62 protein-coding genes (2 of these 62 only partly in view) are annotated in these 53553 nt (G+C 53.8%); 30 read left to right on the forward strand and 32 right to left on the reverse strand.

Annotated features, from left to right (window positions below):
- The 5 genes from ACZM8Y_RS02600 to ACZM8Y_RS02620 form a co-directional block, all read right to left on the reverse strand.
- Positions 1-1040, reverse strand: partial view of a cation diffusion facilitator family transporter gene (locus ACZM8Y_RS02600; protein ID WP_302554127.1) — the 5' portion only. The gene continues 415 nt to the left of window position 1, outside the view; 1040 of the gene's 1455 nt are visible here — the first part of the coding sequence; it begins with the start codon at positions 1038-1040; the stop codon falls past the left edge of the window.
- Between the two features lie 59 nt (positions 1041-1099).
- A complete protein-coding gene (locus tag ACZM8Y_RS02605) occupies positions 1100-1675 on the reverse strand; it encodes a manganese efflux pump MntP (protein WP_308771361.1) in 576 nt (191 codons plus the stop codon).
- 888 nt (positions 1676-2563) lie between these two features.
- On the reverse strand, positions 2564-3397 hold the full coding sequence (locus ACZM8Y_RS02610; protein ID WP_302553538.1) for a DMT family transporter: 834 nt from the start codon (positions 3395-3397) through the stop codon (positions 2564-2566).
- Positions 3398-3597: 200 nt separating this feature from the next.
- A complete protein-coding gene (locus ACZM8Y_RS02615) occupies positions 3598-4143 on the reverse strand; it encodes a DUF305 domain-containing protein (protein ID WP_302553539.1) in 546 nt (181 codons plus the stop codon).
- A gap of 570 nt (positions 4144-4713) precedes the next feature.
- Complete coding sequence (locus tag ACZM8Y_RS02620) at positions 4714-5388, reverse strand: carbonic anhydrase (protein WP_308771635.1); 675 nt, start codon at positions 5386-5388, stop codon at positions 4714-4716.
- Positions 5389-5499: 111 nt separating this feature from the next.
- Here ACZM8Y_RS02620 and ACZM8Y_RS02625 point away from each other — a divergent pair, with 111 nt between their 5' ends.
- Positions 5500-5859 carry a hypothetical protein gene (locus ACZM8Y_RS02625; protein WP_302553542.1) on the forward strand — a complete coding sequence of 120 codons (360 nt, stop codon included), beginning with the start codon at positions 5500-5502 and terminating at the stop codon, positions 5857-5859.
- A gap of 52 nt (positions 5860-5911) precedes the next feature.
- Positions 5912-7051: a glycoside hydrolase family 3 protein gene (locus ACZM8Y_RS02630; RefSeq protein ID WP_482330360.1), complete on the forward strand. Its 1140-nt coding sequence runs from the start codon at positions 5912-5914 to the stop codon at positions 7049-7051.
- A 171-nt stretch (positions 7052-7222) separates the two neighbouring features.
- Here ACZM8Y_RS02630 and ACZM8Y_RS02635 read toward each other — a convergent pair whose 3' ends face one another.
- Positions 7223-7603 (reverse strand): hypothetical protein, encoded by a 381-nt coding sequence (locus ACZM8Y_RS02635; protein WP_308771632.1) that lies wholly within the window; start codon positions 7601-7603, stop codon positions 7223-7225.
- 205 nt (positions 7604-7808) lie between these two features.
- Between ACZM8Y_RS02635 and ACZM8Y_RS02640 the strand changes: the two genes are divergently transcribed.
- Positions 7809-8003 (forward strand): hypothetical protein, encoded by a 195-nt coding sequence (locus ACZM8Y_RS02640; protein ID WP_337430879.1) that lies wholly within the window; start codon positions 7809-7811, stop codon positions 8001-8003.
- Between the two features lie 47 nt (positions 8004-8050).
- On the opposite strand, the gene ACZM8Y_RS02645 is transcribed toward ACZM8Y_RS02640, so the two are convergent.
- The 20 genes from ACZM8Y_RS02645 to ACZM8Y_RS02740 all read right to left on the reverse strand — a co-directional run bounded on the left by ACZM8Y_RS02645 (position 8051) and on the right by ACZM8Y_RS02740 (position 20961).
- Positions 8051-10189, reverse strand: coding sequence for a Tex family protein (locus tag ACZM8Y_RS02645; RefSeq protein WP_487480047.1), 2139 nt, complete (start codon positions 10187-10189; stop codon positions 8051-8053).
- Positions 10190-10345: 156 nt separating this feature from the next.
- The gene (locus tag ACZM8Y_RS02650; protein ID WP_337430877.1) at positions 10346-11410 is read right to left on the reverse strand and encodes a tyrosine-type recombinase/integrase; all 1065 of its coding nucleotides are present in this window, start codon (positions 11408-11410) and stop codon (positions 10346-10348) included.
- Positions 11388-11600: a hypothetical protein gene (locus ACZM8Y_RS02655; RefSeq protein ID WP_337430876.1), complete on the reverse strand. Its 213-nt coding sequence runs from the start codon at positions 11598-11600 to the stop codon at positions 11388-11390. Before ACZM8Y_RS02655 ends, ACZM8Y_RS02650 begins: the two co-directional genes overlap by 23 nt.
- Positions 11601-11610: 10 nt before the next feature.
- On the reverse strand, positions 11611-12390 hold the full coding sequence (locus ACZM8Y_RS02660) for a Rha family transcriptional regulator (RefSeq protein WP_487480046.1): 780 nt from the start codon (positions 12388-12390) through the stop codon (positions 11611-11613).
- A gap of 161 nt (positions 12391-12551) precedes the next feature.
- The gene (locus ACZM8Y_RS02665; protein WP_483972155.1) at positions 12552-12929 is read right to left on the reverse strand and encodes a hypothetical protein; all 378 of its coding nucleotides are present in this window, start codon (positions 12927-12929) and stop codon (positions 12552-12554) included.
- Positions 12914-13435, reverse strand: coding sequence for a TRM11 family methyltransferase (locus ACZM8Y_RS02670; RefSeq protein ID WP_489501543.1), 522 nt, complete (start codon positions 13433-13435; stop codon positions 12914-12916). Before ACZM8Y_RS02670 ends, ACZM8Y_RS02665 begins: the two co-directional genes overlap by 16 nt.
- Positions 13436-13439: 4 nt before the next feature.
- The gene (locus ACZM8Y_RS02675) at positions 13440-13790 is read right to left on the reverse strand and encodes a hypothetical protein (RefSeq protein ID WP_487480044.1); all 351 of its coding nucleotides are present in this window, start codon (positions 13788-13790) and stop codon (positions 13440-13442) included.
- Between the two features lie 171 nt (positions 13791-13961).
- Positions 13962-14249 (reverse strand): gamma-interferon-inducible protein Ifi-16, encoded by a 288-nt coding sequence (locus ACZM8Y_RS02680; RefSeq protein WP_489501544.1) that lies wholly within the window; start codon positions 14247-14249, stop codon positions 13962-13964.
- Positions 14246-14767 (reverse strand): hypothetical protein, encoded by a 522-nt coding sequence (locus tag ACZM8Y_RS02685; protein ID WP_479858193.1) that lies wholly within the window; start codon positions 14765-14767, stop codon positions 14246-14248. The genes ACZM8Y_RS02680 and ACZM8Y_RS02685 overlap by 4 nt, the downstream gene beginning before the upstream one ends.
- Positions 14748-15017 (reverse strand): hypothetical protein, encoded by a 270-nt coding sequence (locus ACZM8Y_RS02690; protein ID WP_479858194.1) that lies wholly within the window; start codon positions 15015-15017, stop codon positions 14748-14750. The genes ACZM8Y_RS02685 and ACZM8Y_RS02690 overlap by 20 nt, the downstream gene beginning before the upstream one ends.
- 14 nt (positions 15018-15031) lie before the next feature.
- Positions 15032-15445 carry a Gp49 family protein gene (locus ACZM8Y_RS02695; protein ID WP_479858195.1) on the reverse strand — a complete coding sequence of 138 codons (414 nt, stop codon included), beginning with the start codon at positions 15443-15445 and terminating at the stop codon, positions 15032-15034.
- A gap of 86 nt (positions 15446-15531) precedes the next feature.
- Positions 15532-16296 carry a hypothetical protein gene (locus tag ACZM8Y_RS02700; protein ID WP_479858196.1) on the reverse strand — a complete coding sequence of 255 codons (765 nt, stop codon included), beginning with the start codon at positions 16294-16296 and terminating at the stop codon, positions 15532-15534.
- Between the two features lie 18 nt (positions 16297-16314).
- Entirely contained in the window at positions 16315-16719 is a 405-nt protein-coding gene (locus ACZM8Y_RS02705; RefSeq protein ID WP_479858197.1) for a hypothetical protein, read from the reverse strand.
- Between the two features lie 53 nt (positions 16720-16772).
- Entirely contained in the window at positions 16773-17678 is a 906-nt protein-coding gene (locus ACZM8Y_RS02710; protein ID WP_479858198.1) for a recombinase RecT, read from the reverse strand.
- Positions 17675-18505 (reverse strand): PD-(D/E)XK nuclease-like domain-containing protein, encoded by an 831-nt coding sequence (locus tag ACZM8Y_RS02715; protein ID WP_479858199.1) that lies wholly within the window; start codon positions 18503-18505, stop codon positions 17675-17677. The genes ACZM8Y_RS02710 and ACZM8Y_RS02715 overlap by 4 nt, the downstream gene beginning before the upstream one ends.
- Positions 18506-18656: 151 nt before the next feature.
- Complete coding sequence (locus tag ACZM8Y_RS02720) at positions 18657-18902, reverse strand: hypothetical protein (protein WP_479858200.1); 246 nt, start codon at positions 18900-18902, stop codon at positions 18657-18659.
- A gap of 77 nt (positions 18903-18979) precedes the next feature.
- Positions 18980-19270 (reverse strand): hypothetical protein, encoded by a 291-nt coding sequence (locus tag ACZM8Y_RS02725; protein ID WP_479858201.1) that lies wholly within the window; start codon positions 19268-19270, stop codon positions 18980-18982.
- 233 nt (positions 19271-19503) lie between these two features.
- Complete coding sequence (locus ACZM8Y_RS02730; RefSeq protein WP_489501546.1) at positions 19504-19734, reverse strand: hypothetical protein; 231 nt, start codon at positions 19732-19734, stop codon at positions 19504-19506.
- 89 nt (positions 19735-19823) lie between these two features.
- A complete protein-coding gene (locus tag ACZM8Y_RS02735; RefSeq protein WP_479858203.1) occupies positions 19824-20003 on the reverse strand; it encodes a hypothetical protein in 180 nt (59 codons plus the stop codon).
- A gap of 328 nt (positions 20004-20331) precedes the next feature.
- A complete protein-coding gene (locus ACZM8Y_RS02740) occupies positions 20332-20961 on the reverse strand; it encodes a S24 family peptidase (protein WP_479858204.1) in 630 nt (209 codons plus the stop codon).
- A gap of 96 nt (positions 20962-21057) precedes the next feature.
- On the opposite strand from ACZM8Y_RS02740, the gene ACZM8Y_RS02745 reads away from it, so the two are divergent.
- Positions 21058-21294, forward strand: a complete 237-nt coding sequence (locus tag ACZM8Y_RS02745) for a helix-turn-helix domain-containing protein (RefSeq protein ID WP_479858205.1) — start codon at positions 21058-21060, stop codon at positions 21292-21294.
- Here ACZM8Y_RS02745 and ACZM8Y_RS02750 read toward each other — a convergent pair.
- Positions 21236-21511, reverse strand: coding sequence for a hypothetical protein (locus ACZM8Y_RS02750; protein ID WP_479858206.1), 276 nt, complete (start codon positions 21509-21511; stop codon positions 21236-21238). The genes ACZM8Y_RS02745 and ACZM8Y_RS02750 overlap by 59 nt on opposite strands.
- A gap of 60 nt (positions 21512-21571) precedes the next feature.
- Between ACZM8Y_RS02750 and ACZM8Y_RS02755 the strand changes: the two genes are divergently transcribed.
- The 6 genes from ACZM8Y_RS02755 (at position 21572) to ACZM8Y_RS02780 (ending at position 24729) form a co-directional block, all read left to right on the forward strand.
- Positions 21572-22096 carry a helix-turn-helix domain-containing protein gene (locus ACZM8Y_RS02755; RefSeq protein WP_489501547.1) on the forward strand — a complete coding sequence of 175 codons (525 nt, stop codon included), beginning with the start codon at positions 21572-21574 and terminating at the stop codon, positions 22094-22096.
- A 388-nt stretch (positions 22097-22484) separates the two neighbouring features.
- Positions 22485-22721 (forward strand): hypothetical protein, encoded by a 237-nt coding sequence (locus tag ACZM8Y_RS02760; protein ID WP_489501548.1) that lies wholly within the window; start codon positions 22485-22487, stop codon positions 22719-22721.
- A gap of 14 nt (positions 22722-22735) precedes the next feature.
- The gene (locus tag ACZM8Y_RS02765) at positions 22736-23632 is read left to right on the forward strand and encodes a DUF6291 domain-containing protein (protein ID WP_479858209.1); all 897 of its coding nucleotides are present in this window, start codon (positions 22736-22738) and stop codon (positions 23630-23632) included.
- The gene (locus ACZM8Y_RS02770) at positions 23629-24243 is read left to right on the forward strand and encodes a hypothetical protein (RefSeq protein WP_489501550.1); all 615 of its coding nucleotides are present in this window, start codon (positions 23629-23631) and stop codon (positions 24241-24243) included. The genes ACZM8Y_RS02765 and ACZM8Y_RS02770 overlap by 4 nt, the downstream gene beginning before the upstream one ends.
- Positions 24236-24520: a hypothetical protein gene (locus tag ACZM8Y_RS02775; RefSeq protein ID WP_337430857.1), complete on the forward strand. Its 285-nt coding sequence runs from the start codon at positions 24236-24238 to the stop codon at positions 24518-24520. Before ACZM8Y_RS02770 ends, ACZM8Y_RS02775 begins: the two co-directional genes overlap by 8 nt.
- Complete coding sequence (locus ACZM8Y_RS02780) at positions 24520-24729, forward strand: flagellar hook-length control protein (RefSeq protein ID WP_489501551.1); 210 nt, start codon at positions 24520-24522, stop codon at positions 24727-24729. The genes ACZM8Y_RS02775 and ACZM8Y_RS02780 overlap by 1 nt, the downstream gene beginning before the upstream one ends.
- Positions 24730-25113: 384 nt before the next feature.
- Here ACZM8Y_RS02780 and ACZM8Y_RS02785 read toward each other — a convergent pair whose 3' ends face one another.
- Positions 25114-25977 (reverse strand): hypothetical protein, encoded by an 864-nt coding sequence (locus ACZM8Y_RS02785; RefSeq protein WP_483972098.1) that lies wholly within the window; start codon positions 25975-25977, stop codon positions 25114-25116.
- Positions 25978-26039: 62 nt separating this feature from the next.
- Positions 26040-26342, reverse strand: coding sequence for a hypothetical protein (locus ACZM8Y_RS02790; RefSeq protein WP_483972099.1), 303 nt, complete (start codon positions 26340-26342; stop codon positions 26040-26042).
- A 377-nt stretch (positions 26343-26719) separates the two neighbouring features.
- Here ACZM8Y_RS02790 and ACZM8Y_RS02795 point away from each other — a divergent pair, with 377 nt between their 5' ends.
- The 20 genes from ACZM8Y_RS02795 (at position 26720) to ACZM8Y_RS02890 (ending at position 51895) form a co-directional block, all read left to right on the forward strand.
- Positions 26720-27121, forward strand: coding sequence for a M15 family metallopeptidase (locus ACZM8Y_RS02795; RefSeq protein ID WP_483972100.1), 402 nt, complete (start codon positions 26720-26722; stop codon positions 27119-27121).
- Positions 27121-27330, forward strand: coding sequence for a hypothetical protein (locus ACZM8Y_RS02800; RefSeq protein WP_337430850.1), 210 nt, complete (start codon positions 27121-27123; stop codon positions 27328-27330). Before ACZM8Y_RS02795 ends, ACZM8Y_RS02800 begins: the two co-directional genes overlap by 1 nt.
- 2 nt (positions 27331-27332) lie before the next feature.
- Positions 27333-27560, forward strand: coding sequence for a hypothetical protein (locus ACZM8Y_RS02805; RefSeq protein ID WP_489501552.1), 228 nt, complete (start codon positions 27333-27335; stop codon positions 27558-27560).
- A 348-nt stretch (positions 27561-27908) separates the two neighbouring features.
- Positions 27909-28688 carry an endonuclease domain-containing protein gene (locus ACZM8Y_RS02810; RefSeq protein ID WP_489501553.1) on the forward strand — a complete coding sequence of 260 codons (780 nt, stop codon included), beginning with the start codon at positions 27909-27911 and terminating at the stop codon, positions 28686-28688.
- A 2-nt stretch (positions 28689-28690) separates the two neighbouring features.
- Positions 28691-29059, forward strand: coding sequence for a hypothetical protein (locus tag ACZM8Y_RS02815; RefSeq protein ID WP_479858217.1), 369 nt, complete (start codon positions 28691-28693; stop codon positions 29057-29059).
- Complete coding sequence (locus tag ACZM8Y_RS02820) at positions 29056-30573, forward strand: hypothetical protein (protein ID WP_489501555.1); 1518 nt, start codon at positions 29056-29058, stop codon at positions 30571-30573. The genes ACZM8Y_RS02815 and ACZM8Y_RS02820 overlap by 4 nt, the downstream gene beginning before the upstream one ends.
- A 1-nt stretch (position 30574) precedes the next feature.
- Complete coding sequence (locus ACZM8Y_RS02825; protein WP_489501556.1) at positions 30575-31081, forward strand: hypothetical protein; 507 nt, start codon at positions 30575-30577, stop codon at positions 31079-31081.
- 2 nt (positions 31082-31083) lie between these two features.
- Positions 31084-31326, forward strand: a complete 243-nt coding sequence (locus tag ACZM8Y_RS02830; RefSeq protein ID WP_489501557.1) for a hypothetical protein — start codon at positions 31084-31086, stop codon at positions 31324-31326.
- Between the two features lie 4 nt (positions 31327-31330).
- Positions 31331-32983, forward strand: coding sequence for a portal protein (locus tag ACZM8Y_RS02835; protein WP_489501558.1), 1653 nt, complete (start codon positions 31331-31333; stop codon positions 32981-32983).
- On the forward strand, positions 32980-33243 hold the full coding sequence (locus ACZM8Y_RS02840) for a hypothetical protein (protein WP_479858221.1): 264 nt from the start codon (positions 32980-32982) through the stop codon (positions 33241-33243). Before ACZM8Y_RS02835 ends, ACZM8Y_RS02840 begins: the two co-directional genes overlap by 4 nt.
- An 11-nt stretch (positions 33244-33254) precedes the next feature.
- Positions 33255-33956 (forward strand): hypothetical protein, encoded by a 702-nt coding sequence (locus ACZM8Y_RS02845; protein WP_479858222.1) that lies wholly within the window; start codon positions 33255-33257, stop codon positions 33954-33956.
- A gap of 3 nt (positions 33957-33959) precedes the next feature.
- Positions 33960-34874, forward strand: a complete 915-nt coding sequence (locus ACZM8Y_RS02850) for a major capsid protein (protein ID WP_489501559.1) — start codon at positions 33960-33962, stop codon at positions 34872-34874.
- Positions 34875-34883: 9 nt separating this feature from the next.
- Positions 34884-35297 (forward strand): hypothetical protein, encoded by a 414-nt coding sequence (locus ACZM8Y_RS02855; protein ID WP_489501560.1) that lies wholly within the window; start codon positions 34884-34886, stop codon positions 35295-35297.
- A gap of 60 nt (positions 35298-35357) precedes the next feature.
- Positions 35358-37814, forward strand: coding sequence for a tail fiber domain-containing protein (locus ACZM8Y_RS02860; RefSeq protein WP_489501561.1), 2457 nt, complete (start codon positions 35358-35360; stop codon positions 37812-37814).
- Positions 37815-37817: 3 nt separating this feature from the next.
- On the forward strand, positions 37818-39734 hold the full coding sequence (locus tag ACZM8Y_RS02865; RefSeq protein WP_489501562.1) for a tail fiber domain-containing protein: 1917 nt from the start codon (positions 37818-37820) through the stop codon (positions 39732-39734).
- On the forward strand, positions 39731-40339 hold the full coding sequence (locus ACZM8Y_RS02870) for a phage connector family protein (protein ID WP_482332815.1): 609 nt from the start codon (positions 39731-39733) through the stop codon (positions 40337-40339). The genes ACZM8Y_RS02865 and ACZM8Y_RS02870 overlap by 4 nt, the downstream gene beginning before the upstream one ends.
- Positions 40339-42849, forward strand: a complete 2511-nt coding sequence (locus ACZM8Y_RS02875; protein ID WP_489501563.1) for a phage tail protein — start codon at positions 40339-40341, stop codon at positions 42847-42849. Before ACZM8Y_RS02870 ends, ACZM8Y_RS02875 begins: the two co-directional genes overlap by 1 nt.
- Positions 42849-43493 (forward strand): virion core protein, T7 gp14 family, encoded by a 645-nt coding sequence (locus ACZM8Y_RS02880; protein ID WP_489501564.1) that lies wholly within the window; start codon positions 42849-42851, stop codon positions 43491-43493. Before ACZM8Y_RS02875 ends, ACZM8Y_RS02880 begins: the two co-directional genes overlap by 1 nt.
- Before the next feature lie 3 nt (positions 43494-43496).
- Complete coding sequence (locus tag ACZM8Y_RS02885) at positions 43497-45134, forward strand: hypothetical protein (protein ID WP_482332821.1); 1638 nt, start codon at positions 43497-43499, stop codon at positions 45132-45134.
- On the forward strand, positions 45131-51895 hold the full coding sequence (locus tag ACZM8Y_RS02890) for a hypothetical protein (protein WP_482332823.1): 6765 nt from the start codon (positions 45131-45133) through the stop codon (positions 51893-51895). Before ACZM8Y_RS02885 ends, ACZM8Y_RS02890 begins: the two co-directional genes overlap by 4 nt.
- Before the next feature lie 314 nt (positions 51896-52209).
- Here the strand turns inward: ACZM8Y_RS02890 and ACZM8Y_RS02895 are convergent, their stop codons facing one another.
- From ACZM8Y_RS02895 to ACZM8Y_RS02905, 3 genes are all read right to left on the reverse strand, one after another.
- Entirely contained in the window at positions 52210-52419 is a 210-nt protein-coding gene (locus ACZM8Y_RS02895; RefSeq protein ID WP_482332825.1) for a hypothetical protein, read from the reverse strand.
- Positions 52420-52428: 9 nt separating this feature from the next.
- Entirely contained in the window at positions 52429-53106 is a 678-nt protein-coding gene (locus tag ACZM8Y_RS02900; RefSeq protein WP_482332827.1) for a Rha family transcriptional regulator, read from the reverse strand.
- A 293-nt stretch (positions 53107-53399) separates the two neighbouring features.
- On the reverse strand, positions 53400-53553 hold the final stretch of the coding sequence (locus ACZM8Y_RS02905; protein ID WP_482332829.1) for a hypothetical protein. It continues 317 nt past the right edge of the window; only the last 154 of its 471 coding nucleotides appear in the window; its start codon lies off the right edge, out of view — the gene reads right to left on this strand; the stop codon is at positions 53400-53402.

Here is a 53553-nt window from a genome sequence, read left to right on the forward strand (position 1 = left end):
GACGCCTCCACATGCAGAAAGACGAGGAGCCCTCCGCTCTGTTCGGAAAGGATCAGGTTGTGGACGGAAAGCTTATACGCGGCGGCAACCGTGCGGACGAGCTGAAATACGCTTTCCGTTTCTTCCTGCGCGGGTTCGACGTGTACGGTAATATCGGCGGAAGGCACGATCTCGTGCGCGATGTCCTCAATCACGCAGGATACGTCATGCGCGGCGTCGAGGCGCAGGGTGGCGGGGGCCTCGACCGTGATGTCCATAAACACGTCGGCGCCGCTTTCGCGCACGCGCAGGCGGCGTACCCGGCAGAGCGGGAGCTGCTTGGCGAGGGCCTGCTCCAATGCCTCGGAATGTTCCTTGCCTCCTCCGTCGAGCAGCATGGTCACGGCCCGTCGGGAGAGCCGGAAGCCCACAACGACGACGATGCCCGAAACGAACAAGGCGGCGATGGCGTCCGCCATATGCAAAATGCCCCGGAAGGGGCTGTCCGCCGGAAGGTATTCGCTGGCTTGGACGCAAAGCAGCCCGATGAGCACGACGCCGGATGACCAGATGTCCGTGGTGAAATGCAGCGCGTCGGCTTCTAGGGCTTGGCTCTTGTGCTTTTGGGCGACGCGGCGGAGCATGGCTGCCCGGTTGACGTCCACGAGCAGGGAAACGAGGATGATGCCCACGCCCCACCATGACGGGGTGATTTCGGGGGCGTCGAAGAAGAGCCGGTTGACGGCCTCGTGTACGATCCAGCCGCAGGTGACGAGCAGCAGGACCGTTTCCGCCAGCGCGGAAAGGTTTTCGATTTTGCCGTAGCCGTAGGGATGGGTTTCGTCCGCGGGGCGGGCCGCGACGCGGACGGCGAAGAAGGTGATGCCCGCGGCTACAAGGTCGAGGCTGCTGTGCAGGGCCTCGGAAAGGATGCCGAGGCTGTTGGTGGCAAGCCCGGCTCCGAGCTTGATGAGCGTCAGGAACAGTGCCCAAAACAGGGATGAGAGGGCCGCGTGTTGTTTTTCGGAATGCGCTTCGTGGTGCGCGGTTGCGGTAGTCATGAAAACACTCCGGGGAAATGGCCGCTCTTGCGGCCGTTCGCGGAAAGGGCGTTGGGGCGTCAGCTCAGTACGCCGTGCTCATAAAGGATTTTCAGGCCGATGCCGATAAGGACGCAGCCGCCCACAAGTTCGGCGCGTCGGCCAAAAATGTCCGCATGGGCGAGCCCTTTTCCCGCCAGCAGGCCAAGGGCCGTGATGACGGCGCAGACCACGCCGATCAGGATGGACGGCCCCCATACGCTTATGTTGAGGAGTGAGAAGGAAAGCCCCACGGCCAGGGCGTCGATGCTGGTCGCCACCGCGAGGATGAACAGCCTGCGTCCTTTGGTGGGATCAGCCGAGCAGCTTTCCCCTTCTTCGGAATCGTCGCCTCCGCCCCGGATCATGTTGCCGCCGATCCATGCCAGCAGCGCGAAGGCGATCCAGTGATCCCATGACTCGATGAAGCCGCGCACGGTCAGGCCAAGGGTCCAGCCGATTACGGGCATCAGGAACTGGAAAAAGCCGAACGTCAGCGAAAGGCGCAAAAAATGTATGGCCGTCACCCGTTTGAGGGCGCAGCCCGTGCAGATTGACACGGCGAAAGCATCCATGGCCAGTGCAACGGCAATGGCAAACAGTTCTGGGAAACTCATAGGGTGTTGTGGGGGGTTAAGGTTATGGGCGTCAAAACCGATCTGGTTGTTGTGAGGCCTTCGGCTCTTGCTGTCAACCTTTTGTGGGGTGGTGCGAAGTGGCGTCGGGGGAGGGAAGGGGGAAACTTTCTGAAGAAAGTTTCCCCCTTCCCTCCCCCGAACCCCCTCCTTTCCCCTTTCAAAGACTTTCGGCTGGTGGGGAGGCCGTGCGGCAGTAGTCCCGTTGTGTGGAATTTTTTTTGGGGGGGGCGTCACAGGGGAGGCGGCGTTATCGTTAGGGGATGTTTTGTTTAAATATAACCATTTGAAATTATTTAAATAATTTTAGTGATTTGAAAAATGGTTACATAATTTCAATAGATTATATCTGATTGGCGACATGGCCTAGGGGTATGGGAGGGGCGTCCATTGCCAAGTTCCGGGCGTCGCTGGTTTCATGCCTACGGCATGATGGGAAGGCTTTTTCCTTAATTTTTCTGTCAGCGGGCGCCATGATTGGGGCATGTTATTGGATGGCTGTTTGAAAATGTAAGGAAGGGGGTTGATCCTTTTTGTGGCAAAGCCTTCGATAAGCTGGTTGGGATTCCTTATATGGGGGGAATACGTTTGGAGCTGTCATAGCATGTGTTTTTCATCTCCACGGTATGGTGAAAATACAGCCTTTTATTCGGCTTTCCCTTTGGCGGAATTCATAGCTAAGGCATTTAGCTGGTTATTACGTTGGAACTTCAAGGAAAAAAGCATCAACCGCTTTCTAGGTCGTGTCGTCAATTAGATATAATCTAATGAAACTATGTAACTATTTTTTTAAGTTGCAGAAATATTATTTTAAATAATTTCAAATAGTTATATTCAAATGACGACACAGCCTAGGAGACAGCCATCGTTTTAATGCATGAAGAAGATGCCGACAGCGACGAGGATGACGGCAAGGAGCTTGACGGTGGAGAATTTTTCGCCAAGGAAAAATACGGCGAGGAGCATGCCGAAAATGACGGATGTTTCACGCAGGGCCGCGACCATCGCTATGGGGGCCTTGGTCATGGCCCAAAGGGCCACGCCGTAGGAGCCGAGGCTGCACAGGCCGCCGAAAAGCCCGTGTTTCCAGCGTTTGCAGAAATAGGGGATGTAGGTTTTGCGCTGTTTCAGCAGCAGGATGATATTGATGGGGAAGGTGTTGATGACGTAGAGCCAGCACACGTAACTGATGGGGTTCCCGCTGGCCCGGGCGCCGTAGCCGTCGAAAAGGGTGTAGCCCATGATCACGATGGCGGTTCCCACGGCGGCCAGAGCGCCGCTGATGTTGAACTTGCCGTTTTTGATGTTGTCGCGGGTCAGGGTAAGGACGCCGGCGCACAGGCACAGGATGCCGAGCCACCCGGCAAGCGGCATTTCATGGCCGGAAAGGAGCATGAAAACGGATGTCAGGAGCGGGGCCGTGCCGCGCATGATGGTATAGGCGAACGACATGTCCACATTGCGGTAGGCTGCGGCGATACAAAGGTAGTAAGCGATATGGACGGTACAGGAGCCTGCCAGGAATGTGAGGCTTTCCAGTGCGGGAAAGGGGAGGAAGGGGACGATGAACAAGACCCCGACGCCGCCGCCGAAACAGTTGAGCCCCGTTTCATAGAGTTTGTTGGAACCGCCCTTGATGACGGCATTCCATGAGGCATGGAGCAAAGCGGCAAGCAGTATGAGAAGAATGATTCCGAAAGACATGAAGCCCCTCCCGTTTTTTTTCGCGGGAAGCTAGCGCGAAAAAAGACGCTTGTACACCGGCCTTTTTCTTTTGTTGGCAGGTATGCAAGCGTCTTTATGCTGTGGTTTTAGCCGGTTGCCGTGTGACGTTTCCGTGCCGATTTTTTTGTTTGGGGGAAACGGGGAAGATTCGTTTTTGAAATAAATCTTCGTATACGAAATTATTTCTTGTGATGTTCGGCTATCCACGCCTTGAACTGGCGCATTTCCTTGGCTTGGCTGATAATGATGCCCTCAGCGAGGTTGAGGATCTGCGGGTTGTTGGAGCCGAGGAGGGCGGGGACGGACATTTCGAGCGCCATCGCGTGGTGCGGCAGCATGAGCTCCACAAAACGCATGTTCGCGCCGAGATCCTTACCCTCTTCGAGCATGTGCTGCATGGCCTTCTTCATGGGCGTATAGGCGGACTCTTCGATGCCGCCGAGAGGCTTCAGAAGTTCCTTCATTTCGGCGATTTCTTTTTCCTGCACCTTGATCACATCGTCAGCCCATGCCGTAACTTGGGGGTTCTGATCTTTTTTGGGGGTTGCAAGGAAGACTTTGGCCATATCCACCGCTCCCTCATGGTGCGCGATCATGCCGGAAAGGAAGGCGCGATCCGAATAGTGGACGGCGTCGGAGCCGTGATCCATTGCGGCCCGAACGGGCAGGGCGGAAAATACAAACGCCGCAATAAGCGCAAGGACGGTCAACGAGGCGGTACGCATAGTTTTTTCTCCAGATAGGATGTGGGCCGCGGAGCGCCGCGGCGGGCCCCACAATGGGTACCCCTCTGGAGCATACCGGCAACCCGGTATGGGATGTAACTATTTTTTGTGGGCCCGTCCGTATGCATCTCGACGCCTGACCGGGGGGCTCCAAGATTGCGGCGGCGGATTCCGGCCTTCCTTGGAACTGGAGGGCCGATAGGGGCAAGAGCTTGGGGAGGGGAGATATTCACCTTTTCAATGAAGATTTTATTTCAACTATATGAAATATAAATAGATTTTTAGAGGATCATCGAAAAGGCGGATGCATCGGGGAGGGGGCGTGCAAGGCAGGGCTGGGAAAGGGAGAAGGGCTTTTTATTCGGGAGACCCACACCTCCCTTCCCCAGTGCTCAATTTTTTATTTGGCTGTGTTATAGAAAATGGTTGATGCTTTTTTTCTTGAAGTTCCAAAGGGATAACCGGTAAAATGCCTTATCAGTGGATCCCGCCAAGGGGAAAACCGGAGAAAAAGGCTGTATTTTCACCGCACTGTGGTAATAAAACAACCACAAGCTATAACAGAGCCTTTTATTTTCTCTTTATGGATGAGGTACCGGAGGCACAGGCAGTGACCATCGGCACATAGGTTTCGCTTTCCGCGTCGAAGTAGAGCAGCTCGCCGGTGCTCATATCGAAGTACAGGCCGTGCAGGAGGAGTTCACCTTTGTCGACGGCGCTTTTGATCCACGGATACCCCAGAAGGTTTTCCAGCGAGAAACGTACGCCCCACATTTCGCAGGCCCGCTGGCGTTCGTCGGGATCGGCGTCAGGCAGGGTGCGATCGACCTCGGCCTTGGCGCGGCAGGCGAGGCTCATCCAAATATTGAGGAATTCGTCGTCGCTGTGCGAAACTTCGAGCAGGCTGGTAAAGCCGCCGCATTTCGCGTGCCCCATGACCATGATATGCCCGATGCGCAGGTGGCGGACAGCGTATTCCAATGCGGCGCTGACGCCGTGGTGGTGGGAGTCGGGCTCGTAGGGGGGGACGAGGTTGGCGACGTTTCGGATGACGAACAGGTCGCCGGGCGTTGCGTCAAGGAGCAGGACAGGGTCGACCCGGGAGTCGCTGCAGGCGATGACGAGGGCGTAAGGGTTCTGTCCGGCCCGGAGTTCTTCATAGATATTGTTTTCAGGGCAATACCATGTCTTTTGGAAGCGCTGGAATCCGGCGGAAAAGCGTTTGAGCAGATCGTGCGATACCATTTGAGGCTCCTTTGCGGCAAGGAGGATCGGAAGGCGGACTTGTCATTTCATGGTGGAGGCTTTATCTCCCTAAAACAGAGGAGTCAACGCAACCGATTGGAGTATTCTCCCATGCCTGATTTTTTGAGATGGATTATCGTCGGCGTTACGTCCGTGGTGGGGGCGGGGCTCGTGGTCCTGCTCACCACGGTGGGGATCGTCGTCGCCTTTTTTGTGTTTTTGGTGCTGTTCGTCGTGTTTGGGCTGGCCATGCGCCGGGCCCGCAAGAACGTGCGGTACGGTGAGGACGGCAGCCGATTCATCATCTATACCAACATCCCCGGAGCCGGGGCGGGGGATGCCGGCCGTGTGCGCCGGGACGAGCCCGACACGTATGAGCTGTCCCCCGACGAATATACCGTGGAAGCGGCACCTTCGGAGAAGCCCGGCGACACCGGCCCCAAGGCCATTGGAGGCCGCGGGAAATCGTGACGGCGTGCCGGGCGGCAGGACTTTTTTGACGTAAACTCACTTGGATAGCAATATGTTTCTGCATGTGTGCCTTGGAGCTGTCCGGCTCTGGCGGATGGCTTGCCTTGCCCTGTGCGGCTTTTCCCTGTGCTTTTTTGGGGGTGCCGCCGCGTTTGCCGCCCCTTCCGTCGAAGAAATGGCCGGGCAGATGCTGCTTGTCGGTTTCAAAGGGCAGGAGCCTGAGGAATGCGGGGCTATCCTTAAAGATATTCAGGCCCGGCATTTGGGCGGGGTGATCCTGTTCAAACGGGATGCGCGCAACGCCGGGCTTCCTCGCAATATCCGTGATGCGGAGCAAGTGAAACGCCTGACCGCCGCGCTGCGGGGGGCCTCCGCGGGGCATCCGCTTTTTGTCGCCGTGGATCAGGAAGGCGGCAAGGTGGCACGCTTCCAGCCGGGCGACGGGTTTCCGGCGTTCCCTTCAGCCGAGGAGCTGGGCCGGGGCACGCCCGATGCCACGCGCCGCACGGCCTTCGGCATGGGACGCATGCTGCGGGAGCTTGGGGTCAACCTCAATTTTGCGCCTGTACTGGATGTGAATGTGTACCCCGCTTCCCCGGCTATTGGGCGTATCGGGCGCAGCTTTTCGGCTGACCCGCAGGCCGTCGCCGCGCACGGGGCGGCTTTCGCGGACGGCCTGAACGACGCGGGCATCATAGCGGTCTTCAAGCATTTTCCGGGGCACGGCAGTGCGCGTGCGGATTCGCATAAAGGGGTCACGGACATCAGCGCGACATGGGGCGAGCGCGAACTGTCGCCGTACCGATCCGCGCTTGGGCGTCCGGGGCGGCGTATGGTGATGACGGGGCACCTTTTCCACGCCGGGCTCGATCCTTCCTTTCCAGCCACGCTGTCGCCTTCCGTCATCAGCGGTCTGCTGCGCGGGCGTCTGGGATATGACGGTGTGGTGGTGACGGACGACCTGCAAATGGATGCCGTTGCCGCCGAATACACGCTAGAGGAGGTTGTGATCCGGGCTATCGGGGCCGGGGCGGATATCCTGCTGTTCGGCAACAATCTGGAGTATGATCCCGCCATCGTCGCCAAGGTTCAGGCCATCATCGTCCGGGCGGTCGAAAACGGAACCATTTCCCGTGCCCGGCTTGAGGCGTCGTGGAGGCGGATTATGAAGCTCAAGCGGCAGATGCCCTGAACCTTCGCCAGAAAGCCGTCTGCGGGAGATGTTTTTTGGTGCTCTGTCTCGGAGCTGAACAGATTGGGGTGTTGCCGTCCCGAAGGCGGCCCACATGAAAGAGGAACCCATCGGCGAGCCGGTGGGTTCCGTTTTTCCATGCAAAGAAGGGGGGAGGCCCCTTCCGCCGTCTTACTCGTCGTCTTCGTCCATAAGGGAGTCGTGCAGGGCATCGGTAAAGATGTCGAAGGCGACTTGTTCAATGGGCGTACGGGGCTTATAGGTGAGGGCTTCTTCAGGGACTTCGCCGTTTTCCTTGCACAATTCGTCGAAACGATCCGAATAGGCGGCGATCAGGCGTTCCACTTCCAGCACGATGGGATCATCGGAGGGGATAACGTCGTCATCGCCGTCTCCACAGCACCCTCCGTTGCCGCATCCGCAGCCACACCCTTCCTCGCCGTCTTTGCTGGCGTAATATTCATCAACCTGCGCTTCATAAGCATCGATGGCTTCGATGACCTGCTCCTCGGTCAGTCCGGCAAATTCCGGTTTGGCTACAACAGTCTTCATACCGCTCTCCTTGGATGGCGTCGTTGCCGTCTGTTTTGGTTTTGGCTGTGTCCTGGAAAATGGTTGATGCTTTTTCCTTGAAGTTTCAAAGGAATAACCAGCAACATGCCTTAGCCGCGGCTCCCGCCGATGGGAAAACTGGAGAAAAAGGCCGTATTTTTTACCGTGCTGTGGAGATAAAACAGCCACATGCTAGACGGAGCCTTTGTCTTCATGCCCGTCCGGGCATTTCCCGAAGGACGTTTGGGGGAATGCCTGCCTCTCTGCCGCCGGGTTCCGCCCTCATGGGGCCGATGGAGCCGCCCCGCAGGTGGACGGCATCCCGCTGCGCTCCAGCGTTCCGGGATTCGGCACGCCGGGGCGGGCGGGGGACCCCACAGGGGCGGCTGGGGAGGCTTGAGGCATCGGCAGCCGTATCCGTTTCAGGCGGCCCTCCCTGCTTTTTTCCTATTCTCCGCGCATCGTCAAGGAAATGCGCTTGCGGGGGATGTCCACGTCGAGCACGGTGACGAGCACTTCCTGATGCACTTTGACGACTTCGTTGGGATCGCGCACGAAGCGGTTCGCGAGCTGGCTGATGTGGACGAGGCCGTCCTGATGCACGCCGATGTCCACAAACGCGCCGAATGCCGTGATATTGGTGACGATGCCCGGCAGCTTCATGCCCTGTTTGAGATCCTGCATCGTGCTCACGCCTTCGGCGAAGGAAAAGGGCTTGAAGGGGCCTCGCGGGTCGCGTCCGGGCTTTTCCAGTTCCTTCATGATGTCCGTAAGCGTGGGCAGGCCGAGCTTGTCCGTAACATAGTCGGAAAGGCGGATGGCCCTGCGGCGTTCGGGGCTTTGCATGAGCTCGCGGACGGTCGCCCCGGCATCCTTGGCCATGCGCTCGACCACGGCGTAGGCTTCCGGGTGTACCGCGCTGGCGTCGAGGGGCTGCCTGCCGTCCCGGATGCGCAGGAACCCGGAGCATTGTTCAAAGGCTTTGGGGCCGAGGCGGGGAACCTTGAGGAGATCCCGGCGGGTCTGGAAGGGGCCGTTTTCGTGGCGGTGGGCCACGATATTGCGGGCGAGCGTGGGGCCGAGGCCGGAAACGTAGGTAAGGAGCTGCTCGCTGGCCGTGTTCAGATCCACGCCTACGGCATTGACGCAGCTGACGACCACGTCGTCGAGGCAGCGCTTGAGTTCGGACTGGTTGACGTCGTGCTGGTACTGCCCCACGCCGATGGATTTGGGATCGATTTTGACGAGCTCCGCCAGCGGGTCGGCGAGGCGGCGGCCGATGGATACCGCGCCCCGGTAGGTGAGGTCGAGATCCGGGAATTCGGCGCGGGCCGCTTCCGAGGCGGAATAGACCGAAGCCCCGCTTTCGCTGACCATGACCACGGGGATGCCCCAGCCGGGGAGCGCCCGGATGAAGGCTTCGGTTTCGCGCCCGGCGGTGCCGTTGCCCACGGCGGCGACTTCCGAGCCGTGTTTCTTGGCGAGGCGGAGGAGCGTTTCCCCGGCTTCGGCGCGGGCCTTGTCCGATCCGGCGTGCGGGTTGATGGTGGCGTATTCGAGCAGTTTCCCTTCCCGGTTGAGGCAGACGATTTTGCAGCCGGTGCGGAAGCCGGGGTCTACGGCAAGGATGTTCCGGGCGCCGAGGGGCGGGGCCAGCAGGAGCTGGCGCAGGTTTTCGGCGAACACGCGGATGGATTCGGCATCGGCGCGCTGTTTGAGCTGGCTGCGGAGTTCGGTTTCCAGCGCGGGCGCGAGAAGCCGCCCGTAGCCGTCCAGCGCGGCGGCGCGCACTTCGCGCCCGCAGGGGCCGTCGTTGCGGACGAAGAGGCGGGCCAGCAGATCCTGCGCCTGTTCTTCATTGCGGGGGCGCAGGGAGAGGCGCAGGAAGCCCTCCTCTTCACCCCGGAACATGGCGAGGATGCGGTGGGAAGGGGCTTGCGCGGCGGGTTCGTCCCATGCGAAATAGTCGCGGTACTTGGCGGCGTCGGGAGCATCCTCCTTGCCGGAAACGGCCTTGCTCCGCATGATCCCCTCGCGCCCGAAAAGTTTGCGCAGGCGTTCGCGGGCGGGCTGATCCTCGGCGAAACGCTCCGCAAGGATGTCGCGCGCCCCGGCAAGCGCCGCTTCCGCATCCGGCACGCCCTTTTCGGCGTCAACAAAGGCGGCGGCCATCGCTTCGGGGAGGGTGCGATCCTGACGGGCGAGCTGATCGGCCAGCGGTTCGAGCCCACGCTCCTTCGCCATCAAAGCGCGTGTACGCCGCTTGGGGCGGTAGGGGAGGTAAATGTCTTCAAGGACGGTCAGCGTGTCGGCTGCTTCGATCTTGGCGCGCAGTCCGGGCGCGAGGAGGCCGCGTTCCTCCAGCGACGAGAGGATGGCTTCACGCCGTTTGTCCAGTTCCTTCAGGGCGGCGAGGCGATCGCGGATGGCGGTCACCGCCACTTCGTCGAGGCTTCCCGTGGCTTCCTTGCGGTAGCGGGCAATAAAGGGAACCGTGGCGTCCCCGTCGAGCAGGCGGATGACGGCTTCGGTTTGCTGGGGGCGGATATTCAGTTCCTGGGCTATGATGGATGCGTAGTTCTGCACGCGTTTTCCTTGTCGGTTTGGCGGATTGCGGGAACGATGCGGGCGCTGCGGCCGCCCGGCGGCATGCCGGGAGGAAAAGGGGCATGCCGCCGAGCGACGGTATGCTTTTTCGCGGAAAAAGCAAGTTTTTAGTATAATATATTGATAATATTTATCTTAGGTGTCGTTTCCCGCACCAATCTGCACCAACGTGGTGCAAGCAGAAAGGGCTGACGCTGCTCGACGTTGGGAAGAGGCGAGAGCATGTGTGTAAAAGCTGCCTGTGGTGGTAATATCTTTATGTCCAAGCTGTGCAGCTATTGCGGCAATATCCACACCTCTTGAAAGCATTTCGGATGCAGCGATATGTCTCAGGGCATACATCGACATGGAAACTTTAGCTTTTCTGCAAGCTCTTCTCCATGCAGTTTGGTAAAGCCCTTTGTTCACGCTGCCCCCTTTTCTGCTTCTACAAACCAAACTTTGACCATTTTGGGCATCATCTTGGTAGCGTACCCATGCCTCTTGAAGATATTCCTCTGGTGGGAATACTATTTTGGTGTTATCTACCTTCGGCATGTAAACGTTCACGGCTCTACTCTTCCAATCGAATGCCGACCATTCTAATCGAAACAGTTCGGACACGCCGGGACGCAAACATAAGGCAATGGCAGTTTTAGCTGCCCATTGAAGCCACGGGGGGAGCACTGGAAAGAGTTTGTGGAAGTCTTCCAGTGTTCCTGTTCGTGGCTTGTTTTTTGCTCCGGGGAGTTGCCGATATTTACCCCAAGGATTTTCATGCAATAGATCTTGCTCAACGCACCAACTGAGTGCCGCTTTAATCTTTCCAACGTAAAGATTGATGCTTGCTATTGAGATGCCGTCATTTCTGCACTTTTCACGCACATTTTCGAGATCACGGCGGGTTAAGGTGTCCACAAACTTGTTTGCAAGGAATTCCGCAGGACCCTCTCTGTGTTCTCCATTCTTCCGGTCATGCCCGCACACAATAAACTCATACATGCCTACGGTATGCTCGGCGTGTTCGGTGTTTTTCAGGTATACGAGTACTGCCTCCAACAACGTCAACCGTGAATTTTCCACCTTGTCATATTGACAATCCGCATCGAATTGCCGGGCCTCTTCCTCTTGATCTGGACGAAAAGAGCGCTGTCTCCAGCGCCCTTCTTCATCCTTGAATTTGACGACAAACCTGCCGTCACCGCGTTTTGCTACGCTCATGAGCTTCCCTCTTTAAGCCAGCAAATTGCGTCTTCCCTGCTTGTGGAGATAGCGCATCACGAAATGATTTTCTAGTCCCTTGGCTGAGTTCGAGTAGTTCAAGAAATCTTTGGTTGAGGCGTTCATCTTCAAGAGCCAATTCCCTACGCCGCAGAACGATTGAACGGATTTCTGAAACCGCTGTGTCCATATCTCCCCTCCTACGCAGCCCGTCCCTTTCTGTATCTGTCGAGCATACCGGGGTTCTGAGCGAGTTCGGAACGGAATGCGGCGATTACATCAACATGGTAGGCGTTGATCCCTTCCGGGTATTCAGGGGTTGCGATTTTCTCTATGGAGTAACCGAGATCGGTAGACATGCGCTTGAGGGTTTTCCCAACAATGGAATACATTCCCCGGCTTTCAATAAATTCAGTCAGTAACCACGGAATGGCCTTCACAGACTTGTAGCGTTTCCCTCGTCCAAGTTCGTCCTCAAGAGCGTTGACCTTGCGGACGGCGACGGAGGCAGTCGCCATTGCGGTAGCCGTCTTTTTGTCGCTGATCCATGCTTTGGTGCGGACGGCCTCATCCCGTTGGCGCCGGATAAGCTCGTTTTCTTCAAGTATGTTGGCATATGCACGCAACGCCTCCGGGAGGGAAGTAGGGGCGTTTGCTTGGAGTGCCTTTTCCATCTCGTTGAACCGGGCGATGTAGGATTTCTTCATCCGCATGGCTTCGGCCCCAGTGTAGCCCATGACGAGGAGGACAAAGCCGTCCTTACTCATAACGTACATGGGCATTTCTCTATTATTTTCATTAGTATATGAGCACTCCTGAAAATTAAGGAGTGCAAAACCATCATCGTCGGCTTCAATAATTTTGCGAATATCTGCAAGTACGTTGTCGTGACGCTTCCCAAACGCCTCAGCCACCTGCAAGGATGTGACTGCCGGAATTTCCTTACCGTTGATAATCTTCAATGCGATTTCGATATTCATAGATTCTCCTTTTGTTGCAATTTCTACGCGGCCCGCTCTGTTTTGTCCCGTGTGTCAAAGTAGCGTTTCTGTGCCGCCCGCATGTCACGGACGAGGATAGCGAAACGGGAAATTTTTTCAGGCATAGAGTCCTCCAGAAAAAGAAAAGCCCCTGTTCGGGGCTACTTCGGTTCGCGGGGTTCGGGGATGGGGCCAGCCCATAGTTCATATTGAGAACATCCCATTCGGCCCAATTGTTCGATACGGTATTTACTCACATTAATAATACATATTTCATTAGGATAATTTTTTGATCTATTCCAATACATACCCGGCGCCTTCGGCGGCTCGTCCGTCCACGTCAGCGCACGGGGCAGGGCGTTCCACAATGCGGCGGCTGTTTCTCTGGAACCGTGTTCGCTTGTGGTCAAGCATCCCCGCGTGCATTGCGCGATCCAACCTATTACGACGTGTCCTTTGTTGTCTCTCTCAAATGCATATAAAATATGTGCTTCCTCGCCACACGCCGGGCACGGTAGCAACGTCAGTTCTTCGGGCATGATTCCTCTCCTTCCCCCACGGCCTCGCGTGCGTCTTTGTAAAAAGTCATCCAGTGCGTATCTCGGCGTTTCGTTGTCGTATGTCCAAAAACTGGGCGTCTTGAAAAGCAGGAAAGTACCTCGCGCAAGCTGATTTGTGTTTCGTTCCATTTGAAAATCAAAGTTCCGCCCGGTTTCAAGACCCTCCAACATTCATCAAAACCTTTGGACAGATCTTCACTCCATGTCAGGCGGTCAAGGCTCCCATATTTTTTCTTTATCCAAGACGTTTCTCCAGCCTGCAAAAGGTGTGGAGGATCGAAGCAAATAAGAAAAAAGGATTCGTCAGGAAAGGGTAACTTGCGAAAATCGCATATCGTATCCGGGTTTACTTCAAAGACTCTGCCGTCACAAAGTATATGCTTTTCTCGTCTGCGGTCACAAAATGCAGCACGACGATCATTTTTATTAAACCAAAGCATTTTTCCACCGCAACAAGGATCAAGAATTTGTGGTGCCGTAGTCATCTTTCTATCTCCCTTCCCCCACGGCCTCGCGTGCGGCTTCCACGAGTCTTTCTGGACTGTCATAAAGCCCCGCCGTCCCGTCAAACGCTATAATCGCCAGCCAGTACAACTCTCTCTCCAACCGTGCTATCTCTACCTCTTTATAGCCTAGCTGTCTGGTGAAGAGCTCTCGCACGTCTTTAGTCTCTTCACGCCAGAAAAATGCTTCTTGCTTTAGCCGTGCTATTTCTTCCTCGGTTTGGTTCAGCGCATTAAGTAGCCGAATGGTGAAAGTCGTGTGTTCTGCATCGAAACAAGTTAAGTGTGAGAGCAGCCGTTCACGCCACTGGTCGCGCGCTTCTTTCGTTGGGATCATTTTTCTTCCACTGCCTCGCGTCTTTTGATTATCTCATCAGCCTTTTTTATCCAGCACAGTTTTCTTGATACGATGTTTTGACAGCTGTGCAGCCCTCTAAGAGTACATCCTTTACATCCACCAGAGATGGCAAGCAATTCTGCCAATACCCATATCCTTGCGGCATTTCTTTCATTGGAGTTCATCTTTTCTGACTGCCTCGCGTGCGGCTTCCCGTACATCTTCAGACAACGGTGGGTTCATCGCGCCGGAGTCAATATCGGGTAATAAATCAATGTCGATATAGGCGTTTGCAAGCCAGATGCTGAGGATATCTGCCTCCTGCTCCAGCTGCTTAATCTTTTGGCACAGCCTGAAAATGATAGCCGCAGGCCCCACTTCATCAAGCGCCTTTGAGTCTCCGAGCATGTCGCCGATGGCGGCGGAACGGATGCGGGCAAGTTCTTCGGTAGTAATCATTCTTTCGGCTCCGTGAGTTCGTACAAGCGTTGTACTTTGCAGTGTGCGCATGATACCGTGTCATCCTCATCATACGGGCATTTTTCATCTTCATACGGACACTCAAGCAGACGAACTTCAAGTTTCAGCATCTTGACCAGCCTCGGCACGGCATTGCACGCGGCGACGATGTATGCGGCATTCATGACGCTATTGACTTCTGGCGCAATGGATTCCGCCACGAACAATGTGGGGTCGGAATTCTCCCCGGCTACTTGCTCGTTATCGTTGTCTAATAAGACACCAACGCCGCATTCGTTCGTGTCTCCATGCTGCTCATAAGCCCACGGCCCCGGTGTTGCCGCATCCCCCAACCGTTCAAGTTCGTCAAGCCATTCCTGCGCCGTCATTGGTTCTACTCCCCGCGCGTTGTTCATGCAGCCGCGCCCCTGCTGATCATCCAGATCAGCCAAAGAAAGAAGGCGACCCACACCCATGTGGATCGCCTTTCCCATTTCGTCATTCGTCCACCCGTTCATAGGTGGCTTCAAAGATGTCAGGCTTGCACGGATACAGCTCACCTTTCACGCCCCGGATGATGTAGTCACCGGGTGATGCGAGATACTGACCTTCAAGCGTGAAGATGATGAGGTCGCCGTCTTCATTGACCAGCAACTCACGGCAGGAGCCTTTGTTTAAGGCTTCCACCTCAGTGAAGTTATTGTTTCCATGCCCATCACGCCACCATTGGACGGCCTCAATCACAACAGGCTTTTTGCGGTATTTCATTTGTGTTTATTTCGTCATTTTGTTTTCAATCCGTGGTCGGCCCATTGCAGGACAAAGCCGAGATTTTTCCAGAGTCGACTCGCGATATTGGCGAGGGCATACTGTTTTCCCAGTTCTTCGTCATAGTTCGCAGGGTCGACACAGGAAGAAACCTCGTAATCTTTCCAGCCGGTTGGGAATTCGATTTCCACCAGCGTTGATTTTTCTCCACGTTTTTCTACGTGGATATCACTGGCGTTGATGAAGGCGTTGATGTCGTCGACCATTAGGCGGTCAGGCCGGGAGATGGGTAGATATGCCGCCTCGAACACATCCTTGGGCGACCAGCTTTCATATCCATCCGGTTCGTAAATAACGCGGTAACCAGGTTTTCCGTTACGTTCCTGTGGTTCAGCTTGAATGCGTTTCACACCGATGTATGTTTTCATGGTACTTCCTTCCCGCGTGATTCGTATGCGCGGCCCACGGTTTGGGGTATGGAAAGCCCCGCCGGGGGAGGGCGGGGCGTGGGGTGCTACGCGATGACCTTGACGCCTTCGGGCAAATTTTCAATCAGCCATGTACGGATGTTGGCGATAGCTTCCAGCTTCCACGCGCCGCCGTCGCACTCGATGAGCTTGCAGGCCAGCGGGCTGGACTGGAGGCGGAACACGACCTTGTGCGCGGGCTGCGCGACTTCCGCGAAGGTGCTGAACGGGAAGACGACCGCCGGGGACGGAACGGGGACTTCGGCCTTGCGTGCTGCGCCTTGGCGTATGGACACTTCCTGTGACACGCCGTCGTCCTGTACGCGGACTTCGGAGGTGTCCACGAGGTTGCCGCTGATTTTGATGAGCGCATCGAGATCGTCCGAGGGGACAAAGCAGGACTGGAGATAGGGGACGAACTCGTCGGGAGAGGTCCAGCTTCCAAAACGGTGGGCAGGGATGACGGCGTCAGCCTGCATGTACGTTGTGCGCTGCTTCCAGCCACCAAAGGGGACGGACATGACCCTTACGGTCGTTACATCGCAGACATGGACAAGGAGCCTGCCGAGATCCAGCCTGTCGGGGTTCTGGTTGAGGTAGTCCACAACGGCCTGCAAGGTTCCCACGGTGAGCGTGTCCTGTTCCGCGTCATGGAGGCGTTGCCATTCCCCTTCCGGGGCACGCTTGTAGAACCGTAACCCGTCTTCCGTGACATGAACGGGGAGCGTAGCCTTAGCCTTGCCGTCAAGGGATTCGAGCTCCCGGCCCACGCTGATAAGATGCTTGTCTGCTTCGATTCGGTTGATTTCCATGTGATTCCTTCCTTTGGTTTACTGGTTGATGGGATGTTCCTCAGCCTTTTTGAACGGGGTTACGTTCACAGTCACGCTGCCGCTGCCCCTGAGTTCCGAAGGCATGGTCCCCTCGAAACGGTACTGGTCGGGGTGGTTGTCGGTGAATGACTCGAACAACATGGGCGCGCCGTCCAACCTGTCGAGCACGACCGGGATTGTCTGCGGCTCCTGCGGCTGGAGGCTGGTCGTCACGACCGCCTTGGATGCGATCAGCGTCCGGCTTTCGTCAGGCTTGAATGTGATTTTGAGGGTGACGGTGCGGGGCTTGTCCGGCGGCGTGTTCACGTCCGCGATGTTGTCCGCGACCTTGGCAAGTGCGATGTTGACAGCTTCAACTACTCCGCCGTTGTTCATGGTTCGCATGTCGAGAGGGCTGCTCATGTCTCTTTCTCCTTTGGGTAAAGAAAGGCCCGGTTTGAGCCGGGCCGGGGTGGTTATTCGGCCCACGCCGGGCATCCGGTGCGCTGTTCGCAGTCGGAGCAGGTCCAGTCGTTCACCTGCGCCTCTGTTTTGGGGCAGGTAACTAAATTGTCGGGCTGTGCTTCCGGTGTGTTTCCTGTGAGTGCGGCGTTAAGTCCTTCTGTCGGAGTCAATTCAGGAAGGACAAGTTGGGATTCCCCGCGTTCAGCCTTGTCGTCGAGGTCAACGGCCATTGCCAGCATTTCAGTTTGAGGAAGCCATGAGACAAGCCGCTTGATTGCAGTTTTCATCCACATGGCCTCTGGTGAGGAAATCCACGGGCTATCCTTCCCATACTTTTTGTTCGCAGTGAAACTTGCGCTGGTCTTTTGTGCGCGTTCGATGTCCTTTTTATCGACAAGGCGAAGCATCCCCTCACCGCCGCCCTTGAATGTACATGCGGCATAGGCCGCAATAAGTTCGCCTTCGCGCGCCTCTGGGTGCAGAAGGTCGACTTTATGGGTGATGGTTGGCGTTATACCTTTTCGATACTCGAATAACCCCTGTTCAATTTCATTCTTGTACACGACATCAGCATTAAATGATGCGATGATTCCAGAACGGTATACGAGTTGAAGCAACCCCTTGTAGCCGATCTGGAATTGGCACTCTTTGCCGTAGGGGATAAGGTACGCAAGCCCTTGTGGGGTGTTGGGTTCAAGATTGAGTTGGGCGCAGGTCATAAGCGCAGCAGCGAAACTTTCTTGTGTGCATCCCATAAGCTTTAAATTGTTGCGGACAGCAGTCAGACAGATGCGGGCGAACCGTTCAGCTTTGTTTTTGCGATCCTTTTCAGATACTCCATTCATCACCAGAGCAATGGCGGGCATCTGCGATTTAATAAGGTCTGTGATATTGTTCTGTGGTACAAGCTGACTCATGCGGCGAATCTCCTTTTGTAAGCCCATTCGGGCAGGTCGAGATCAATGATTTCAGAAGCGTATCCGGGCCAGATGCCGGAGTTGGCGCAGGTTGCGTATGTGCTGAGTGCGTCCTTAATTTCTTCAAGTCCGACCTGCTGCGCTGCCTCGCTGACATTGGCGGCGGTGACGAGGTGGGGGGCAGTCTTTTCGACGGCGACGAGCACGAACACGCTGGAGTCCATGCCCACGGCCCTGAGCGCCCGGCGATACCAGACGGCCTGTCTGTGATAACCCCACTTGAGGATGGAGCGGGCCAAACCTTCCGGGCTGGCGTCGTCCGTACTCTTGAGGTCAACGGCGACGAGTCCGAACCCCGGCACGGTGGCAAGCATGTCCAGTCTGGCCTTGCATGGAATTTCGAGCCCGTCCACGGTTTCGCTCCAGTATATAGAGACTTCCGTCCGCTTATCCTTTGCAGTCATCAATTTGCCGATCAAAGGATGAATCAGAACGGATTCCACCATTGCCAAAGCCGCATTGTGTATTTGGGTGGGCACCAGTTCCAACCCTGCGGCCTTGGCGGTCGCGGCTTCTTCTTTGCCTGCCTTGGTGGAGCCGTTGAACCGTTTCACGGCGTACCGCTTGCAGAACTCGCCGGGTTCGAGCGCGAGGCAGTGAAAAACGGAACCAAAAAGAAGTGCTCCCGTCTCTTCTTCGGCAGCTCCATCCATCCACGCCTTAAACTTTGCGGGGGCCTGTCTGAGCTTGTCCATTCCGCTTTTACTGATGGCGCGGGTGGCGTGATAGATTTCTGGGGGTTCATTGAAATGGATTTCCGGCTTCATTGCACCACCCTTACCCATTCACATGAGCCGATAAAGATCGCCACAATCACGAGGGCCACCTTCACGACCCACGGAGGAGGGGCCCAACGCTTCCACTTGGGGGGAATTGGAAAACGCTTCTTACCGGGCGGGGTTGTGTATACTTCCTTGATCATGCCGCCACCTCCACCTTTTCAAGAACAGCGTTGATTCCCCCAGCCTCATCAAACCAGTCGCACGTTGTCAGCGGGTTAGGATACACAACCAGCTCACCATCAAAGAAGTTTCCGGCCTTCAAAGACCAATCGAGGTGAGTCGCTTCACACTGTTCGATGAACTTCTTTACGGCTTCCTTCGTGTTGAAAACGTGCCGCTCTCTACCGTCCCGTGTGTCCACACAAAAAAAAGTTTGAGCCATAATTTTCTCCTACGTTGAAGTTTGGATTGTTCCCAATCCCGATCAAAAAGCCCCGATTTCTCGGGGCTTCTACGGGGCTAGGCGACAGGGATAGCCCGTTGGTGATGTTCGTTGCAGTATGCATAAATTGCTTTCTTACATGCGGCTTCTACAGAAGCGGGGACACAACACTGAGAGATGAGTTGGTCTCTTCCTGTTTCGTCAGTGATTTCGAATCGACTTACCTTGAGAAAGCCTTTGCGTCCCATATCGCAAGCGACATAGATGTTGTATCCGGTCTGTTGAGGTAGCTTGATTCCGTTGATCCGTGCCGCCTTGATGTAGACGTGGTATCCGTAACCCGTGTCTTTGATTGATGTAACTTCCATGTTATTCTCCATAATTGAAATGCGATTTATCCTAATCCCGTTTCTGCCCCGGAATCCGGGGCAAGTGCGGGGCTAGGCTGGATTTCACGGCTCCAATCCTTCTTGTCTTCGCCGTGTGTGCTCCGCCCATGCTTTCGCTACCAGAGGCCAACGCCATGCCGCTTATGCGGGTACAACGTCGCGCTTGGGGGCATCGTCGCGCTGATTGTCAAAGAACCGTGCGTCGCTATAAGCTACCAAGCCCTGCACAGCGTCGCCGGAAAGTCGATTCCGGGGCGCACGCCGAAATATGCGGGCGTCCATTCGGCATCGTCATCATCCCAAGGTTCAGCCTGAGCCTCTTCTTCGCCGGGAAAGTCGTTGATGTACTGTCTGGCATCTTCGAGGCAGTCGAGATGTTCGATTTCGATTGCTCCGGTTGATGTCACTGTCAGAACTGTGCAAGGCGTAGAAAAAGCGGTCATGACTGTTCTCCTTTTCGGGCTTGAATCCCAATCCCGGTTGCTACCCCGAAGAATCGGGGCAGGGGCCGGGGCTAGGCAGAGTATTCGATCTAATATGGGCAATACTGATCATCCCCAGTTACTTTACGAATGAAACAAATGGCCTCCTCATACGAGGCAAAGGATTCCCATTGTCCCTGAACCGTCGCGTTCCACACGAGATAGATGCTATATTCCGTTCCGTCAGAATACTGTTCAACGATCTCTTCAAACCTGATGGTGTTGTTCATTCTGTTTTCTCCTTTTGGGGTGTTCCCTCGATCCGGTTCCAGCTTTCGGCGGGCCGTTGCCGCGCCATGTTCGCCTTCCCCGGTCGTCGTGGGAAAATAGTCTCTAAAAAGAAACTTTATGTCAATAGTTTTTTCGCATAAAAGATATTTAAACGGCGTTTAGAATTTTCTTTTATGAGACTGAAAAGGCGTCAACATTGCTAACCAATTGGACAAAGGGCATAAAAAAAGCCCCTCATAGTGAGGGGCAGGAAATGGTTATGGCAGAACCAACAGATTTATATCACTTGTTTTATAAAGTTAATAATTACTATGTGTTATCGTTGAATTATATCACTCTCCCGAACCAACGAACCCGGCCATAAACACGAAAGTTTTCAAGATCCGTACCTTCTACAGCTACGTCTACAAAGTCGCGATTTTCCGAGCGCAGGAGCCAGCCGCGCGGAGTCCTCTGAACACGTTTAACAAGGAGCTCCTCCCCAAAACCTACAAGAAAGATTTCTCCATCCTTCAAGTCTTTTGTGGATTGATCAACGAGAATGGTGTCTTTGTGACGGATAAGGGGTTCCATGCTGTGTCCGAGGACATCCATCATGACAGAATCCTTAGAATGAATGCCCACTCGACAAAGAAAATCGTCTCGAAATGCGTACATCCCTAGAACGTCATCCGAGGTGACAAGTGAAGAACCTGCTCCCGCTTGTGCTGAAACCTTGGGGATGAGTGTAAAGCCCTCCAGTTTTTCATCCGGTGGAGTAATCCGAAAGCCTAGGCGATCCAACCATTCAATAAGAGCATCGGCCTTTGGTACGCTTGCGCCAGATAAGAATTTGTAAAATTTTGATTTTTCTGTGTCAGGGTCAACACCAGCCAGTCGCATCAGGGTCGCCTTGTTTCCGCCCCGCCTCTCGATGAGCTGGTTCAATTGGTTAAGAATCTTATCGTATTTCTTCATAATATTAGGATATTACCATATTGTCTCAAGAAAGATACTGCTGTTTTATGCACAATTTTCTTGACAATTTGTATCTAAAAAGAGATTTTAAAGGGCATGAAATATACAGAAGCCATTACTTCCTATCTCGATCAGGCAGATGAAACAGGGGACGCTCTCGCAGAACGTTCCGGTGTTTCAAGGGCGACATTTTACCGAATTTTACGCGGAAACAATGACCCAAGGCTTAGTAGTATCGAAAATCTTTTGAAGGCGGCGGGGTACGTTCTTGAAGCTATTCCAGCCACCTCCAGTACTCCCAACGAACCCGAAGAGGCCCCCCATGCTGGCTGACATTCTGCTTGCGCTTGGCGTCGCTGTCGTCGTGGCCTTCATCTTTTCCCCGGCGCGCTAACCCTTCCGCGCATCGCCGGGCCACGGCTTCCGGCGTCGGGTAGTCCTCGGCGCGGTATGTCCGCCAGCGGGGACAGGGTTCGCCGGGGATCAGGATGCGGACACGCCAGACGTTGCCGTGAAGGGTGAGAAGCAGGTGGATGGCGGGGAATGACATGAAGCCAGTCTATCGAAACGGCTGGATCCGTCATGATGGAAAATCTTAGAGGTTTTCAAGATGCCCGATTACAAGAACATGAGTGCAAAAGAGGCGCTTCGCGAAGCTAAAGACGCCAGCGGCATGACCGCCGAAGAGATCGCGCGCGGGCTCGGTATCTCAGCCTCGCATATGCGTCGGTATCTCGATACGGGGGATAGCTATTTCCCAAGCTTGGGCATGATTCCGGCGTTATGCCGAGTGATGCGGAACACGATCCTTCTGCAATGGCTCGAAGCTCAGACTGCGCCGGAAGCGCCCATTCCCGTCTCTCCTGCGGAAAGCCGGGCGGATGTGCTTACATCCGTAGCTTCCGCTGGCGCCGCCCTTGGTACAGTGCAGGGGATGCTTTCCGGCGTGAAGATCATACATCCGGCAAATGCCCGTGAAATCAGGTCGGCGCTCGGTGACGTGATTACGGCCTGCCGCCGGGTACAAACACAGCTTCAACCCGTAGCCGCTTCCCGCGATCATACAGAGTGCCTTGCCTGTGCGAGGCCGGAAGCAAGAAAACCGTGGTGGAAAAAGATCTGGGGGGAAAGATAATGCCAATCTTGATCTGCCAACAGTGCGGTCGGATGTTTGAGGTGAAACGGTACTTTGCCGAAACCGCAAAATACTGCTCGAAAACCTGCAAAGACAAGGCTGCACAGACGCGCGCCCCGCAAAAATGCAAGTGCTGCGGGAAAGAATTCCCTGTAAAAGGACATGCCGTTTTTTGTGACAAGGCATGTAGTTATGCTTTTAGAGCTGGGGTAAGTCGTGAAGAATGGATCGCTGAACACCCGCAGAGTGACCAGTCGACACTTTTCAAGCGTAAGTGCCATGGCTGCGGGAAGCCCACGAACAATTACAGATGCCCGGCGTGTTGGGAAAAGCTCCGCAGCAATTCAGAGATAGATGGCATCCCGGAATATGAAGTCATGGGGCAGGCATGGATATAGCGCCGTGCCGCTTCGGTCGGCTTCACCGTGATGGACGGCGCGTCCTGTGCTTTGCGGACTGGTCGAAAGAATATGGAGTTCCGGCGTGGACGGCCCGGAACGGGTTCGTCAAAGACGTGAGCTTTTGCCGTCTGTACTGCGAGAAGCGTCCGGACATAATGACTGTTGCTCTTGAGGCAAAAGAAAAGCCCGATGCGGGCACATCGGGCAAGGGGAAAAAACCTTAACAGGTGAATTGAGTATGCAAGAACAATATGAAAAAGTCAACAGTTTTATACTCTATACGGAACAATGGCCAGCAATTTCTTTGTTAAACGATGTTCAGCGTTCAACCCTCATGCAAGCGATTTTCGCGTTGCATGGTGCCTGCCCGATGCCTGAGCTTGATGACATAACCAAGGCTATCTTTCTTCTTATGAAACCTCGCTTTGAAGAGAACCGGGATCGGTATGTGACGAAATGCGAGGCAAACCGTGAAAACGGGAAAAAGGGTGGACGCCCGCGTAAAAATGAAAACCAAACGGTTAAACATGAAAACCCAAAAACCGAACGGTTTTTAGACAAAAACCCAAAAACCCTTACTGACTCTTATACTGACTCTGATTCTGATCCTGATTTTAATACACCCCCACCCCTCACAGAGGGGCCCGGAGGGGGAGGATCCGCTTTCGCTCACGGGGAAGAAAAGCCTACTCCGCGAGAACTCGGAACGAACCCTAGGGCACAAGGAACCAATCCCCGGCTCACTGGTGAGAATTCCCGCGCTCAGGGCACAAACCCACGCGCTCAGGTCGAGGCGGCATACCCGGACATAGCCTTTGTCCAGTTCCGTGAAGCTTACCCAGCGGAAAAATGGGACGAGGGCGCGGCTTGGCAGGCATGGCTTACTCTCTCACGGGCAAAACAGTTGCCGGGGCTCCCCAAGCTGCTTGATGCGGTCACGGCATGGGAAGCCTCCGAGCAATGGCAGAAGGACAATGGGCGATTCATCCCGCTGGCATCTAGCTTTCTCAGCAAGCGGCGGTTCCTCGATACGCCTCCTCAGCGTGCCGACCCCGATGGAGAGTTTAATCCAGAACGCTTTGCCAAGGCCGCTGAACAATGGAAAAATCGGTATAAAATAACAGGGGTTGCATGATGAACGGAGATACTTTTTACGGCATGATGAGAAACGTCTACGCGGTATTCAACAAGCCCGTTCCTCCAGATTCTTCGCCGTTCGTCATGTCCGTCTGGGAGAGAGTGAACCATGTCCCGGATGAAGCTGTCCCGTACATCGTGAACCAGATCGCGGACGAGGAGAAGATGCCCCAAAACGTGGGCCGGGCGATACTCCGGGCATGGGAAAGCTGGCAGGTGAACAATCCGGGGAGGATGGTGCATATCAACTGTGATGTGTGCGGAAATGAAGGCTTTTTCTGGTGTTGGAAGCAAGACGAGAAGACGGGAAAATATCAACACTTTTTGTCTCCTTGCCCCTCATGCCGGAAGTCTGATTACCCTCTGCCCTCGATGCGCGATCTGCGTGAGCGCGGCATTGTCGTAATGCCTGTAGGCTATACGGGGGGCCCGGTGCAGTTTGACCGGGATTCTGAGCTTGGGGCGTTGTGGCCTCTCGGCACGCAGGAAGGGGTTGGAAGGCACTTGGTTTCTGCGGGCAAAGGCACGGATATGCGCCTTGATCCGCGCCGTCTTCGGGCCATGAGCGAGGCTGAACGGGCAGATGTGGCGGGGGCGCGGTATGCGTAGGGCGGCGCGCGTAGACGACAACCAGCGTGAGATCGTGGAAGCACTCCGGCGTGCGGGGTGTTCCGTCTGGTCTCTCGCCGGGGTGGGTAAAGGCTTCCCGGATCTCGCCGTGGGTTTCCGGGGATGCAACCTCTTTCTCGAAGTCAAAGACGGCTCCAAGCCGCCGTGCAAACGCCGCCTGACGCCGGATGAGGAAGCTTTTCATACGTCTTGGCGGGGGCATGTTGCCGTGGTTGAAAGCGTTGAAGACGCTCTTAGAATCGTGGGGCTAATGTGATGAAAAAGCAGGAAAAATTGAAGAAGATCGAAGGGTGGGGCGCTATTTGCGCGTGTGTGGGATGGACTCGTCCCACATTGATAAAGTACGGTTTCCCTGTGTATCGTCAGATCGCACAGGGAAACCGGGTATTTGCGTATGCAGATGAGCTGCAAAAGCACAAGCTCAATCTTGAGCGGAGGATATTCGGTCAAGCTCCCTTTTTATAAGAGAAAGGATCCAGTTCGTCCTTGTCTTTCCTTCTCGTTCTGCGGCAAGCTGTGCCTCTTCCCAAAGCGCATCTGTAACTCGTAGTGTGCGGTTTGTGGCTATATCTTCTTTTTTATAACGCCCGGATCCGGGGCGTCGGCCTCCATGCGTCTTTGCTTCCATCTTTTCCTCTTGCTCTTTTGAAAGTGATCCGATATGTATCAAGCATTCCCCACGCATGTGGGGGTGTTTCTTGCGATAGAAAATCTTTTGATGGGTATCTTTTGACCTTCCCCACATCCGTGGGGGTGTTTCAAGTATGATGCACTTTTAAAGAAAGAGCATCATCCAGCTTCCCCACATTCGTGGGGTGTAAGCCCGGTATGAGCAGATACCGGGCTTTTTTATACTTCCTGAGCTTCCCTCCTCGCCCTTGCCCGTTCCTTCCTTGCCGCTTCTTCGGCGCGGCTATCGCATACAGGATCGTGGGCTTTCCATACTGCGATCATCTTTTCCACCACGTCACGGTCAAAGACGATAGCGTACTTGCTGGCAATTCCCTTCCCCATCCATACCATGCGGCTACTTGCAAGCGGCTCCCCACAGAGTCTTGCGAGCACGTTAGGGCAATGCGGGTCGGGACCTAGGTGCGTCATGCATATCGTATACTTTTCTCCATCGGCGCGTCCTGGGGTTACATCGACGATGCTGAGGCGTGCGGAGTGCTTGCCGTGCGGATATAACTTGCTAAAGATTTCCTTCACTTCATGTGCGGTGATGTGGCGGGCAGTGTCATAGTAGCGGGGTTCTTCGGGGGATACGTCTACGCTCTCGGTTTCTTCCTCCACTTCCGGCTGTTCTACCGCATTGAGTGCTTCGACTTCGCGGGCAAAGACGGACTTGAAGAGCTCCAGAAGATCGTTCTTGGAAGATGCTGATACAAAAGCCTTCTTTGTAAGATCGTAGTATGTGCCGTCAAAGGCTTGAAAAATTTTCGCCATAGCCGAGTTCGTGTACTCGTCGTCTTCCAAAAAGTAGCGCTTGCTTCCGCGCACACTGCGGAGCTCGAAGCCCACGGCCCTAGCTACAGCCTTTTCGTCAAAGTATGCGCGACGATGACCTCCCTTTTCCCACAGTCTGCCGAAGCGCAGAGCTACCTTTTCTTCGGGGGAAAAAACTTCCTCCTGTCCCTTTACATCTACAGTTTCAGCAGGTTCGGGATGTTCGGCACACAAATTTTCGTCGAGGCGGGGCTTACATCTCAGCATGGAAATTCTCCTTTTCTTTTGGGCTGTTCGTTGACGTATAAGATTAATGTTAACAGGGCCTTTTAATCTTCTTCATCATCTCTTTGGTGCTCAAGGATTGCAGCCCGAAGATGTTCAGCCACCAGCTTCTTTTCTTCTGCGGAAAGCGGAAGGGTGGCGTATGCTTCATCATCGTTGGATGAGTATACTTCATCCAAGGTTTCGATGTAGTTCATCATCTTTTCTTCATTGAGAAGAGCATTTATTTCTTCTGTAGAGAGACTATTGAATGTGTTCTCAAAGATGCTTTCTTCAAAGTATTCAAAGCTATTCATCTCAACAGAACCGCTTCCGAAGTTTACTATAAAAGTCTTTTCAGCGTTCATTGTGTGCTCCTTTAGTTTTAGATGTTGTTTTTCTTTTTCCCTTTCGTTGAAAATACAATAGCATCACTTTTTGAAAAACGTAAGTGCATTTTTCAAAAAAAGTTAAAAATAAAAAATACAGTTATAAAAATATGTTGACATACAGCAGGCGTTTGTGCGATACTCAAAAAAGCCATAAGTCTGCTCTCCTTGAAGTAGGTTGATGGTTAGGCCCGTCTTGGTGTTGACAGCACCTTGGCGGGCTGTTTTGTTATTCATACCTTTTCACTTCCTTTCAATCGCTTTCAACCCGTTTCATTCCGTTTCAACTCGTTTCAATCTTTACACTTTTTCTCTGAATGTGGTACGCTCCGGCAAAAGTCAGGAGCGTTTTTTTTATGGGTAAGTTTCATTTTTCCGGTCGGTCACTTCGTAGTCTTTCCGGGGTTCATCCCAACTTGATCGCTGTGGTCGGACTGGCGCTCTCGCAGAGCGTTGTGGACTTCACCGTAGTCGAAGGGCTGCGGGACATCGAGACACAGCGCCAGAATGTCGCCAAGGGCGTTTCTCAGACGATGAAATCCCGACATCTCAAGCAAGACGACGGTTTTGGTCATGCTGTGGATCTCTATCCCTATTTTGACGGCTCCGTGCAGGTAGAGGCGCCAGAGGAAGCTTTCCGGGGCATCGCCTACGCTATGCAGTCCGCCGCCGATACGCTCGGCATCCGCATTACCTGGGGCGGATCTTGGAAGTCTTTCGTCGATATGCCGCACTTTCAGTACGAGGGGGTGAAGTGATGACCACGAGCAAAACTTTTTGGGCGGGGCTCGTAACTGCCCTTGCCGGGCTTCTCAGCATCTTCGGTATCGACGTATCCGGCGATACGCAAGCCGCTATCGTCAACGGCATTTCCGCCATTGCTACGGTTGGGGGTGCGGTTGTTGCCGCCATTTCTGCATGGCGCAGCCGCAAAACCTCCGATACCAAAGAAGAAAAAAAGGCTTGAGCGTGTCCCGTGTCGTTGAAGTCCTCGCTCTTCTCCTCGCGCTCGGCTACCGCTGGCTTGAAAAGCTGGACGCGGATCGGGCTCAGGCTTTCCGCGATTCTCTGCATGATGATGCTCTTGGGGTGCTCATGCAGCAAACCGGGGGCAAGCCTGCCGATCCCGTCTACGCCTACTCTGACAAGTCAGAAAATCGTGGTGCTGGACGGGGTGAGGGGATGGTGGATCGATGAAAGGGACGCGGCAACACTAGCACAGTGGATCTATGACATCGAACAGGTAGCGGGGAAGTGAGCAGGATAGACCATTCCGCATGTGCGGACAGAGAAGAGATCAAAGAGCGTCTTGTGCGTATCGAAACGCTTTTAGAGTCACTCCCCGCCCGCGTCGACTCGCTTGAAGCGGAAAGAGACAAAAGGACGGGCGCATATGTGATTCTTGGCATTATGTGCTCCGCTATCGGCGCGGTTATCAGCAAGATCTTTTGGCACTGAAATTTCCTTGGGATAGGCAGGCCAGCCGAACAGGGGAAGCTACCTCCCCTTTCCCAAGGTTCCCGGTAGGCCAAGAGGTAGACTGGCATGAATGGATACATACAGCGTTCAAAGGGCGATTCTGCAAACGGAACTCACGCCGACAGACAAGCTCGTAGGAATGGCCCTTGCCCTGCACATGGACAGGAGAACTGGAAAGATCAGAGTCCGGCAAAAGACGATAGCAGAGGAATGCGGGGTATCGGACAGGACGGTCAGAAAAGCAATAGCGAATCTCGTGGACGCCGCCGTCTTTACGTCTCAGCGGACAGGACGAGCTGCGCTGTTAACACCGCTCTGGAAAGAGAGTGGAAGAGTGGAGCGGAAGCCCGCTTCCGATCAGACCGGAAAGCAGCTTCCGCCTTGGGTACTCGACACGACACTGAGCACGAGGCCGGAAGAAGAGGAAAAACGAGGGCACGCAAGGTTTTTGATGGAAAAGGCAAGAAAAAACTCAAAACTGTAGCGCGTGAATTTAAATCGGAGCTCACCGCCAAGGCGACGGATTCAGAAAAAGCTTTTGCGGACATTCTTAGTAACGCTGGTATCAAGTATAAATTTCAGAATATTTTTAAGATGGGGAATACGTTTTCAATCGTAGATTTTTTCCTCCCCGATTATGCGACAGTCGTTGAAATCGACGGTGGCTATCATAACACGACTGAACAGTCTGCAAAGGATGAAGCTAGAACAAGGGAATTGCTCAAGCGGCACGTGAACATCGTTCGTGTTGTGCGGTTCAAGAATGAGGAGCTTTCGCTCGGAACAGATTACGTTTTGAGAAAGATGGCACGGGCAATTATTCCGTGGATGAAATGGGAGTTGTGAGCATGGCACGAGAGGACTTGAAGAAACCTCGAAGCACAGAAGAAGCACAGGCTTGGGGCCGGAAAGGCGGCATTGCTTCGGGTATCGCCCGGCGTGAGAAGAAGACTTTTCGGGCGACGCTTGAAGCCTTGCTTGACCGCAAGCTCGACGGCTCACGTCTCACCGGGCGCGAGGCCGTTGCCGTTGCTCTTTTCGAGAAAGCTATGTCCGGTGATGTAAAGGCTTTTCAGGAGCTTAGAGACACCGTTGGCGAGAAGCCCGTGGATAAGCAGGAACTTTCTGGGCCGGATGGTGAGGCCGTCATGCTCAAGCATGAAGTCAGCGCCGAAATTGCTGACATGCTTGAGAAAGTAAAGGGGACTCAAGAATGACGAGAGAAGAGGCGTTAGAGCGGTACAAGGCTGCGAAGTCTGCTGAGGACTTGCGGGCTCTTTGCGCCGGGGATCTCTTCTTTCTGCTCGTCTTCGGTATGAAGCGCGGGGACATAAACCGGGACTGGCTCTATGAGCGGTGCCGGGAAGTACAGCGGGAACCTGATGGCTATCTCGATCTGTGGAGTCGTGAGCACTACAAGAGCACGATCATCACGGTCGGGCTGACGATCCAGAATATCCTGAATGATCCAGAGCTTACTGTGGGCATTTTCAGCCACACGCGGCCTATCGCCAAGGCTTTTCTTCGTCAGATCAAGCGAGAGTTTGAGACGAACCGTCTTTTGCAAGAGCTTTTCCCGCATATCTGCCCACCTGCCAAGGGTGAAACACGTACATGGTCGGAAGATGGCGGCATTGTCGTCCGGCGCTCCACGAATCCAAAAGAGAACACGATTGAAGCGTGGGGCTTGGTCGACGGTCAGCCTACGGGCAAGCACTTCTCGGTGCTCGTCTATGATGATGTGGTGACGCTTGAGTCCGTGTCCACGCCTGAGCAGATCAAGAAGACGACTGACGCATGGAGGTTGTCGCTCAACCTCGGCGCACATGGCGGACGGCGGCGCATGATCGGGACGCGCTACCACGCGAACGACACCTACGCGGAGTTGATAAAGCAAAAAAGCGTCAAGGTGCGCCTTCATCCTGCTACCGATGACGGCACTTTTGAGGGCAATCCCGTGCTCCTTTCTCGTGAAAGGCTTGAAGAAAAGCGCCGGGATATGGGGCCTTTCGTCTTTGCTTGCCAAATGCTCCAGAATCCTCTGGCGGATAAAGCGGATGGGTTCAGACCGGAATGGCTACAATATTGGCAACCTCGCCGGGAGTTTTGGGAGCAGATGAACCGCGTTATCTTCGTAGACCCTGCCGGAAGCAAGAAAAAAGATAGTGATTACTCGGTATTCTGCGTTGTCGGATGGAACATTGACCGGAATGTCTACCTTATCCACGGGGAGCGTGTCCGGGCGAATCTGACCGAGCGGGCCGCTGCGCTGTTCCGGCTGGTGCGGGAGTACAATCCGATTTTCGTCGGCTATGAGCGTTACGGGATGCAGGCGGACATCGAGCATATCAGCAACGAAATGGCTCGTGTTAACTATTTTTTTTCGATCCGGGAAATGGGCGGGCAGACGCCGAAGCCCGACCGTATCCGTCGCTTGATTCCGTGGTTTGAACAAAAGCGGCTTTTCCTGCCCGTCGAGTCTTCTTTCCGGGATCCGGAAGGGGCGATCCGTAACTTTACATCTGAGTTCGTAAGTGAAGAGTACGAGACGTTCCCGGTATGTGCCCATGACGACATGCTCGACTGTCTGGCGCGGCTTGCTGAGCCTGATCTTGGCGTGGGCTTCCCGGAAGCCGCTGACGGTATGAGCGCGGTAGAGCGTGAGCTTGCGCGTATCGCGGAACGCGACAGGCGCGATGACAACGGCCTTTTGTACGGCTGGAGGGGCTAATATGGCGTACCGCTTTATCATCGCTGATTCTCCTGAGCTACGCCGGATGCCGTGGGAGAAGATAAAAGAGGAAGGGCTCACGCGGGCGATTCTCTGGAGCCGCTTGCATCCGACGCTGCTTGACTGGCTAGAGCTTGTGTCTCCTTCCACGACTCTCGTGGGATTGGCGTTTGACGATGAGAAGGGCGGAGAGTTGGCGGGGGCGCTGTGGATTGTCCCGTCCGGGCTGTGCGGGACAGTGCATTTCGTCATCTTCAAAGAGTGGCGCGCTGACAAGGTGCGCCTTGGGCGCGAGGCCGTGCGCTGGATTTTCGAGACGTGGGCCCTTGAAGCCCTGTTTGCTGCGTTCCCGGCCTGTTATCGGCATCTGTGGGCGTTCATGGGCGCGTTGGGCTTTACGCCGTGGCCTGAGTGCCTTCCGAAAGCCTGCCACATGCCCACGGCGGGCAATCAGGCACGCTGCAAAGATATGGCGCTGGCCCTCCTGCGCCGCAATGAAGTGAGATAACTATGGGCGATGTAGTCAGTGGGATTTTTGGTGGTGGGAAGTCTTCTCCCTCAGTCGTCACATACGAGGCTGAACAGGCCCCGCGTGAAGCGGAACAGGAAACGGAAGCGTCGAGCGTGCGGGATGAAGAGCGGCGCAAGCTGCGGCAACGGCGCCTCATGGGGGGGACTCTGCTTTCTTCACCCCTTGGGCAATCCGGGGGCGTCTCAAGCACAGGCTCAAGCCTTCTCGGACGGATAGGGTAACGGCATGGCTGCGGACTTGAAAGAGCTCAAGGCGCTGGTTTCGCATCTTGAAGGGTTGAGGGAAAAGCGTCTCGCACAACAGCTTGAAATCGGCAAGCTGATCCTTCCATCGCGTGGGCTGTTCAGGGGGGAAGAAACGGAAAGCTTGCGCGACGCCAATCTTTTAAATCCCGCAGGGCAAAGGGCTCTCCGCAAGGCCGCCGCAGGGATGACGCAGGCCATTACCCCCGCATCCGATCCGTGGTTCCGCCATGCGTTTCTTTCCCGCGACGATAGGGAAGTGACATACGCCAACGAGTTCGTTGATGCCGTCGATTCCCGTATCCGTTCCGTGCTGTCAGCCGGGGGCTTTTATCAAGGCATCCATGCTTTCAATAAGGAGCTTTTAGGTTTCGGCTGCGCCTTGATCTACTGTGAGTCCTCCCCGCAAACCGTAGCGCGTTTCTTCTGCCAGACCTGTGGCACCTATGCCGTGGCGCTGGATGCGGAAAGAATGCTTTCGTGCGTCGTGCGTCGGCTGCGGATGACTCCCACGGAAATGAGAGAACGCTTCGGGGAAGACAAACTTTCTTCGGTGACGCGGGAATTGCTCAAGACCAAACCCTATGGGCCTGTTGATGTCGTCCATGTCGTTCGGAAGCGGACGGACGGGGATGTCCGCAGGAAAGACTCCCGGAATATGCCGTTCGCTTCGTACTGGTACGAGGAAAATGGAGAGGGCTTTCTGAGTGAAAGCGGCTTCCGTTCCATGCCTTTCTTCTTCACGACATGGGAAGATGCGCGGGGCATTTACGGCACCGGGCCGGGGGATGATGCACTGGCGGATCAGAAGGGCATTGAAGCGTGGGAAAAGCGGAAGGCTGTAGGCATCGAGAAGATGATCGACCCGCCTTTGCTGGCCCCCGGCACGTTGAAGCGGCATGTGCGGGCGGCTCCAGGTGAAACGGTGTCTGATACGGCTTTCGGGCAAAGTAACGGTCTCCGGCCTCTTTATGAGGTCAATTTCGGTACGGCTGTTCAGTATGTGCAGGAAGAGATCAACCAGATCGCGATGCGGCTTGAAGACGTGATGATGGCGAACATCTTCGCGAACATGAGCCTTGAAACGCGCCCTGCCGGGATGACCATGACCGAGTACATGGACAGGCGCAGGCGTTCCGCCGAACTCATGGGACCCACGGTTTCAAGCTACGAGCCGCGTGTGCTCAACCCGCTGATCGAGCGTGTCTATATGCTGCTTGATGATGCCGGGCTGCTTCCCCCGCCTCCTGATGGACTTTCCGAATGGGCGACGCTTGACGTGTCATACCAGTCGCCTATGGCGCAAATGCTTGAGCAGTCGGGCGCCGTGGCTACGGCTCAGTTCATGGAACAGGTAGCGCCGCTCGTGCAGATTGTTCCCGATATTATGGACAAGATTAACACCGACCAGATGGTTGACGAGCTCGCGCAGCGTATGGGCGTTCCGGCTTCCATCATCAACTCGGATGAGCAAGTCGCGGCTATCCGGCAACAGCGGGCAGAGGTGCAGGCGGCACAGCAAGCGCAGGCTGCGGCACTGATGGAAGCTGAACAGGCGGCGAAACTCGGAAACGTCAAGACTCAGGGGACAGTTGCCGGGGCTGTCTTGGGGGCTGAACAGGAGACGGTGCAGTGAGCATTCAGACGGCGGAAGAGGCGCGCGCGGAAAGGTTAGTTAGGGAAGAGCGTGAGCGTCGGGACTGGTTCGACATGATGCAGAGCGAGGCCGCGTTTCGGGTTTTTCTGGGGCTGCTCGATGAAATGGGTGCAAGTCGGCTCATGGTGACAGAGGACGACATGCGGATGCGCAACATGGCGGATCAAATTCTCAGCCGAATCGCCAACGCCGATCCTCAAACGTATGTCCGCCTGATGTTGGCATTGAAAAATATTTAGGAGGGTTACAGATGGATGAGCCTATTGTTGATGGACAGGAGCAGGTGACGCCCACGGAAGGAGTCAACGCGCCTTCGGAAAATGGCGGGACACCTTCGGAAACGTCTGCCAGTCCTCAAGCTGGTACGCAGGAAAGTGCCGTTTCCGATTGGCGCGCCAGCTTGCCGGAAGGTTGGGCGGACAAGCTGAAAGATGTTGAAAGCGCCGATGACGCAATCAAGGCGCTTGAGCGTGGCCTTGGCTACAAGCCAGCGGAAAAGGCTGATGACATCGTGCTCAAGTATCCCGAAAGCTTCAAGGGAAAAGTGGATGAAGGCGTTGAGGCTGGATTCCGCAATTTCTGCGTCAAGCAAGGGATCACGCCGGGGCAGGCTCAGGCTTTGCTCGACTGGCAACTCGGCGCGGACAAGGAAATCAGGGACAAACTGATTGAAGACGGCACCAACGCCTTGCGCGAGACGTGGGGCAGTCGGTTCGATGAAAACCGCAGTGCGGCCCTGAAAGCGTTCGTAGCGCTGGACAGGCGCATGGACGGGGAATTGTCCGGCACCGTATCCGGGCACGGCATGGCGAACGATCCTGTTTTCGTCCGGGCGTTCTATGAAATCGGCAAGCTGCTTTCCGAAGATACGCTTTCCGGCGGAAACGGGGCTCCTTCTCCTGATGCGGCTGAAAGTCCTGTTGATACTTATAAAACCATGTTCAAGGGGTAAGTTATGGCTGTAGCGCAGACGCTGCATGAAATTGCACTCGACAAGGCAAAGAAGCGCCCTGAGCTTGTGGACTTCCTCACCGAAGAAGCCCCCATTCTCAAGATGCTGAAATGGATTCCGGCAACCCACGGCCTTTGGAATGTTGAAGAGGTTCTTGACTCGATCCAAGGGGCAAGTTTCACGGACTTGGGAGCGCCCCTCCCGTCCATGAAGGCTGAAACCCAACTCCGGCAAACCTATGTCAATCTGCTCGGCGGAGAGGTGGAAGTCAGCAAAGATAAGGCCGATCAATTCGGGGGAGCCGCTAAATACTTCGCCCGCCGCGAGAATGCTTTTTACAAGCAGGCGGGCATGGATACGGAACTGGCGATCTGGCGTGACTACTGGCGCAAGGCGGCGCTTAAGCACAAACTTGTAACAAAGTGTGGTGCAACGGCGAATGCCTATACCATTCTGATTGTCCGCTTCGATCAGGAAAACAACATCGGCATTTATGACCCCACACAGTTTAATCAGGGCCGCTTGCTCGATCCTGAGCCGCTCAATGGCGGTTCTCTTTACCATTTGCGCAGTCAGCCCGGCGTAGCCGGGTACGGCGTGGAATACAGGGGGCGTTTTGGCTGGCAGTTGCTTAATGCCGAACGCGCTGTTTTCGGGCTGGTCAATGTTGATGCCGAACATCTGCCCACGCTGACGCAGATCGAGGATGCCATTGCCGCCGTGCGGGGAACGGCAACGAATACGTACATCTTTGGGCACCACAAAATTGTGCAGAAGACGTTCAGCGCCATTAAGCAGGCTGACATCATGTATGTGAATGGTGACAAGGATCTCCAGACTATCATCGGGGCCATTAACGGCATCAAGATCATTGGCTCCTATAACTTGCCTGACGGTACTGAAACCGCCGTGGCGTAGGGGGAACATATGGCTTTTGAGTTCGGTTCTGAAAACCGTTGGTATGACCAGTATTTCGGCAAAGACGTGGCCCTTCCCTCCACTACAAGCAAGGTGTGCGACACGCCGCTGGCTGTAGGCCAGCATCACGGCTCTCTTGCCGTGACCATCGCCGCAAAAGGCGCTGTAAGCATCCCCTCGACGAAAAAGCTCACCGTGACCATTCAGGGGGCGGATACGGAAGACGGATCCTTTGCCGACATCGCCGGGGCCCCTGAAATGAGCATCAGCGGCGGTGCCAGTGCGGCAACGGCCTTTGCTGACGGTGACATCATGGGCAAGCTGGTGCTGCCGGATATGCAACGCTACGCCAAGATCAAGCTGACGACTGACGGAGCGGCTACCGGAAAGGTTGACGTGTTCCTGTCTTACCTCGCCCGATAAAAGCGGGGGGCTTTTGCCCCCTGCCTTTTCAGCATCTTATTGAACTACTTTGAGATAGCCATGATCACGAGAAAGCAGACGGTCAAAAAGTATACAGTAACGGCTGGTGTCCTCACCTATAACATCCCTTTCCCGATCTATGAGTTAGGAGATGTTCTTGCTGTCTGGTCAGCGGATGAGAATGGACTTGATGAATACACGCTGACGTTGGGCTCTGATTATGGCGTTACGATAAACAGTGCTGGAGATGGCGGCACGGTAACATTGAAGCCTGATCGGGTTCCGATTGGTGCAACTCTTGCCATTGTTTCAAATATTCCAGAAACACAAGAGCTTGATTTATCGCATACTGCTGAGGTTGACACGGAGTCAACTGAAAAGGAGCTGGATCGTCAGGTTCAAATGATTCAGCAACTTAGTGATAAAATCGCGCGCTGTATAAAAGTTAATATTACAGACTCCCGGACGCCTGATGATTACATGCGTGACTTCTGGGAAGCTGTCGCTGCGGTTCTGAAAGCTTTAGGAATCGTAGAAGACGCCCATGAGTATGTGCAAAAATTTGTGGCTGGAATCCCGATCTTCAAATCGAACCTTAGTGAAGTCGAAAACAGCGGTGTTGATGGTCTTTTCTGGGTTCCCGGATTCGGAGATTGCGGAGATCGAGGAGACAATATTTCAAACCGCGTTGTTGTTGCTGATGAGACGCGGAAGCCGAGACCCTTGGGAGAGCGTTTTGCCGACATCATTAACGTCAAGGACTTTGGTGCCAAGGGCGACGGCGTGACCGATGATACAGAGGCATGGATAAAGTTCAAGGCCGCTACTGGGGGCATAAAGTATATCCCCGAAGGTCACTATCTTATTGATGGTGAAGTTCGTTATTTTCCTGTCGGGTGTATTGGTAATGCCGATGCAGAAAAATTTGACGTAAGTAGATGGTCGCAAACTGTAGATAAAGGGAATGTTATCAATATAGGCAGAGAATGGATTCCTATTGATTTAAATGATTGTAAAAATATAGCACCTATAGTTGCTATTGAAAATAAAATAGATACTTCCAATGTCTCTGGGTATGACAATCGTGCTGTATGTGCGTATCTTACGCATACTCAAGAAGGCAATAATGAAGAAAATAGATTGTTTTCTACTACGCTCATACTTGGAGCCGAAAACAAAGCTGCCGGGGATAATGACGTTATTTGTTTTTCGTCCAGAGCGCAGCGATATGACGTTCCTGGGGGGGTAGGTGATACTGCCGGAACTGGAGGACGCATTGATACATATTCTCATCAAAAAGGTTGTGCAATGGGTGCAGAGTTTGCATCCCATGTAATAGACTGTGGAATACCTCGTCCTAGTGATTATGGCAATGTATCAACGTCAAAGTGGGTTACTCCTCTGCATATTACTGGAGATAGTACAGGCTCACCAGCTACGGCAGCAATCCTGATTCAGGGGAAATCTGGATATAACCCATTTTTTGATGGTATTCAGTTTTCCTATAGCATGTTCAAGTTTGCAAAGAATGCTACGTTTCTTATAAACGAAATTCCTAACAATGACGGAACTGTTAACCCCTCGTATCCGGGAGAATACGTTACTACTGATGAAAATGGGCATTTGGATGGAACCGTTGCGTTAAATATGGGCTCATTCAGTGAAGCAAACGGTTATCCTGATGTAGGAATAAAGTTTGGCTATTGCAAAGAGCACATAGCTATACCATCAGGGAAAATGATGAATAACCTCATGACATCCATGAGGATACATTCAAAATCTGGTGCAGGACTACGATTAGATGCAGATAAAAACGACAATGATAACTATTTGTCATGCTATTTGGGGTTTTATAATGATAGAATCCTAAAAGGACGTATTGAATATATACCAACAAATCAATCAATAAATATTGTAAATGATGCTCAAGGTTCTGGTCTCACATTAATTGGAACGAGTTTTCGTCCGACTACTAATGGGACGTTAGCACTTGGCGGGCCAGATAATAAATTTTCAGAAGTTTATGCTCAAACTGGAAATATAAATACTTCTGATGAAAGAAAAAAGCAGAGTATCTCTAATATTCCTGATAGAGTTCTTGATGCTTGGGGGGAAGTCGGTTTTTATGAGTTCAGATTTAATGATTCAGTAGAACGTAAGGGAGAAAAAGCAAGATTTCATACTGGCTTGATAGCACAAAGAATAAAGGCTGTATTTGAAAAATACAGTATAGATCCATTTAAATATGGTCTTCTTTGTTATGACAGTTGGGCAGAGAAACCTGACGTATATATCGAATATGACGAAAAAATACCTGCTGAGTATGATGAAAATAATAATATTATTGTTGATATGCGTATAGTTCATCATAAGAAACTTGTGGAAAAAGGAATTACGGCAGGTGAACTATATAGCGTTCGTTATGATGAAGCTCTTTGTCTTGAAGCGGCCTATCAGCGTCGTGAGCTCGAAAGATTGAAAGCTCGGATAGAGTCATTGGAATCACAGATGAGGTAAATCGTGGATCGAGTATATTTGCATGGAGTTGCGCAGGTAAAAAAAGTCGGCAACACGATGTACATCAATTCCGATGGCGGTGGTGTTGTCGATGAGAAAACGGTTATTGCTACAGGCAGTGATAAACCGCGAACTTTGGCTGATAGATTCTCTGACATCATCAATGTCAAAGATTTTGGAGCCAAGGGCGACGGCGTGACCGATGATACAGAGGCATGGGACAAGTGGCAGGATGTGCTCAAAAATAAAGGTATAGGGTATATTCCTGCTGGAAGCTACCTTGTCAACGGAGTCATACGGTATTTTATATCAGGATGCTTCGGTGACGGTATTAATAAAATAATCAACACCGGAATTGATGAAAACGAAAGCCAAATTGCTAACCATTACGGTAACACCGGCCCCATAGTCCAGATATACCGCAATTACACAGACTGGGAGAGCTTCTCTCCACTTATCGACTTGTCTTTCGATGCTAATGTAACAAAAAATAACGACTGGCATACTAACGGTTCCGGCCCACAGGGTATACAGGTTCGTGGCACAGCTAAGGGGAACGGCAACACTATGCCTATAGGGATCCGTTCCTTTATGCAGAACAAGCTCAACGGAGACGGGGACGCGGTGGCCCTTTGGGGAAGAGTGGTCAAGGAATCCCCTGATGGGGGAACAAACGACAGTGACTCGTGCGGCGTACATTGTTCCGCGTGGAACTTTTCTGACACAGGTAAGGGCCTGGTTATGGCTTCTGAGCATTGGGCAAGGCAAGGAAGCACAAGAGAAAACGAGCCGTATATTGTAACAGGGGCGCAAATAGGTGTCCCAGACGGAGCACTCGTTTGCCAGCATATCAACGCTAACTCAGATGTGGGCATGGCCCATGCCCTGCTGCTCCTTACTGGTGGTTCAAAAGGTTATGGTGCATGGAATGCTATACAAATCGGTCGTGTATTCGATAAAGCGGGAGAACACGGGGTTGACCACACCGTTGGCATAAACTGCGGTTCATGGTTGAAAGACTATGGTTATCCAATGTACGGTATACAGTTCGGCTACTGCCCGAATCATGTCCGTATGATTGGCGCATATCCATATAATATCAAAGCTGATATGACAGTCTTCCGTAACCAGGTTGATGATAATAATGCCATAATAGTAATAAATAAGAATACTGGCGAAGGGTATGCATCTTTTGTCTTTCAGCACGAAGGTGTTGCCGTTTCAGACATTATCACAGAGGTCGGCAACATAGATACTTTTTATCGTGTTAGGCAGGCCGGTGGTCATCATGTCTTTTATGCGCAAGACGCGGCTGGTACCCTGAAAAGGGTATGCTCAATTGGAACCATTGCCGTTTCCCCAGGTACTGATAATGAAGTGTCGCTTGGATGGAGTTCTAACCGTTGGACACAGGTTTTTGCATCAACTGGCGCAATATCTACCTCCGACGAGCGAATGAAACAGGATATATCAGATATACCTGATGCTGTGTTCAAGGCATGGGAGAAGGTACGTTTTCAGCAGTTCAAGTTCAAGGACGCTGTAGAAAAGAAGGGAGACAAGGCGCGTCTTCATTGTGGACTTATTGCGCAGCGGGTTATCGAAGCCTTCGCCGAGGAGGGGCTCGATGCCAAGGCATACGGTTTGCTGTGTTATGACGAATGGGCAGCGGAAGAAGCCGTCATTGAACATATAAAGGTTGTTGACCGTGAGGAAACATATAATGAAGACGGCTCTATCAAGGAGCCTGAAGAGTTTCACTATGAAGAGAATGTTCTTTCTCCCGCACGTGAGGCGGGAAGCTGCTACTCTATACGTTATGAAGAGGCGCTTGCTCTCGAATGTGCCTACCAGCGTCGTCGTGCAGATCGTATTGAGGCCCGACTTGCAGCGCTAGAAACAAAGTTGGGTGTCGTATGATCCAGAACCGTACAACGATCATCAACACGGCACTGATGCGCGTCAGTGCGCAGGGCATCAATTTGGCTTTTCAGGATACACCAGCGGCACAGGTTGCTGAGACTGCATACGACCGGAGCCTTGAATTTTGCCTTTCGCTGTATCCGTGGCCTTTCGCGCTTCGGTATGCGGTTCTTGCTCGGTCTGCTGATGCCCCTGCTTTCGGCTACCGATATGCGTACCCGCTCCCCGGTGACTGTATGCGCGTTCTGGATGTGAGGCGGCATGGTGACGCCGGGGAAGTGCCGACATGGGCATATCGGCATCCGGGGCCGCGCTACAGCATTGTCGGTCAGGAAATTTACACGGACGCGGATAGTCTCGCGCTCAGGTACGTGAGCAATGATCGGAATATGACTGTCAGCGAAACGTTTGCCGATGCTCTTGCGTGGAAAATCGCCTTTGAGATTTCGCAATACGTTTCTCAGGGCGCAGCGAATGCGCAGAACTATTTCCAGATTTTCGAGCAGGCCATTGACCGGGCGAAAGTAGAAGCCGACGCGCAGGATAATCCCGTGCGTGAGGAATGGCCTTCCCGCTTTCTGAATGAAAGGTGGGTCAACTGATGCCGATTTTTCATACCCAAAATGTCCTGAATGGCGGCGAAATTTCCCCACTGCTCCGGGGGCGTGTCGATCAGCCGCGCTACAACACGGGAACCCGCGAGATGTTGAATTTTGTCCCGATGCCGCAGGGGGGTGCAACACGTAGGCCGGGGACGCGGTATCTTGGTACGGCGAAGAATCAGGCGTCCCGGCTGGTTCCATTCGTGTTCAGCGAGACGCAGGGCCGGATACTTGAGTTTGGTGACAAGACAATGCGGGTATGGCTGCCTGACGGTACACTTATCACGGATGATTCGGGTGAACCGTATGTTGTAGAAACTCCATTCGCCGCTTCTGAGCTGCGGGCTATGCGGTTCGCGCAGTCGGCTGATGTGGTTTACTTCGCTCATCCGGCGTACGCTCCGTGTAAGGTGTCCCGGTACGCAGACGACGATTGGAGATGGGCGACACTCACATTTATGCCGTCCATTTCAGCGCCGAAAAAGCCTACATTGCAGATTTTGGACAAACGTGCTGATGATGACAAGCCCAAAAATCCGAGCAAGACGGACTACAGCTATGTGGTGACAGCCATTGATGAGGAGACGGGTGAAGAGTCCTCAGCGTCTCCTGCCGCCACGATTGAGGCTGAGGCCCTGAACAGCGTTGATTACCATATCCGCATCACATGGCCCGCCGTATCTGGGGCCAGCGAATACCGCATTTATAAGAAAAAGGTAGGTGTATTCGGATTTATTGGGCGGGCCAGCAAAGACGATACAGTAACCGCGACAACGACGCTCCAAGGAATTGATATAGGCGGTTATCGTTTTTCCCGGACGGCTGACGATTTGTATGTCGGAGTCTTAACTACGACGATTGAAAAGCCTAATGAGGAAACAGAAACAGTCGTCACCGGGGTCAGCGTTGGGGGAGACAACGCTTTTGAGCCAAAACTATACCCCGCATGGTACAATGCATCACTCAAAAAGCTTTTTGTCTATCACGATAAAAATGAACACGGCATTCCTGTAGGCTGGATCGGCGTTGATAATGTGCCTTCGACGTATGAAGGTAGATATAGTTCTTTTGCCAGTTATGCAGGTTTCGGTCAGAGTTCAGCCTATCCCCAAGGATTCCAAGGGGACATTCAGGCCAATCCGGTCTTTTTTTATACATATGCACAATACTATGACGACAAAAATATCGGTGCGGATACCGAAGACACGCCGATAGAACACAAGAACCCTTTTGAGGGTGAGGGAAACTATCCTTCGCAAGTCTTTTTCCACCAGCAACGTCTTGGCTTTGCGGCTACGGCGAACAGGCCAATCACCATTTGGCTTTCGCGGACGGGTGAGTTTGAGAGTATGGCTTCCTCGGTTCCTCCGAAAGACGATGACGCTATTGAAGTGACGCTTGCCGCGACTCAGGCGAACAAGATCGTATGGCTCCAACCTGACCGGAACGCTTTGGCTTTCGGAGCTGAGGGGAGTGAGTGGACGCTTGAACCTTCTGAGGGTGTAGTGCTCACGCCGTCAACCGTCTCCTTTCAGCTCCAGACGACAAACGGAGGGGAGGGCGCAGTGTCGGCGCTGTCGGTCGGCGGTGGCCTCCTGTATGTGCAGCGCGGTTCTGGGGCCGTCCGTGAGTTTGCCTACAACTACAGCGCGGACAAGTACCTTGGGCAGGATTTGACCATCCTTTCTAGGCATATCGTCAAAGATCGGGACATCACTGCATGGGCGTACCAGCAAGAGCCGTACAGCACGCTTTGGTGCGTCCTTTCCGATGGTACGTTTATCGGCCTGACCTACATGAAGGAACAAGACGTTATCGGCTGGCATCGGCATACGACTGAGGGGGAAGTGCTAGATATGGCTACAATCCCCGGAACGCCGGATGATCAGGTGTGGTTCCTCGTGCGGCGTTCGGGAGGCGTCTTTGTCGAGCGTCTGGAAACCTTTTTTGACAGTGATGACCTGAGTGAAGCTTTCTTTCTTGATTCGGCATTGCACTACAGCGGAACCCCTGCGGATACGTTCAGCGGGCTTGGGCATTTGGCGGGCCGGGCTGTGCAGGTTTTTGCGGACGGCGGGACGGTTGACGGTTTAACCGTAAGTGAGGTGGGTGAGCTCAAGCTTAAAGTTCCCGCGTCTTCCGTGCTTATCGGGCTCCCGTATACGGGGCGGCTTATCCCGAACCTGCCAGAAGTGCAGACGCAACAGGGGTGGACGCTCATGCACAACCGGAAAATTTTGGCTGTCAGGGTCAGGACGTACCGGAGCATGTCGTTTATGGCTGGCATCGAGGGGAACCTTTCGCCCATTGTTGACAGGCATATCAAAGGGGGCGCGTTCAGTGTGAGGCCATTTTTCAGCGACGGGACGGATTTGAATATGGAAACATGCGGCGGTTGGGCATCCGAGTCCCCGCTTGTCTTTGAAGTAAACAGCGCGACGCCGCTCACGATTCTGGCAATCGTCACGACGATGGAAATAGCGCCGTATGCCGGGGGAGGGATGCTGTAATGGGATTTGATCCTTTGACTCTAGCCTTGACTGCTGGCGGCCTTTCGGCGTTGTCCAGCCTGCAACAGACTTCTGCCGCCAACAAACAGGCGCAGTACCAGCAAGACATAGCGAAAGCGAACGCTGAGGCCGCACGGAATCAGGCGAAGATCACGGCTGAGAAGGGGCGGATTGAAGGAGAGAACCTTGACCGGGAACGGTCGGCGCTCCGGCGGCAATATGCGGATTTGCAGTCTGGAAATATCGCTTCCCTCGGTGCGCTCGGCGTCGATATGTCCAGCGGTTCTGCTCTGGACACGCTTGAAGGCAATGCCCTGCGGTTTTCTCAGGATGTGGCTCTGAATCGATACCAGAAAGCCCTTTCCGAATGGGAGACAGGTGAGAACGTAAAGGCTCTTGAGGCGAACGCGGCGAACTATGACGCAGCGGCAAGCTACTACGGATCGACGGTGAAGGGGCTTGGGAACTCGCTTTTGACTGCGGGCATCACCGGGTTGACCAGTGGGATCGGCGCCTATGCAATGGCGGGGGGATTCGGGGGGAGTTCCAGCAGTGGACTATTCGGCGGTCGGAAAATTGTTTCCGGTGGTGGGGGAATGTCTGAACGGCAATTTCTCAAAAACTACCTTTCGGGCACGAGATAGAAAATGGCGATCCGTATCCAGCAATACAATACTGGCCCCCGGCGTATCGGCTTCGGCGGCATTGATCCGGGGTATCAGCAACCGCGGATCGGGAATGTTGCGGCAAGGGCTGAGAATCAGCTTGCGGGCACGATTCTGGAGGCCGGGAAAGAGCTTACCAACATCGCAATCAAGGAATACGTGAGCACTGAGACGACGAGGGTGTCTCAGGCGCTTCTTGCCATGCAGAAAGAGCTTTCCGCCGAACGTGATCGCTACATGGCTGAGAATCAGGGGCAAAACGCCATTGATGCGGGCCAGCATTTCCAGAAGTTCGCAAGGGAGACGGCTCAAAAGTATTTTCAAGAGGGCGGCTTCTCCGGTCGCTTTGCCGAGATGTTCAACAAGCAGGCTGCGGGTACGGCGCTGCACTTTACTGAGCAAGGGCAGGCATACGGGCGGCAACAAAAAGCCGCGTGGGAAGACTCGGTTATCACTGGCGACATTGAAGATTTCCAAAGTCTTGCGGCTCAGAACTACAACAATCCTGAGCTTATCGAATTCAACCGTTTGGCTCTTCGGGAACGGATTGAGAACATGCGCCCCGGCATGGACAACCGGGCTCTTCTCTCCCGTATTGATGAGGGGGCCGCAGAAAGCATTATCAGCGGATACCTCTCACATGACGACATTAAGGGCGCTCGTGGGGCGCTGAATGAGTACCGTGGACTTCTTGGTGACAAGGTGAACGCGGTTGAACTCCAGATACGGAATCGTGCGGACGCACTCGAAGCCAAGGCGCGGGCCGAGGCGGAACGGGCACAGAATCAGGCGGCGGCACAGCTTGGAATCAGCCTGTTCCAACAATACGGGAACAACGCGGAAAGTGTACAGGAGCAGATTGGGAAGATAAAAGACCCCGTAATACAGGAGAAAGCTATTCAGTCATACCTCACGCAGCAAGGGCTACATGAGCGGTTGCAGCAACAAGCCGAAGTTCAGAAGAAAGCGGCTGTCTATAATGACGGCGTGTCACAAACAGAGGCGGTGCTGAAAGATCCCAACCTTACCTATGAACAGAAAAATTCGAGGCTTGCGGAAATTTTGGCGGGGATTTCCGATCCTAAAATGCGCAAGTCTGTAGCAGATTATCAGGACTTTTCGATCAACGGGGTTGAGGCCCCCGTCAATGACCGTATTCTTGCTGACGCTCAATCATACGCTGCACAACCGGGTGTGACCGCCGATATGGTAACTGCTCGTTTTTCCGGTTTCCTTCCCCCCTCCGCACTTCAAAAGGTAAGAAAAAGTGCTGAGGATCAGCAATGGAAGCAGGAAGAACAGAAGGTAAAACAATACGCTTTTGCTTACATGAAAGAGAAGCTGGGCTATACCCAGAGCCAATGTGAGAATGCGTATAAAGTAATACTTCCTTCATTAAATGGGGCTATTGGGTTTGAAGATAGGGTTAAAAAAATACCTCTTCTAATTGCAGAGGTAACGATGGTGTCACCGGGCAGATTTTGGGATTCTACGGAAAATGTTCCTGCTTTTGAGGTAGACTATCACAAACGCAATGGCTGGTATGTCAAAGAAGAAGGCGCCAAGCAAGTAAAGCGTTTTCGGTATAACCCGAATACGAGGGAGCTTGAAGAACAATGATTGAGCTGGAATTGCCCAACGGAAATATTATTGAGTTCCCTGACGATACGCCTCAAGATGTGATGTTGCGTTATGCCCAATCAGAAAAAGCAAATGGGGAAGTCATAACCGATGACCAGATCGAAGCTGTAGCTTCCGGCGATCTTTCAGCCACCGGGTACGAGCCGGATCCGCAGGTGATTGCAGGGTTTCGGCGTGTTCCGCAAATGAACATCACAGAAGAGGCTTTTGCCGGATATGTTCCGGGAAAAGCGGATCTTGCGCAAGATCTGGAGCTCCGTGCCCGAACCGTAGCCGAAACCTTCCCTGATACACTTTCTGCTGTTGAACTCTCGAACAAGACAGGCATCCCTGTAAGCACGGTTTTAGAGAATCATAAGGAGATCTCCAAGAGTTATGATGCTGTACAGAATGGCCCAACGCGCCGGGCCGCTCTGGAAAAGATGATTCGTGACGAGCCTATCACCGGACGTTGGCTTGTAGAGCAAGGCGCGGCTATGGTTGCCGGACTTGGCGATCAGCTCCCTGAAATCGGAGTATTTGAAAACCTTTCACAGGAAATGCAGGAAGCAACTAGGATTGGGCAACTGCAAATCGAACTAACAGATCTACTGAACAAAGTTTTTTGGCAAAATAATCCCGATCCTGCCGACCTCCAGCGCATTGAACAGATCAATTGGGAACTCTCCGTTAATCAGGCGTACCGCCAAGATGAAAGCTTCTTGATGGGGGCTTACCGCAGTTCTTTTGCTACGTTTTTTTCTCAAGTTGCAGAGGGGGCTTATCGTTCCGTACTCGGAGGGGCACAGGCCGGGACTGCTGCGGGGGTGGCTACTTCTGCCTTTGGCCCTGTATCTGGCGTCTCCGCAGGTTCAGCCTTTGCAGCGGGGGCCGGGGCTGCCGGGATTCGTTACGCCTTTGAGATGTCTCTTGGTGAAATTTATGGTTCACTTTCACAGCTTAAAGATGAAAACGGGCAACCTCTCCCGCGTGATGAAGTTCGCCTTCTTTCATTCCTTGGTTCCCTACCTTCGGGAGCATTGGAAGTGGTGGGGGTACATAAGGCGCTTTCACTTATCCCCGGCGCTGACAGGCTCTTAAACCGGGCAACGGTGGCCTCCGCACAACAGCTTTTGAGCCGTAATCCTTCCCTGTTGAAAGCCGTAGGAAAGGGTGCAGGGGAGGCCCTCGGAGCATTGGCTACCGAAGTCGGCGTAGAGACTGCACAGGAAGGGATTAACATCATCACGGAAGAAGTCGCGAAACAAATCAGTGACCAGCCTTTCCGTCTGACTACAGGTGAAGAAGCCGCTGAACGGCTTTCTGACGCGGCCTATGAGTCTCTTAAAGCGTTTGTTTTGCCGATTGGCGTAGGCGGCGGGGCTATGCGCGTCCGTTCCGCCGTGCGCGATTCCAGAAGGGCAATGAACAGTGCGAATACATTGCAGTCTCTTTCTGAACATGCCGCCAACAATAAGCTGATTAAAGAAAGTCCCTCCTCTGCTGAACAGCTCATTGGGCAGTTGAAGGAAGAGGGAGTTTTGGGAGATCTGTACGTTAATCCTGAAGCCATGCAGCGCGTTCTTTTCCAGTCTGATGAGGGGTTGCAGATTGCGCAGCGTATCAAGGTATCCGCTGAGGATGTCGCGGACGCTATGGCTCTCGGAACTCCGGTTGCCATTCCGATGGAAAAGGCAGTCCCTTATCTGCTGAATACGGCGCAGGGGAAGGAGCTCTTGCAGGACTCCACGCTGGATCCTTCGATCATGTCTCCCGGTGAAGTTCAGGAAGTGACCTCCGGGATGACGCAAGAACAGCTTGCACAGATTGAGGCGCTCAATTCATTCCTCGATTTCGTTGATTCAAGCATTGAGCAGGCTCAGAACAACAGGGAAAGCTTTGACCGCATTGCGGCCCCCTACGTCCAACAAATGCGCGACGCAGGCTATTCTGAGTCTCAGGCGCGGCATTATGGCGATCTCCTTGCCGCCAATGCGGAACGTATGGCGCCGATGTACGGCATGGAACCTGCCGCATGGCTTGAATCCCGGTTGCAGGGCATCCAACTCATAGATCTCAATGCCCCCACGCAGGACGTTCTTGACGCCCGTACACAGCGCGCCTTTGCCCGCCAGCCTTTGGCTGAACGCGATCCTTTGTTGGCTTTGGTATGGGGACGGCTTGACGGGAAAAGCCTTTCCTCAGCCTACAATGCCGATACGCTCAAGGAAATTACGCGAGCAAGAGGGCGTGGACTCTTCAAGTCGAGAGAGAAGGGCGGCATTCCCATTGACGAGCTTGCGGATGAAGCCGTACGCCGTGGGCTTCTGCCGGAAGGAAGCGGGGCGGATGAACTTGTTGAGCGGTTGAAGCAGGGTACGGCCTATCACCAATTCATTGATCCCGCCCGCGTTGAGGCGCATCCAAACGTTCAGGACGTTGTGCCTGTACTCCGGCGCGTCTTTCACATGAACACGATGGAACTTGACGACAGCATGGCCACCGTGACCGTTCCCCGTGAAGAAGGCATGAGCGGGCCTTTGACTGACATTTACCAGCATGAAGCGTTGTATGAGCTCTATCCTGAACTGAGAGAAGCCCAATATGAAGTTGTGCCGGAAGAACGGCTTCCGGGGAATCTCGCCGGATATTCTCCCAAATACGGAACAATTTACATCACCACCGATCCCGATGTGACGCCAGCCGTCATTGCGCATGAAGTGCAGCACGCGATCCAAGACATTGATGAACGGTTTGATTTCGGTTTGTCGGAAGAAGCCTCCCAAGAGGTCTATTCTCAGGTTGAGCAGGAACTTAAGGGAAGAGTCCCGCTGGAGCGTGCCCGTGTTCTTGCCGCTCGCATTCAGTACCTTTCTCAAGCGCATGAGATCCAAGCTTTCGACACGCAAAACCGTTTTGAACTGACGGCGGAAGAGCGGGCCAAGTACGAACCGAACAACCCAAGTACCTACTATCAGCGGAAAGATAAAAACAATATCCGGGGACAAATTGAATCTACTGCTGACGGGAAATGGTTGATCAGCGTCTTCAAGGGTAAAAAGAACCTTTCTACGATTATTCATGAAACGGGGCATTTTTTCCTCGAAAACCTTCGGGATGCCGCTGCGCTTGAGACGGCCCCGGAATGGGTCAAGAACGATTGGGACGCCATTAAGAAAGAACTTGGGATCAAAAGTGATGGCGTTATCAAGAGGGAAGCACACGAGAAGTTTGCCCGCCAGTTTGAAGCCTACGCGCGGGAAGGCAAGGCCCCACGGCAAGAACTGCAATCGGCGTTCAGGCAGTTCCGGGCATGGCTTACTGCAATTTATCGTTCCGTCCGGCGTTTGCTTGGTGATGCGGAACTTTCCGCCGATGTGCGCGCCGTATTCGACAGGCTTCTTGCCAGCGAAGAAGATATTGCTGTTGCCCGTGAAAACGGTTCCCCGGCTCCAGCTATTGAGCGTGCCTCGGAAGTGTTGGGTATCCCTGCGGAACGTCTTGACGCCTACAGACAGGCCGTTTCCAGAGGGATGCAGAAAGGGGAAAAAGAAATTGCACTGCGCCGGATGCGCGAACAAAAGCAGGTCGAGAACGAGGCACGCACAGAGGCGCGGGATTTCGTGCGTGATGCTCCTTTCTATCGTGGGATCCGTGAACTTTCCGCAGTCGGCGGCATCAATTGGGATTCTCTTATAGACATGGCTACTGAGGATCTGGCGTGGCTGTTGCGCGAAAAATGGAATGCGGGCCGGGATCGGGATGTCATTAAAGGACGGGGTGGGGTATCTATCGACGATGCCGCAGCTTATCTTGGCGTGCGGGACGGGACGGAAGTTCTCGCAGTGCTCATGAATGAACCGACAGCGGCTGAATACACTGAAACCCATATCCGTTCAAAAGTCGCTGAATGGGAAAAGACTTACGTACCCGATGCAGAATTCATGAATGATGCGATGGATGAAGCTTTGCGTATTGAAATTGAATCTCTCGGCGGGAATGCGGGCCCCACAACCAAACAGTTGCGCGATGTTGTTGATAGGCGTGTGGGCGTCAAAAAGGCTTCCGCTGTTGATGCCGAGTATAAAGCACTGACGGCGGCAATTCGCAAGCAGAGGGTTCTTATTGAGGAGGCTGTAAGGGAAGTCCGGCGGGAAGAACAGACAAAACAGCGGGGGAGCGATGCCGCAAAGAATGCGCGTATAGACGAACTGCGTTCCCGCCTGGCACAGCTCAAGGAAGAGGAAAGGTTGAAGCGGTCGGCACTTGGAGCGGCTTACCGTGCGCGGATTGAACGGAATCAAAAGATACGCCAGATCCGGCGTATTGCACGGTCAAAGGATATTCCCGACAACTTCAAACAGCAGATCCTTTCTCTCGTCGCACACTTCCCCGGCCTTGGCGCTAAACGCATGGCCCCCCGTCCTGATGAGAACAGGCCGACGCTGTTGCAGTTCCAAGAAGCCCTTGGCGTGGAATACAGCCTCGACCCCACAGGAACGGTTTCGCCTATTGCAGGGTGGATATTTGAGGAATCGCAGCGCACAGGGCTGCGCCGGGCAAGTGAGCTTTCCCTGTCCGAATTGCGCGATGTATACGATGCGATCAAGATTCTGGCGCATCAAGGGAAGGCACAGGATGCGCTGATCGGTATGCTGCATAAGCAGGAGCTTGATCAAGCCGTGGCTGAAACCGTGGCGCCGATGGCTTCCTTGAGCGAGATAAAACATATTACGGCTGATGAACGCAGCCGTTTGCCCGGCGCGTTGCGCGCATGGTTCCGTGATTCCCTCGCCAATATGAAGGTGATGCGCTACCTGTTCGACGCTGCGGACGGCTACAGGGCGGATCACGACGGGCCGAACAGCCGCTTTATCGTGCAACCTCTCCAGCGCGCCGCGTCGCAGGAGCAGGCGTTGTTCCGTGAATACGGCAATGCGCTGCGCGGGCTTCTTGATCCCATTATGGGAAGGGACATGCACAAAACATTCACAATTGAGGGCGTCCGTATGCTGCCGGATGTTGAACGGGAGTTTGGCGGACAGTGGACAAAAGAGCGTGTTCTTTCCGTTGCCCTGAATATGGGGAATGACGGCAACCTCTCGGCGCTCCAGCGCGGCTATAACTGGAATATGCAGGACTTGGAGGCAATCACCCGCAGGATGACAAGTGCTGAATGGCGGTTTGTACAATCCGTATGGGATCTGATTGATAAGCTGTATCCGGTGATCAACGCCACATATGAGAAGATGTACGGCATCCCGTTGAAGCGGGTAGAAGCTAAACCGTTTACAGTGGTTTCCACTGACGGTGAAACCATCACTATGCGGGGCGGTTATTATCCTCTCATGTTCGACAAGCGATTCAGCGAGGCGGCACAGCGAAATTCTGATTTTGATGCCCTGAACTCACAGGAGGCTATTCTACGGACGCCGAACCCGAAAAGCGGCATGACGCAGGAGCGTAAAGGCGCGGGGCTGCCTCCGCTGTTGTCCCTGTCCGTGCTGACTTCCCATGTTGCGGACGCCATTCATTACGGCACCCATACGCTGCCGCTTTTGGATGCCTACCGCATTGTGAAACAGCCTGTGTACCGCAGGGCCATGCAACGGGCTTTTGGAGATGAAGCCTATGCGCAGGTGGTGCCGTGGCTCCGTTCCATTGCCCGCCCAGATCGTACAAAGATCGACGGTATCAACAAGATGTTCGAGTTCTTGGCGCGCCGGGGTTCTCTGGCGGCGATGGGGTTCAGTTTCCGTACGGCGTTGCTCCAGATAACGAGTTTCCCTCAGTCGATGGCAGAAGTTGGCACGGGCGCTTTCATACGCGGGGCGTACCATATGATCGCCCACCCTCTGGAAAGCTGGAATACCATCCGGGAACTTTCCCCCTATATGGTGAGCCGTTCACGGAACATGGAACGGGACGTAGCGGACAGGCTCAAGCCGTTCAGAGAAGGTACAAAGATTTTCGGCTCGAAATGGGAAGAAGCGGCCTTTGCCATGATTCAGGCTATGGATGCCATTGTTGCCTATCCGACATGGATGGCGAAGTACAACGACGCGATAGGTAAAGGCGTTGAGCAATCCAAGGCTGTGCTGATGGCCGACGATGCCGTAATCCGGGCACAGGGTTCCGGCTTGACGATGGATACCACTGCGCTGATGCGTAAACCGGGGGCTGCCCGTCTGTTTACCATGTTCATGAGCTTTGCCATGAACTGGCAGAATCGGCAAAGGTACTATCTTGCGGGGTTCCGTGAATCTCTACGGACGGGACAGTCTGAAATCGGAACGGCACGGTTCTTCTCCCATTTCGCACTCGAATGGCTGGCACCTCCAATGCTGACGCTGCTTTTAATTGGTTGGGGCCGCGATGGGGAGCTTCCTGAACTTGAAGATGTGGGCTCTGAACTGCTCGGTTACTGGTTGATGGGGATCCCGATTGTCCGGGAAATCCCGGCCTTGTTCGAGTACAACAAGAAGTTTGGGGATAGTGCGGCATTCAAGGGACTGAATGCGGCGGTGACGGCAACTCGCGGCGGAATGAAGATTGCGGCGGGGGAAGCGTCTGATGAGCAGTTCTACAAGACGATGAAGAACACGCTTGACGCCGTTGGTTTTGTCGCGGGGGTTCCCACGGCTCCGATCTGGCGCACGGTTGAGGGAACGGAAGCGTTCCTTGAGGGCAATGCCGGGCCCCTCGCTCCTATCCTCGGCGCTCCGTCCAAAGACAAGCAAAAACGTACATCGGCATTCTGATAACCGCTCTTTGACAAGGAAATAGGGAAAGGATAGAAAACCGCCGTGGGCCAGTCTCCGAAAGGAGGTTGTGCCTATGGAGCAGTTCCTGCTGAACGTCCTCGCCAATGTGTTGGCGGGCGTTATCGTGGTTCTCGTTGCACCTTACTTGAAAAAGTAGGCTGAAAACGAGTTGCCCCGGTAGGGACTGACCTCCCTGCCGGGGCTAAAAACTGGATGAGATAGAATCAAATCCGGGGACTGGCCCCAAAGGGCGGTGGGTGTTGGTAGCACTCGCCGCCCTTCCTGTTTGAGAAGATAACTACGTGCGGAGATTAAGTCAACGGCTCATCGAGCAACCACAGTGCCGCATCCCTGAATTTTCGCCGGGGCAGGCATGAGTATTTGCACCCGTACCTCTCCCGCATCATAGAAAAAAGCCTGTGGTGCGCCGTCCTGCGTTCGATTCTTCCATCCGCCACACGAGCCGCCTCCACATCCATGAGCGCCAGCAACGCCCGGCGCTGAAAATCGGTGATGTACATGGCTGGCCCCTATCCGCGTCCGCTCAAGACTCGGTTTGCGGCACGGGCGGCAATGATTGCCTCCCTCATACGAGACAGTCCGGCGTCAATCCAGTTGTAGGCATCGTATGATTGATAGGCCAGTGCGCTGGTAAGCCTATCCTTGGAAGCGGGATCCATTGTTGGGAGCATACCGAGCATGGCGGCATAAGCCCCTTGATTCAGGCGGATGTATTCGGCGTTGAGCTCCGAAAGGCGGGTTCTGGTTTCCACGGAAAATTCCATGAATCGCCTTTCAAGATCGTTGAGGGCCTTCACACGGTCGGCGTAGGGTAAAGACGGTGCTGTCAGCTTCCTGCTCTTCTTTCGGGCAAGCTCTTCTTCCATCGCGTTGAACGCTTCAATGTAGGCCAGCTTGATCGCTAGGGCCTTCTTTCCGGTGTACCCCATGACCAGCAACATGAAGCCGTCGCGGTATATGATGTACATGGGACGGTTCTTAGCTTGTTCATCGAGGTAGGAGGCCAACTCAAAATTGAGTCGGCTAAATTTTTCCGGTGAGTTAGATACAATTTGAGCAATATCTCGTACTACATTCCCGTGCCGTTTTTCAAAAAACTTTGACACATCAATGGAGGTGACGGCGGGACGTCCCTTGTGAAGGGATACGGAAGGAACGGGATCGGAAAGGAGAAGGGATTGAGACATGGTGCAAACTCCTGTGTTTGGAAGTTGGCACCGCCTACGAATGACGATGCCGGGTGTTCGTAACCGCACACAGGAGCGGCTCCCCGCCTTTAGCCTTGCGGCTTGGACATATCGGGGACACCCGGCATCAAGAAGATACAAGTATAGCAGGAAACCGCAGTCAAAAAGAGTCTTGACTTTGGCATAAGGGCACAAAAAAAGCCATACTTTCGGGGTGGCGTTGTCCGCCTGTGTTTGGTGTTACGAGCACCGTGGGAAGACAACGCCACAAAAATGGGAAAATGTCAAGATATTTATTCCCAATTTTTTTTGAGCTCTAATGCTAATTCTTCAAATAATTTTCCGGTAGAAGGAAAACAATTTCCAGTCCATCCACCTTTTTTTATAAATAAAATAGTATCATTTGTTTCCAAATCAACAAGTTCTAAAGTGTATTCATCAAACTTG

The sequence above is a fragment of the Bilophila sp. genome (genome assembly GCF_057864385.1).

Excerpts from the sequence above, each read along its gene's own strand:
- ACZM8Y_RS02680 (WP_489501544.1), bottom strand. The coding sequence starts at position 14,249 with ATGATTACTACCGAAGAACTTGCCCGCATCCGTTCCGCCGCCATCGGC.
- ACZM8Y_RS02610 (WP_302553538.1), bottom strand. The coding sequence starts at position 3,397 with ATGTCTTTCGGAATCATTCTTCTCATACTGCTTGCCGCTTTGCTCCAT.
- ACZM8Y_RS02820 (WP_489501555.1), top strand. The coding sequence starts at position 29,056 with ATGACGAGAGAAGAGGCGTTAGAGCGGTACAAGGCTGCGAAGTCTGCT.
- ACZM8Y_RS02670 (WP_489501543.1), bottom strand. The coding sequence starts at position 13,435 with ATGACTACGGCACCACAAATTCTTGATCCTTGTTGCGGTGGAAAAATG.
- ACZM8Y_RS02850 (WP_489501559.1), top strand. The coding sequence starts at position 33,960 with ATGGCTGTAGCGCAGACGCTGCATGAAATTGCACTCGACAAGGCAAAG.
- ACZM8Y_RS02655 (WP_337430876.1), bottom strand. The coding sequence starts at position 11,600 with ATGGACACAGCGGTTTCAGAAATCCGTTCAATCGTTCTGCGGCGTAGG.
- ACZM8Y_RS02725 (WP_479858201.1), bottom strand. The coding sequence starts at position 19,270 with ATGGAAGTTACATCAATCAAAGACACGGGTTACGGATACCACGTCTAC.
- ACZM8Y_RS02750 (WP_479858206.1), bottom strand. The coding sequence starts at position 21,511 with ATGTCATTCCCCGCCATCCACCTGCTTCTCACCCTTCACGGCAACGTC.
- ACZM8Y_RS02625 (WP_302553542.1), top strand. The coding sequence starts at position 5,500 with ATGCCTGATTTTTTGAGATGGATTATCGTCGGCGTTACGTCCGTGGTG.
- ACZM8Y_RS02885 (WP_482332821.1), top strand. The coding sequence starts at position 43,497 with ATGGCGATCCGTATCCAGCAATACAATACTGGCCCCCGGCGTATCGGC.
- ACZM8Y_RS02740 (WP_479858204.1), bottom strand. The coding sequence starts at position 20,961 with ATGAAGAAATACGATAAGATTCTTAACCAATTGAACCAGCTCATCGAG.
- ACZM8Y_RS02715 (WP_479858199.1), bottom strand. The coding sequence starts at position 18,505 with ATGAAGCCGGAAATCCATTTCAATGAACCCCCAGAAATCTATCACGCC.
- ACZM8Y_RS02900 (WP_482332827.1), bottom strand. The coding sequence starts at position 53,106 with ATGTCTCAATCCCTTCTCCTTTCCGATCCCGTTCCTTCCGTATCCCTT.
- ACZM8Y_RS02875 (WP_489501563.1), top strand. The coding sequence starts at position 40,339 with ATGCCGATTTTTCATACCCAAAATGTCCTGAATGGCGGCGAAATTTCC.
- ACZM8Y_RS02615 (WP_302553539.1), bottom strand. The coding sequence starts at position 4,143 with ATGCGTACCGCCTCGTTGACCGTCCTTGCGCTTATTGCGGCGTTTGTA.
- ACZM8Y_RS02730 (WP_489501546.1), bottom strand. The coding sequence starts at position 19,734 with ATGACCGCTTTTTCTACGCCTTGCACAGTTCTGACAGTGACATCAACC.
- ACZM8Y_RS02620 (WP_308771635.1), bottom strand. The coding sequence starts at position 5,388 with ATGGTATCGCACGATCTGCTCAAACGCTTTTCCGCCGGATTCCAGCGC.
- ACZM8Y_RS02890 (WP_482332823.1), top strand. The coding sequence starts at position 45,131 with ATGATTGAGCTGGAATTGCCCAACGGAAATATTATTGAGTTCCCTGAC.
- ACZM8Y_RS02695 (WP_479858195.1), bottom strand. The coding sequence starts at position 15,445 with ATGAAAACATACATCGGTGTGAAACGCATTCAAGCTGAACCACAGGAA.
- ACZM8Y_RS02810 (WP_489501553.1), top strand. The coding sequence starts at position 27,909 with ATGAATGGATACATACAGCGTTCAAAGGGCGATTCTGCAAACGGAACT.
- ACZM8Y_RS02815 (WP_479858217.1), top strand. The coding sequence starts at position 28,691 with ATGGCACGAGAGGACTTGAAGAAACCTCGAAGCACAGAAGAAGCACAG.
- ACZM8Y_RS02785 (WP_483972098.1), bottom strand. The coding sequence starts at position 25,977 with ATGCTGAGATGTAAGCCCCGCCTCGACGAAAATTTGTGTGCCGAACAT.
- ACZM8Y_RS02895 (WP_482332825.1), bottom strand. The coding sequence starts at position 52,419 with ATGTACATCACCGATTTTCAGCGCCGGGCGTTGCTGGCGCTCATGGAT.
- ACZM8Y_RS02790 (WP_483972099.1), bottom strand. The coding sequence starts at position 26,342 with ATGAACGCTGAAAAGACTTTTATAGTAAACTTCGGAAGCGGTTCTGTT.
- ACZM8Y_RS02825 (WP_489501556.1), top strand. The coding sequence starts at position 30,575 with ATGGCGTACCGCTTTATCATCGCTGATTCTCCTGAGCTACGCCGGATG.
- ACZM8Y_RS02800 (WP_337430850.1), top strand. The coding sequence starts at position 27,121 with ATGACCACGAGCAAAACTTTTTGGGCGGGGCTCGTAACTGCCCTTGCC.
- ACZM8Y_RS02605 (WP_308771361.1), bottom strand. The coding sequence starts at position 1,675 with ATGAGTTTCCCAGAACTGTTTGCCATTGCCGTTGCACTGGCCATGGAT.
- ACZM8Y_RS02690 (WP_479858194.1), bottom strand. The coding sequence starts at position 15,017 with ATGAAATACCGCAAAAAGCCTGTTGTGATTGAGGCCGTCCAATGGTGG.
- ACZM8Y_RS02735 (WP_479858203.1), bottom strand. The coding sequence starts at position 20,003 with ATGAACAACACCATCAGGTTTGAAGAGATCGTTGAACAGTATTCTGAC.
- ACZM8Y_RS02830 (WP_489501557.1), top strand. The coding sequence starts at position 31,084 with ATGGGCGATGTAGTCAGTGGGATTTTTGGTGGTGGGAAGTCTTCTCCC.
- ACZM8Y_RS02635 (WP_308771632.1), bottom strand. The coding sequence starts at position 7,603 with ATGAAGACTGTTGTAGCCAAACCGGAATTTGCCGGACTGACCGAGGAG.
- ACZM8Y_RS02705 (WP_479858197.1), bottom strand. The coding sequence starts at position 16,719 with ATGAGCAGCCCTCTCGACATGCGAACCATGAACAACGGCGGAGTAGTT.
- ACZM8Y_RS02880 (WP_489501564.1), top strand. The coding sequence starts at position 42,849 with ATGGGATTTGATCCTTTGACTCTAGCCTTGACTGCTGGCGGCCTTTCG.
- ACZM8Y_RS02700 (WP_479858196.1), bottom strand. The coding sequence starts at position 16,296 with ATGGAAATCAACCGAATCGAAGCAGACAAGCATCTTATCAGCGTGGGC.
- ACZM8Y_RS02650 (WP_337430877.1), bottom strand. The coding sequence starts at position 11,410 with ATGAGCGTAGCAAAACGCGGTGACGGCAGGTTTGTCGTCAAATTCAAG.
- ACZM8Y_RS02860 (WP_489501561.1), top strand. The coding sequence starts at position 35,358 with ATGATCACGAGAAAGCAGACGGTCAAAAAGTATACAGTAACGGCTGGT.
- ACZM8Y_RS02720 (WP_479858200.1), bottom strand. The coding sequence starts at position 18,902 with ATGGCTCAAACTTTTTTTTGTGTGGACACACGGGACGGTAGAGAGCGG.
- ACZM8Y_RS02855 (WP_489501560.1), top strand. The coding sequence starts at position 34,884 with ATGGCTTTTGAGTTCGGTTCTGAAAACCGTTGGTATGACCAGTATTTC.
- ACZM8Y_RS02765 (WP_479858209.1), top strand. The coding sequence starts at position 22,736 with ATGCAAGAACAATATGAAAAAGTCAACAGTTTTATACTCTATACGGAA.
- ACZM8Y_RS02845 (WP_479858222.1), top strand. The coding sequence starts at position 33,255 with ATGGATGAGCCTATTGTTGATGGACAGGAGCAGGTGACGCCCACGGAA.
- ACZM8Y_RS02665 (WP_483972155.1), bottom strand. The coding sequence starts at position 12,929 with ATGCCCGAAGAACTGACGTTGCTACCGTGCCCGGCGTGTGGCGAGGAA.
- ACZM8Y_RS02795 (WP_483972100.1), top strand. The coding sequence starts at position 26,720 with ATGGGTAAGTTTCATTTTTCCGGTCGGTCACTTCGTAGTCTTTCCGGG.
- ACZM8Y_RS02770 (WP_489501550.1), top strand. The coding sequence starts at position 23,629 with ATGATGAACGGAGATACTTTTTACGGCATGATGAGAAACGTCTACGCG.
- ACZM8Y_RS02630 (WP_482330360.1), top strand. The coding sequence starts at position 5,912 with ATGTTTCTGCATGTGTGCCTTGGAGCTGTCCGGCTCTGGCGGATGGCT.
- ACZM8Y_RS02675 (WP_487480044.1), bottom strand. The coding sequence starts at position 13,790 with ATGATCCCAACGAAAGAAGCGCGCGACCAGTGGCGTGAACGGCTGCTC.
- ACZM8Y_RS02685 (WP_479858193.1), bottom strand. The coding sequence starts at position 14,767 with ATGAACGGGTGGACGAATGACGAAATGGGAAAGGCGATCCACATGGGT.
- ACZM8Y_RS02710 (WP_479858198.1), bottom strand. The coding sequence starts at position 17,678 with ATGAGTCAGCTTGTACCACAGAACAATATCACAGACCTTATTAAATCG.
- ACZM8Y_RS02870 (WP_482332815.1), top strand. The coding sequence starts at position 39,731 with ATGATCCAGAACCGTACAACGATCATCAACACGGCACTGATGCGCGTC.
- ACZM8Y_RS02835 (WP_489501558.1), top strand. The coding sequence starts at position 31,331 with ATGGCTGCGGACTTGAAAGAGCTCAAGGCGCTGGTTTCGCATCTTGAA.
- ACZM8Y_RS02660 (WP_487480046.1), bottom strand. The coding sequence starts at position 12,390 with ATGAATATCGAAATCGCATTGAAGATTATCAACGGTAAGGAAATTCCG.
- ACZM8Y_RS02780 (WP_489501551.1), top strand. The coding sequence starts at position 24,520 with ATGAAAAAGCAGGAAAAATTGAAGAAGATCGAAGGGTGGGGCGCTATT.
- ACZM8Y_RS02760 (WP_489501548.1), top strand. The coding sequence starts at position 22,485 with ATGGATATAGCGCCGTGCCGCTTCGGTCGGCTTCACCGTGATGGACGG.
- ACZM8Y_RS02775 (WP_337430857.1), top strand. The coding sequence starts at position 24,236 with ATGCGTAGGGCGGCGCGCGTAGACGACAACCAGCGTGAGATCGTGGAA.
- ACZM8Y_RS02755 (WP_489501547.1), top strand. The coding sequence starts at position 21,572 with ATGCCCGATTACAAGAACATGAGTGCAAAAGAGGCGCTTCGCGAAGCT.
- ACZM8Y_RS02745 (WP_479858205.1), top strand. The coding sequence starts at position 21,058 with ATGAAATATACAGAAGCCATTACTTCCTATCTCGATCAGGCAGATGAA.